Here is a 57,671-nt window from a genome sequence, read left to right on the forward strand (position 1 = left end):
TGAATGGATGTTACGTAAAGATGAAGGTTGTTATCAGGAATTAGTTGAGGAATATAACAGAATAAATAACACTAACTTTGAATGCTAATTCGAAGGGGCTAGCCCATCAACTAACACCGTATTCACGTTGCGGTCGCTGCGCTCCCTTGGTCTGCCCGAAGCAATTCAGCCGTTCTTCATTCCGCTAACGGGAAACTATAGCATAATAAACAACCTGAGACACGGCTGCCGGCATGGATCGGCAGCCGTGTTGTGGTAACTGGCAGTTTTTATCTTAAGAAATGATCGTCGAAAACGGAATCCAGAGGCTAACGGCAAGCAGAATCCAGCGAACCACGGTTTCCCCAAGTGAGCCTGTATCGATCGCCATAAACTTCGGGAGCAAGCGGATATGCAGCTTGAGCGGCCAGAACAGCTCGACGCCTCTGTGATTGAGCAAATCAATGAGCGGGTGCGAGACGTATGCGACGACAAACGTCAAGAAAAACAATGCAGGCAACGGAACCGTCACAAACATCAATACCAGTATAAAGAGAATGGAATGGGTTATTGACCGGTGGCGAACCTTTAAAATCTTTAATAGAGCCGATATAGGATAGAGAACCTTTGCCATAGTGGAGCCTTGCTTATCGACGTCAGCCAGCGTACCGGCTAAACAGCCAAGCAGCAGAGCACCGGCAGCCTCCCACGATAGAAACGGTACATCCTGATGAACGAGTACAAGCTCGGCGGCTACTAATCCGGCGACGCTATGAGTTTTTTGCAGCATGATAACGCTCCTGTCCGACATATTCTTTTTTCAACCTTATAGTATTCGGGCGTTATCCGGAAAATGGTCCGTAGCTTAGAAAAACAAGCTAATAAGATGTGGAGAGGTGTTATGTTCTTAGAAAGAAGAAGCTCTAAAATTATATTATACCACGTTCATGTTGGTGAACCGTACCATAAATGACGGCTAAAAAATTCTTTGTGGGAAAGTTGGGAGGCCTGTTATCTTTTAAGGAAACTTTTGCTTATCGTATTCCATAACTTGGCACAGTAAGAAAGAGCCAAGTCCCATGGGTGGAGGAACATCAGCGAGATCACATAGCGTTGTGAATAAAGCACAAGCACGGCTTGAGGTACACGAATCCAATTTGGAGCGGTTGCAGTCAGGTGAGCCACCACACCATAACGAAATCCAAAGCTGCCAAGGGTTGCGATCGTAATTGTCTCGCGCACTTCTTGATAAATCAAAACGTCCTGAGATCGTATCAAGCATGAATGACACAAAATTCAACCTGAACAAGCACGTTATCGAATGGACTAAAACACGCTAAGCTCCCATCTTCAATTTCGCGTTATCACCAGATGGACATTCTTACTTGTGGCTAATCGGGACTCTAATAATATCGTAAGGTTTACTAGAGTTTCAAATACCGAGACGCCTTCTCCAACCGGAAGTGTTGTACCTCTCTACACACCATTGTGTATCAAATTTGCTGTAATAAATTGAATTGAAATCTTAGGTTAAACTCAAAAGAAGTAAAAGACGTATAGGGTAAGTAAATATATTCTTATTTTTATAATTTTGACGACTCCGTATAATAAAAGTGAGCTCAATAACGTACCACATAGGAGGAACATAAATGAGGGGTAGTATCAGAATTAAATTTTTAACTGGTTTGCTTTCCATGAGTCTGGTCTTTGTAACGGCATGCAGCAGTAACAGTTCGGAGGGTACAACAAGTGTAGCAAACAAACCCTCAACTTCGCCACAGGTTCAAGGCAAAATCGATCCTTTAGGCAAATATGATACACCGATTGAAATTACTACGGTCAGATCGTTAGACCCTAACTTGAAATTTAAAGATTCAGATAATTTAGAAAAAAATATCTGGACCAAGAAAATCGAGAATGAGCTTGGCATAAAAATCAAAAACAATTGGATCGTAAACGGTGCTCAGTACGAGCAAAAATTAAATGTGGCCATCGCCTCTAACGATTTGCCTGATTTCATTCAATTACCACCAGCTCAATTCATGCAGTTAGTGGATAACAATCAACTGATGGATATTACGGGACTTGTGGATCAATACGGATCTCCGATGCTAAAGGAATATTTGAAATCAGACGGCGGCCTGTCCGTGGATACAGCAACCGTTAAGGGTAAACTGATGGGGATACCGACCATGAGCTCGATTATAGACAGCTCCCCTATACTATGGATCCGGATGGATTGGCTCAAGAAACTGAACCTACCTGAGCCTAAGACCATGGACGATGCATTGAAAATCATTGATGCTTTTACGAATCAAGATCCAGACAGAAACGGTAAAAAAGATACAGTGGGCTTCTTGGCATCCAAAGAACTGTGGACAGGTTATCCAAGATTAACAGGATTCTTTAACGGTTATCATGCTTATCCAAACATGTGGATCAAAGACAGTAACGGAAAGCTCGTGTTCGGTGGTATTCAACCAGAAATGAAAGCCGCACTTGGCAAATTGCAGCAGTTGTACAAAACGGGGCAGATTGACCAAGAGTTCGGTGTCAAGGATTCCAAGAAAGTGGAAGAAAGTGTCGCATCGAGTAAAAACGGGGTGTTTTTCGGAGCAATGTGGGCTCCGCTAACCGTACTGCAGGCGAACAAAAACAACGATCCAAATGCAGAATGGAAAGCATTCCCCGTTCTTTCTGCCGATGGGAATCCGGCCTTAGCACAGAATGGAGCTCCAGGCGCTAATGCCTACTTTACCGCCATTAACAAGAATGCCAAGCATCCTGAGGCTGTCATCAAAATGTTGAATTTATTTGTAGAGAAAATGTGGGGAGCAACAGCCGACCCAGAGTTTGTTTCAGCTGATGCCGTATCCATGGGATACCACAAATACCCCCCGGTTTCAGTATTCATGGCTAATAAGAACCTAACCCAGCATCTCAAAGTAACGGAAGCCATGAAGACCAAAGATGTCACCAAATTAAACGGAGAAGAGAAATCGACGTATGATTTGATCATGAAGTTTAAAGAGGGCGATTCCAAACAATGGTCTCAGGACCGTGTGTTTGGGGAGGAAAGCTCTTATACCGTCATTAATAATTACAAAAAAGATAACTTGCTCAAAAAAGACGAAATGTACTTGGCACCAACGCCTACAATGGTGCAGAAAAAGAGTACGCTCGACAAAATGAGTGATGAAATGATTACCAAAATCATTCTCGGAGCATCAGTCGATGAATTTGATAAATTTATAGGTGATTGGAAAAAGCTTGGTGGAGACGAAATAACAAAAGAAATCAACGACACATTTGCAGCTCGTAAATAACATTTTCCATTAAAGGTGAGAAGGGGTTGTATCTTCCCTTCTCTCTATCTGACAACAAATGGGGGTACATTTATGCAATCCAAGCTCAGACGGGAATTTCCACTGCACATCATGCTGTTACCTGCGGTTATTCTTGTCTTTACATTTCAATATATACCTATGATAGGGAATGCCATGGCCTTTCAACATTTCATCCCGGCCAAAGGTTTTTTTGGCTCCGAGTGGGTAGGATTTGATAATTTTAGATATCTTATTCTATTGCCTGATACGTTTCAAGTTCTATTCAATACGATTTATATCGCGTTAATGAAAATGGTCGTCGGCCTACTAGTTCCGATTACCGTTGCATTGTTACTTAATGAAGTCAGAGCTGAATTTTTTAAAAGAGCCGTACAGACATTAATTTATTTGCCCCACTTCTTGTCATGGATTATCTTGGGTGGAATTCTCATTGACATTTTATCTCCTTCCACAGGAATCGTAAACCTTCTTCTCAAAGAGATTGGCTTCAAGCCACAATTTTTTCTGGGAGATAATACATGGTTTCCTTATACCCTCGTATTTTCCAATGAATGGAAAGAGTTTGGTTTCAATACAATTGTGTATTTGGCAGCACTCACTGGCATAAATCCTACGTTATATGAAGCAGCCGTCATAGATGGAGCAGGACGCTGGAAGCAGACCTTGCATATCACGCTGCCCTCGATAGTACCAATTATCGTCCTATTAGGAACTCTAAGTATGGGGCATATTTTAAATGCAGGTTTTGAACAAGTGTTTAACTTATATAGTCCACAAGTATACAAAAGCGGAGATATCGTCGATACATTCGTTTATCGTCTCGGTGTCGTCGATGCCCAATATAGTGTGGCAACGGCTGTAGGTTTGTTTAAATCGCTTGTTTCCTTTATTTTCGTATCATTATCATATTTCTTGGCATACCGTTTTGCCAACTATCGGATCTTTTAGTAGGCCGAATCTTTGAAGGAGTGACTGTTCATGTACAACGACACTGTTGGCAGAAAAGTGTTTCATATTTGGAATTACCTAGGTTTAGCCTTTCTATCCATCCTTTGTATTTTGCCGCTCGTGCATATTTTGGCTATTTCGTTCAGTTCGAGTTCAGCGGTGACGGCTGGGTTTGTAAAGTTGTGGCCAGTCGATTTCACGATGAAATCTTATGAGTACGTTTTACATAAAAAAGAGTTTATGATTGCCATGCTCGTTTCTGTAAAAAGGGTTCTTTTGGGTTCTATCTTAGGAATGACTTTAACTGTCATAACAGCGTATCCTTTGTCCAAGGAAGTGCGTTCTTTCAGATGGAGAACGCATTATGCGTGGTATTTTATCGCCACCATACTTATTAGCAGTGGGTTGGTTCCTTGGTATATCACCATCAAAGAAGTGGGCTTGATCGATTCTATTTGGGCGTTAGTTCTTCCTGGCGCTGTAAATGTCTTTAATATCGTTCTGCTGCTCAACTTTTATAGAGGTTTGCCAAAAGAATTGGAAGAGTCAGCATTTATTGACGGTGCGGGTCATTGGCGAAGCTTGTGGGACATCTATATTCCACTATCAACCCCTGCTCTTGCAACGCTCAGTCTGTTTACGATCGTATGGCACTGGAATTCGTGGTTTGATGGGCTCATCTTGATGAACTCGCCTTCTCATTATCCACTGCAGAGCTATCTCCGTACGGTAGTCATTGACGTTGATACGATGTTGGCAAATACTCAGGATATAGCGTTACTAGCCGAGGTTTCCGACAGGACGACTAAAACGGCACAAATTTTTGTTGGGACTCTTCCAATTTTGCTCGTTTATCCATTTCTGCAGCGCTTCTTCATCAAAGGTATCACGCTTGGTAGCGTAAAAGAGTAGTATTCATAGTGGGTGTCGAGGTACAGTAGAGATAACAAATCTCTATGCAAAGGAAGGTATCTCCTGATGACAATATGGAATCGCTGGTGGCAACGATTGACGATATATCCAAAGCTGGTGATGAGTTTTCTGATTATCATATTACCGGTTTTCGCCGTCAGTTTAAGCATGAATGTGATGGGGGCCGAGAGCGTTCGCAAAGAAATTACCCATTCCATGTCGACATCGGCAAGACAGTATCTGAATCTCATTTCTATGGACCTTAACCGCGCCATCAGACAGCAGCGAGAATATATCAATCACAAGGACCTGATCAATTTGGCAATAAAAGCACCAGTGATGACAGAAATTGAAAAAACAGCGTCTATTGTGAGACTTCAACAGCAGCTGCGACAATTCAAAAGCGAGAACGCGTTTATTGAGGATACCATCTTATTCATCCCTGCGATCGGGAGGACGTTATCAGCGAATGACGGTTCCGTCCAGACGATCGTACAGGAAGAATATGAAGCTATGAAAGCCTTTGCAGGACGAATGGATATGCCGTTAATTAGTTGGAGAAATAAGCTGTATCTCAACTTCTCCTACCCGGACGCGATCACGTTAACTGGACAGAAAGAACCATTATTCCTGCTCACACTTGAGCTGTCGAAGTCCGGTTTGCAGGATGCCCTGTCGCAGTTTCGTTTCGGCCGAAGCGGAGGGGCGATATTGGCTTCGACACAGAGCGATTGGATCGTATCAAGTCCGGGTGGCGAGACATTCAACGAGCACTTGAAATCCTATTTATCGCAGGAGGAAACAATTACGGGTACCTCCGAGTTGCCGTCTTTACGTATGGGCGATCAGCGGTATACGGTTGTCATGGACCGCGACTCATCACTTGGCATAACATTGATCGCCTACGTGGAAGAATCCGATTTGCTTGGGCCGATAAAGAAATACCGAACGTGGTTCTGGGTGCTTTGTGTTCTTTCCATTCTGGCTGTCATAGCGTTCTCTTATTGGATATATAAATGGATCCACCAACCGTTAAAGAAGTTGGTATTCGCGTTTCGCAGAGTAGAACAGGGTAACTTGCAGGTGACCGTTCCTCATGTCAATCATGATGAGTTTGGTTATTTATTTGTACAGTTTAACGGGATGGTCGCTGAGATTAAACGCTTGATTCAAGAGGTATACGAAAAAAATTATCGGCTGCAGGTGTCGGAATACAGGCAGCTTCAATCCCAAATAAATCCTCACTTTTTGTACAATAGTTTTTTTATCATTTACAGGATGGCCAAGCTGCAAGAAACAGATACGGTTATTCGATTGACCCAACATCTGGGCGAGTATTTCCGCTTTATAACAAGAGATGGGACAGATGAAGTACTGCTTAGGGAGGAGCTTACCCACGCTAAGAATTATGTAGACATTCAATCCATACGGTTCAACAACAGAATTAACGCATTATTTGAGGATTTTCCAGCTATTGCAGATACCATCACTGTTCCCAGACTTATTGTTCAACCGATTATCGAAAACGTCTATCAGCACGCCTTTCGCAATAAGTTATCGGACGGGATTATGCAAATTAGCTTTCAACTAGATATAGATGTCTTATGCATTGTCGTAGAGGACAACGGTTCAGAAAAGAACAACGATGCGCTAGAGGAATTGAACAAACGGCTCCTCATTTCCGAACGCGATATGGAAACAACAGGCATGATTAACGTGCATCACCGTTTGCGGATCAAGTATGGGAAAGCTGGAGGGCTTTATCTGTCGCCAAGTGCCTTAGGCGGGCTCAAGGTGCAAATCACGATTCCGCTGCAAGGGGGAGAACTACATGCTGAACCTGATCATCGTTGATGATGAACCTATCATCGTGGACGGCCTTTACGAATTATTTCAGGACATCCATGATGTGGAACTTACGATTTACAAGGCTTATTCCGGTGTAGAGGCACTTGAGATTATTCGCAGGACCAAGATGGATATTGCTATAACAGATATTGAAATGCCGGAGCTGTCAGGGCTTGAGCTGCAGAAGCGGATTGTCTCCCTATGGCCGACTTGCAGAATCATTTTTCTTACAGGGTACAGCGATTTCTCATATGTGCAAAATGCGGTGAGAAACGGGGCAGCTGATTTTATTCTGAAGATGGAGGGTGATGAGAAAATTGTTGCAGCTTTCTATAAAGCAGCTCATTCCATCTCGCTAGAACTTGATGCAGAGAAGCTTCTGGAGAAAGCGAAAAGGCAGATGCAGAAAGCGCTCCCCGCCCTGCAGAAAGAATATTTACTGCATCTTATCGAGAGCGATGTTTCGGAAAAGGATCATGTACGCAGTCAACGGTTTGCTGAGTTTGCAATCAGTTTAATGCCTGATCAACCTGTTCTCATGGTTCTGGGAAGAGTAGACAACTGGTTTGTGGACATGTCTGGAACAGATAAAGCGCTGCTTCTTTATGCTGTGCAAAATATTTCTGAGGAATACTTGTCTAGATGCAGACTGGCATTTGTTGCCTATTCCGTTAATAAATTTGCTCTTTTCATCCAACCGGATGAGACAGGTGACTGGCAAGATTATGAGGCAGGACAAGTGAATGAAGATCAGCTCTTGATGTTCGTCAGCGGTATGTTAGATAATATTCAGTCTTCCTGTAAGGGGTATCTCAAGGTTTCGGTATCGCTAGCTGTCAGTCAGCAACCTGTCGAATGGGCAGCAGCCGGACGACAATGGTTGGAGTTGGAACGGCTCCTCGGTCGTGGCCTAGGACTTGGGAAGGAAGTCATCTTAACGGAAGGGCGGGAACCTCTCCCCGAAGAGAGGGTGTCGCATGTTACTGGAACGGAACAGAATCTTTATCGCATGTTGAAGCAGGTAGATCGGGTGGAGGCAGCTCTCGAGAATGGACAGCAGGAACGTTTTTTTCAGTGGTTCGATGATGTGACGCAAGTCGTTGCTTTCGAAGCGACTTTCAATCCGTTTCAAAACGAAGCCTATTACACCATCGCCCAATTGCTGCTGAAATTAATCAATCGAATTGGTTTTAACACAGGTCAATGGACAGCAGAACATCTAGACCGTCTTATGAACATCCGCTTTCATAGCTCATGGCAGGAAGCGGTAGCGAATTTGCGCGAGACTGCTGATCTCTTGTTTGAGAAGAAGCAGCAGGAACGGCTGGATCGCACAGACGAGTTGGTCTTGAAAATTAATCGATTTATCCATGAACATCTGGATGAGGAACTATCTTTGAACCGTCTTTCGGAAAAAGCGTATATGAATCCGTCCTATTTATCCAGACTCTATAAACAAATCACGGGAGTCGGGCTATCGGAATTCATTTTAGAGGCGCGCATGGAAAAAGCGAAGGGGTTACTGAAATTGTCCCGTCATAAGATACAAGATATTTGCAAAATGACAGGGTTTGAAACACCGGCTTACTTTACAAGACTATTCAAAAAGCATACTGGTTTAACCCCGCAGGAATTCAGAGAATTGCATATGGAGAGCGCTTTATAAAAAGATTTGATCAGAAAGGTTATGGTGCAACAATTAAAACTTATCTAAGATATCCGCGAAATGTATGGCTTGACTATGCTGTCAAACCAAACATTTTATTGATAAATTCCACTGCAGAAGGACAGACGATTAAATGCATTCGATAAGTTCTGTCGCTAGACAGAAGATGTAAGTGGCCTGCGACACAAACATGAGTGCTTTTAGATCCCCGCCAATCGGGGATTTTTTATTTCAAAGCACCTATGAGGATTCCTCTTGCATTTCTGGGAGGATCAGTCACTATTGTCGATATTTCGCCAAAGAACAAACGTTATGCATTAATGGACGTGTTTGAGATTGATTTAGAAAAGCTAAGACTTTCATTCGATATCGTTTACTTAGAAGCTGGAATTCTGCATTACTTCGCTGACCTTACTTCTTTCGCTCACATTGTTTATGAATTGTTAAAAGTTGGCGGGCGGCTGGTGTATTCCATGAGAACCATACGGTTGTAGTAGAAGGAGATTATTTTGATACACGGTTATTCAGGGGAGATGTTACTAAGCGAACAAGCCGATTTCCCTGACTGTTTACTACGATACTGGAATATGGGTGAGTTCTTCAGCGCGGTCGCTACTTCCGGTTTAGTAATTGACCAACTTGTTAAGGAACCGAGAAGTGACGAGAATCATTTTTTCTCTAGGAGTTTTTACCTTAGTCGCAAACAAATACAAGGTCAAGTGAACAGCGAATCTTAGGTAGAAGATGGATCATTACGCTAAAACGAGTTGTAAAATGATTCATACGGCAGGGCAAATTCATAATTGACAAGTAAATAAACATTTGCTAATATGGGATAAACACGTGTTCATGATACTTCTTATCAAAGTTATGAATATGTTTTATTTTCTTATTCTTAGTAAATCTGTGCCTATTAATTACGTAACTTAGAGGGAACTAAAATGAGAAAAAATGATTTGAACAGCAAGGAAATTGCTGAAATTGCGGGGGTTTCCCGGAGCACGGTTAGTCGCGTAATTAATAATTACGCTAATGTACCTGAGAAAACCAGGGAAAAGGTAATGAAAATCGTGGAACAATATGGCTACACACCTAATGTTTCCGCAAGAGCTTTGGTAGGAAAAAAGATAAAAGCGATCGGTCTATTTTTTATCGATCAGGATCACTTTTCCCAGGACAGCTCGGCAAATATGTTGATTACGAGTGTTATTGAAAGTGCTTCCTCCTTTGGGTATATCGTGCTAACGGCCGTTGTTAGGGACATTAAGAATTATGAGAGCATCAAGAATTTGAAAGACGTATTCTATCAGCGAAGCATTACCGCGGGCATCTTTATAGGTGCGGAAAATCATGAGCCGGTCATTGAGGAGCTAATTGCTGAAGGTTTCATTATAGGCGTGCTTGATCAAATTTTGCCTGATCGAAATGAGCCTAACCGTATCGTATACAACTTAAATAATGAGCAAGTGGCTCGGGATGCAGTTGATTACTTAGTTGGTCTTAATCACAAGAAAATCGCCATTATTAATGGTGATCTAAAGAAAGCTGCGGCTAATTTCAAGTTTAAAGGCTTTGTCGAACAGATGGAGCATCATGGCTTGAAAATAATCGGAAGTTGGGTCATGCACGGACAATATGAATCAGGCGGCTATGATGCGATGAAGAATCTGCTGGCCAATGCCAGCGAGCTGCCGACAGCTGTTTTTGCTGTAAATGACAGCCTTGCTTTTGGCGCCATTCGGGCAATCAACGATTTTTCCATGAGGGTTCCTGAAGATATTTCTGTCATTGGAATGAACGATCAACCGTTGAGTTCGTATTATAAACCCGCCCTGACAACATTTCATGCGGATTATAATCAGCTCACTATCGGTATTACACAAAGTGTCATTCGTGCAATTGAACAAGGGCTGACATCGAAATGCATAAAGGCCACTTTGGATTGTACATTGGTAGAAAGAGAATCTTGTAAAAAATTTTGAGGCACCATTCAAAATTTTTTTAACCACAAATAAACACGTGTTTATTTGTGGTAGCTTGAGTCAATTAATTATATGTTGAAGATTATCCTTTATGAAAGCGGGCTCAAGTTGTATTGAAAGGGGTGAAGTAGGGGATAATAAGCACAAATATTTGGAATATTTTCGGGAAAATATCAATCAAAAAACGATTAGGGAGTTTTGAAAATGAAAATGCTAAAAGTAAATGCTTCAGTGGTTGTAATCGCTGTATTGGGAACTGTATTGGCTGGTTGTGGAAGCAATTCTAGTTCCGGAAGCGGAAACGGTAAAGTCGAGCTTACGTATTGGGACGGCGCATGGAATACAAATACAGCAGCTGTCGTTAAGAAATTTGAAGAGAAATACCCTAACATCAAAGTAAATGTTCAGCAATTCCCGGATGCCGGGATGTCCGATAAATATTTACTGGCCCTAAAGCAGAAGAATGGCCCGGATCTAATGAACATTGCCGTGGATTGGATTACACCTTTCGCGACCACAGGCGGATTAGTGCCTCTGAATAATCAAATCCAAACAGACAAAGTGGATCTTAATGATTTTTATGAGGGAGCAATTTCAGTAGCCAAGCTGAATGACAAAGTGTATGCGCTGCCGTATCGTACAGAAACCCATGGACTTATTTTTAATAAAAAATTGTTAGATGCGGCGGGTGTTGATTCGTCTAAAGGACCGCAAAATTGGGCGGATTTATTAGCAGCTGCACAGAAAGTTACAAAAGGCGATGTCCACGGCTTCGCGCTTCCTGGAACGAATGTCGGCAATTTAACAACGCAATTGTTTAATATGATTATGTCCAACGGCGGCAGTATTCTGAATAGCACCAATACGAAGTCAACATTGACAGAGCCTGCAGCTGTTGAAATGGCGAAGTTGTATGTGGATTTGTTTAGCAAATATCAGGTCATGCCGAAGAGCATGCTCCAAAATGATAATATTGCCGACCGTAATTTGTTCACGAATGAAAAAGTCGGCATGTACATGTCCGGCATCTATGACATTGCTCCCATCAAGCAAGCAAATTCAAAGGTTGACATGGGGGTTGCCATGGTACCGGCCAATAAAGAACGCAAAACGGTGCTAGGCGGTTGGGGCGTTGCTATTACTACAGCAAGCAAGCATCCGGAAGAAGCTTGGAAGTTTATCAACTTCATCACACAACCGGACATTTCAGCTGAGTACAGCGTAACCTTCTCAGCAAGAAAATCCGCTGCAACGAATCCGAAATATCAGGATCCGTTAACGAAACCATTGTTGGATGCACTTCAATACGCTCAACCGCTGCCGCAAATTCCGCAATGGACACAAATTAAACAAATTATATTTGACAACATTCAACTGGCATTAAGTGGTAAGTCCACAGTAGAAGAAGCCATGATACAAGCTTCCAAAGCAATCGACGAGCTCCTCGCTAAAAAATAGGTTGTGAATTCATAATAAATTGATGGCATCACCTGCAGAGTCTGTGCATCAGGATCTGCAGGTGAGTTAGATAGTGAGAGCTAATTTAGTGCAAAGAGGTGGAGTTCATGCCAATAAAGAAGTTAAAACATAATCCGGGTATGCTCTATGTAATGCCCGCCGTAATTGCAATAGCAGCGGTTATGATTATCCCGCTCATTTATACGATTTTATTAGGGTTTAACAAGAGCGACATCTATTCGGATGCATGGAAATTTGTTGGGCTAGCACAATTTCAGGAACTTTTTCAGAACGCAGAATTTTTGGGATCGATTCAACACACGTTTGTTTGGACATTTGGTAGTGTGGTTTTTCAATTCCTGATCGGTTTTCTCGCAGCGGTATTAATTAGTCAGGATTTCATCAAATTTAAAGGTCTAATTCGCCTACTGCTTATGATTCCCTGGGTATTGCCGAGTGTGATCAGCGTAAGCATTTGGAAATGGCTGTATCATCCTGATTTTGGGTATCTCAACCATTTTTTAAAAATGATCGGTCTCACAACAGAATCAATCAATTGGGTATCAGATGAACGCTATGCCATGATTTCGGCCGTTATTGTCAATGTGTGGAAGATGTTCCCGCTTGTTATGTTGATGATAGAGGCTTCCCTGCAATCTGTCCCTAATGAATTGAAAGAAGCAGCTTCAGTAGACGGTGCAAAACCTATTCGTATCTTTTTTACTATCACAGTTCCCCATGTGTCTAGCACATGTTATACCATCGTTTTGCTGCTCATTATTTGGACGCTCAATGCCTTCACCTTCATTTTTGCTTTAACTGGGGGAGGTCCTGCGAACAGTACTCAGATTTTATCGATGTATATTTACAAGCTCGCATTTCAAAATTATGACTTTGGTATGGCTGGTGCCGCAAGCACGGTGTTATTTGTGATTACTGCTGCATTAAGCATTTTTTACATGAAATTCATTATGAAAGGAGAAAGGAGGTAATGAGAAACAAAAAAGGAAGTTTTATCGCTAAAGCAACAGGAAGCTACTTGACCTTGCTTGTGTTAATCGTATTCAGTGTTTTCCCTGCACTCTGGATGTTTGTAACATCCATTAAAACCCCAGAGGAGAATTTCTCAATTCCTCCTACCTTGCTTGCTGAGCATCCTACGTTTGCCAATTATAGCAAGGTATTAACTGAAAGTGGTATTCCAAGAGCGTTTATAAATAGTATTATCGTTACATGCAGCGCCACAGCTGTGACCTTGGTTATTGCTATTCTTGCTGGTTACGGTTTTGCAAGATATCGTTTCAGAGGCTCTAATATAATGTCCTCCGGGTTATTATACGGTCAAATGATGCCGGGCGTCGTTATTATTATTCCACTTTATATGGTTTTTAGTAAAATTAATTTGATTGACACTTATCTGGCTATGATCATCGCTGACCTCGCGATTACGGTTCCTATGGCGGTTATTATGTTAAGGTCATTTTTTGAAACACTGCCAAGGGAACTTGAAGAGGCTGCCAAGCTGGATGGTTTATCGAGCCTTGGTACGTTGATTCGTATCATTATCCCTGTTTCGATGCCGGGCATTATTGCAGTTAGCATGTACGCTTTCCTTAACATTTGGGAAGAATTCTTGTTCGCGCTCAATTTGACCAATTCGGATCATGTAAGAACCCTACCGATCGCGATTAATTATTTTAGTGGTGAATTCGTTATTGATTGGGGAGCAATGATGAGCGCCTCCATGATTGTTTCCATGCCGGTTTTGATTATTTTCCTTTTGTGTAATAAATTTTTTGTCAAAGGACTTTCCGACGGATCTGTAAAGGGATAGCTCCGATATGCGGCAGTTTGTAAGATTACGAGTGATGGAAAAAGAAGGTCTGATTCTGCATAGCCGATTAGGAGTTAGGAATGTATTTCAGGTGAAGGACTGATTGTGTGCGAGAGATAAACATTGCATTAATTGGCTATAACTTCATGGGAAAGGCGCATAGTTATGCACTTGGTAATGTTAACTTCTTTTTCCCAAATAAAATCCGTTTAAACAAAAAGGTTATTGTCGGCCGTACGTTGAATTTACTTAAACAGGCAGCGGAAGAATACGGATGGCTGGAATATTCTACGGATTGGAGAGAAGTTATTCTTCGTGACGATATTGATGTTGTCTGCATTGCCACGCCAACATCTTCTCATAAAGAAATCGCAATTGAGGCTGCAAAAGCGGGAAAACATGTGCTGTGTGAAAAGCCGCTTGGGATGAATGCTGAGGAAGCGAGACAGATGTGGATCGCAGTTAAGGATGTTGAAATTGTGCATATGGTGGGGCATAATTACCGCAGAGTGCCGGCTATAGCCCTTGCCAAAAAGCTCATAGACGAGGGGAAACTTGGCAATATTTATCATTTCCGAGGATGCTACTTGCAGGATTGGTTAGCAGATCCTCGGGCGCCTATGAGTTGGAGGTTGGATAAAGAAATTGCAGGTTCAGGCGCACATGGCGATCTAAACGCACACTTAATAGATTTGGCCCGTTATTTGGTCGGCGAGATGGACCAAGTCATCGGGGTAGAAAAAACTTTTGTCCATCAGCGTGGAGAAGGAAATAGCCAAGCTAATGTGACCGTTGATGACAGTACAGCCTTCCTTGCCAAGTTTGCCAACGGAGCAACAGGGACGTTTGAAGCTTCTCGGATGGCGAGCGGACGCAAAAATCATAATTCCCTGGAGATCAATGGCAGCAAGGGTTCGCTATTCTTCGATTTTGAGCATATGAATGAACTGGGGTTCTGGTCAAAAGAGGATGAACTTGAGGTTCAGGGCTTTCGTAAAATTATAGTCACGGAGGATACCCATCCGTATATGAAGGCATGGTGGCCGGCCGGCCATCTTCTTGGTTATCAGAATACATTTGTGAATCAGTATGCTGATTTTATTCATGCAATTATCAATAAAACTAAGGTAGAGCCTAATTTTTATGATGGCTGGATGTGCAATCAGGTACTAGATTCAGTAAGCACTTCAATAGATACGTTAACCTGGGAAAAGATAAGAGGGAGCTGACTTATATGAACGACACGTATGAATCTGCTTTACAATATGTGAATACGAACTCGAGACCATCGGAGCTTAAGATTACGGATATGCGATTTGTAGATATCGCTGGCGCACCGATGCACTGCACGCTTGTCAAAATTTATACAAACCAAGGAATCACAGGAATTGGCGAGCTCAGAGACTTTGGCAGCCGGACCTATGCAGCTATGTTGAAAGGGAGGCTGCTGGGTGAAAACCCTTGTAACGTGGATAAATTATTTCGGCGAATCAAACAGTTCATGGGACCGGCCAGACAAGCCGGTGGTGTAGCCGGTATTGAGATTGCGTTATGGGATCTCGCTGGAAAAGCCTTTGGCTTACCTGTATATCAAATGCTTGGCGGTAAATTCAGAGACGAGGTACGCATGTATTGCGATCTAGGCGTTAACACGCCAGGCGTGAAGAATGACGGCTACTCTATGGCAAGAAGATTAAAGAAATTCGCTGATGAAGATGGATATACAATGGTCAAGGCTGTCCTGGGTGTTGAAACTTTGCAAAATCTGTATCCGAACGAAGATCTGATTTCTGCTCCTGGCAATTACGTCGATGAGTATCTGAAAGCCGCTCATTATAATTTTGATTTTATTAAAAATCGGCGCGACACACCTTACAGTTCGGAATTCCAGCTTCGCAATCGTGCTTATGATATTGTGAATACGGAGTCGCCATACATCATGTATCGCATGACGGAGCGCGGTTTGGACCGCTATGAAGAACAAGTAGCGCATATGCGCGAAGTGCTTGGTTATAAAATGCCTTTGGCTATTGACCATTTAGGGTATTTGAACGTGGAGGATGCAGCACGTCTGCTTCGCCGTTTGGAGAAATATAATTTATTATGGGCAGAAGATATGCTGCCATGCACGTATACAGAGGAATATAAGCGCTTGAGTCAAATGACAACGACACCTCTCGCTGCTGGCGAAGATTTCTCGACACTTGAGAGCTTTGAGAGCTTAATAACGAATCGTGCAGTTCCGATTATTCATCCTGATATTTGCTCCTCAGGCATATATGAAACGAAAAAAATCGGCGATTTGGCACAGCGTTATCACGTCGGTATGGCCATGCATATGTGCGAGACGCCGGTTGCTGCTTTGGCTACTGCGCATATGGGGGTTGCAACTGAAAATTGTATGGCTATGGAATTCAATGCACCTGATGTACCTTGGTGGAATGATATCATAACTGGTTTTGGTGGCAAAGTGATACAAAACGGGTTCATTAAGGTAAATGATAAGCCAGGACTCGGCTTCGATGATCTAAACGATGAAGTGTTAAAGCAACATTTGATGCCAGGCTTCCCGGATATGTGGGCGCCAACGACTCAGTGGGACACCGAATACTCGAATGACCGATTGTTCAGCTAGCGGATAGATTTATGGAAAGGCAGATGCAAGTCTTAGACTCACACTGCCTTTTTCCTGTTTTATAAGGCTATTTGAAGCTCTGATGCCAGACCGCGTATATAACCGGCTGCTTCCTGATACGCTTCGTTGGTCTTTAAATGCTCAATCGTTAGTGCAATGTCGGGATGAAGCTTATTCAGCTCCGAGAGGAGTACTCGATAATCCAGATTGCCCTGCCCGGGAAGCACTTCATCAAAATGAAGCGTTAAGTGATCGCGAAGCACAATGTCTTTAGCATGGCAATTGCGAATATAAGGTCCGAGCTTTGAGAAAAAGTCCCGAATAAGCTCACCGGTCCGGTAATAAATACGCGGGCTGATGACGATATTGACCGGATCGAAATGCACACCGAAGCCCTTTCGGTCTATCGCTTTGATTAAAGCCAGATAGCTATCAGCGGAATCAGGAAAGATCCAGGGCATCATTTCCAACGCGTAGACCGTTCGCTCAGGCTTTACTGCATCGATGATTTCTCGTGTCGTTTCTACAATAAGATCAAAGGTAGCTGTGCTGAAATTATCAGGGTCTGGTCCATCCCATTTAAGTCCCCGAGATCCAGCTATATTGACACAGCACTGTGCACCAATGTGCTCTGCCAGCTCCAATCGTTGAATACAGTAAGAAATAGCTTGCTTGCGCTGTTCTTCATCACGGCTTAGAGGGTTGCTCCAGGCTCCGACTTCGGAAATCTTAATATCATAAAGATTTGCTTGCTTAACGTAATCCTCCAGATCTTTTTGTTCTGCTTCGGTTCGAATAGGGAATGGGGTTGCTCGAAAGCCGGCTTCCTTGAGGGCGAGTGCCCAATTTTCCGGATTTTGCTGTTCAACAAATACTTGTCCGCCAATGCGCATTAGGATCCCATCTTTCTTTAAGAAGTTGTGAGTGAGAAAATTTGTGGAATGCATAAAGTATAGCATGAACACGTGTTTATACAAGCATTCAAGATCGAGAGCTTTCATGCTAATATTTTTTATTGTAGAAAGGATATTTGCCAATATGTCATCCCTGATACCAAATCCCGTTATTGCACAAATTGCAATCCTCGTTAACGATATCGACAAGGTGAGTCAAGCTTATGCTAATTTTTTTGGAGTGGAGAAACCGCCCATTAAAATCACAGATACTGCGGACAAGACACAAGTGGAATATCAAGGTAAATCAACGCAAGCCCGAATCAAAATGGCATTTTTCCAAATGAGTAATCTTCAATTAGAACTGATTGAGCCTGATGAACACCCTAGCACATGGAGGGATCATTTGAATAAGTATGGCGAAGGTCCGCATCATATTGCGTTTATGGTTGAGGGCATGAAGGAAAAAATAAGCCTCTTTGAAAGCAATGCCTTTCCACTTCAGCAGAAAGGCGAGTATACGGGTGGACGTTATGCTTATTTTAATACAATGAACGAGCTGAAAGTTGTGATCGAGCTTCTGGAGAATGATAGGAATGAAGCGTGAGTTATACTTAAAATAACAGATTCCAGGAGGAACTGACTTGAATGTTTTAATTACCGGTGCAAACCGCGGGCTTGGCCTTGCGATTACAACGGAGGCGCTGGAGCGAGGCCATCATGTTATAGCGGGTGTTCGAAGCTTGCGATCGAATATCGACGCCTTGTCCTCGTTAGCAACTCGACATGGGAAGCAGCTTGAGGTTGTTGAGTTGGATGTAACCAACGAAGAAGGTATTGCAGAGCTTGCCGGACGATACAAGCGCGAGGGGAGATCGCTTGGGGCTATTATCAATAATGCTGCAATTCTGGTTGCACGTAAAGAGCGGATCGAAGGCCTTCAAATTGAAGATATGGAACGGACGATGGATATTAACCTTTATGGTCCGATGCGAGTAGTCAAGCACTTTCTTCCTCTGGTCACAGAAGCTAAGGCTGCAGTCATAAATATTTCATCCGAAGCAGGAAGTATTACGAATGCTTATGGGGGTGATTATCCGTATGGTCTGTCCAAAGCGGGTCTCAATATGTTCACCCAACAGCTGAAATCATACGTCAAGGATAGGAATATCCTGGTGTTGAGCATTCATCCGGGCTGGATGATGACCGATATGGGCGGGGAAGCTGCGCATAATGATCCTCGCATCAGTGCGAAAGGTATTGTTGATCAGATGGAACGGCGCATCTTTTCAGAGAACTCATTTCCATTTGTTGATTACCTTGGTAATACAATGCCAACTTAAGTAGAAGGAAAGGCAGGATGATTTATGAATACGTTGAAAAAACCGCGAGAAGCTATAGATCGACGTGTTTTCAGTTTTCTGGAAACCATAGATGTCGAGTCGGGAGAACGGCAAGTTCTTGAACAATTCGATTACTGTATAGAAGCTCCAAACTGGAGCTCGGACGGAAAGCGTCTCATCTATAATGCGCAAGGCTTGCTTTATGAATTCGATCTGGCTTCCGGGTCAAGCACTGTTATTGAGTCCGGCTATGCCAATCAATGTAACAATGATCATGTTCTGTCACCCGACAGTTCGTATGTTGCCGTTAGCCACGATACACACGAGGACGGTCAGTCGCGGATCTATGTACTACCGATTGAAGGGGGTCATCCCATTTTAATTACTGCGATGGCGCCAAGCTATTTGCACGGCTGGTCACCGGATGGGCTTACGCTAACCTACTGTGCTGAGAGAAACGGGCAGTACGATATATATACGATTCCAGCTCAAGGCGGGATTGAGCGTCAATTAACGGATACGCCAGGTCTGGACGATGGACCGGAGTATTCCCCCGATGGTCAGTATATCTGGTTTAATTCTACACGGAGTGGACTTATGCAGGTCTGGAGAATGAGGATTGACGGCAGTGAACAAACGATGATGACATTCGACGAGCAAAGCAACAATTGGTTCCCTCACGTGTCACCGGACGGGGCTACTGTTGTATATCTATCCTACCGAAAGGATGATGTCGAAGCCAATAAACATCCGGCGAACAAGCATGTCGAGCTGCGAATTATGCCGAGTGTAGGAGGCCCCAGCAGGATAATTGCTAATCTGTTCGGAGGGCAGGGCACTATCAATGTCAATTCCTGGTCACCTGACAGTCGGAAGGTGGCGTTTGTCAGCTACAAGCTCAAGGACTGATCAAAATATTGTGCTATAATTTCATAGAGTGTTACACATCATATATGGACATCCGTTTTTGATAAACGGAAATGTCCATTTTTTTTATGAAAAAAAGATGGGGGTGAATGAGGTAATAGGCACATATTTTCATGTATTCTGTCCTGATTGTTTGTCCTCGTCGCCTATCGAACAGGATGACATCGAATGTCAAACCGTGTACATCGAGTCTGGAGACATCGTTTCGAATGATTTATTGGGGCAAATCTGGAATAATAAACTTCTGGGTCAGAGTGCTCCTATCACGTTGAAATGTTCATAGCAAAAACCTTGGTATATCCGGTTTCCGACGAGAGGAACTTGATCAATGCTTCAATGCGTTTGGCCAAGTCAATGATTATCGGGGCTATCCTTTTAAGGTTTCCTTTACCGACTTTTCCCGCCTGTTCGTATCCAATGTATTACCTTTCATAATACCAGCAATGACTAGCATGACTAACCCATTAATGATGAAAACGGTCGTAATTGAGAACAAGTTGGCAAGAAAGCCGCCTAATAAAGGTCCAATCATCATTCCAACCTGCATCGATGATTGGTTCAAGCTGAAGGCACGGCCCCGAAAGCTTGGTTCCGTCACCTTGACAATTAATGCGTTGAGTGATGGGTACACAGCAGCAAAAAATAAGCCATAAGTAAAACGCAATATCCCAAAGCTAATAAGATTATGCAGCATAATTTGCACGATATTACCAAGACCGCCACCAATAAGACCAATCATTAGTACCTTCTCATATCCGACTTTCGTTCCGAGCTTTCCCCAACGTGGTGCTGCAATTAGCGCTGCCACTCCAACGGAAGAGAATATAATGCCAGCACTGAGCGATGCCGATTGATTCGATGCTCCTAACTGGATTACATAAATCGTCAGTAGCGGTTCCAGCAGCATGACGGACATTGAGGTCATCATCACCACCCCGAGCACCATAACCAGCCTGTTATTCGCCAATGCTGACTTCAGGTCATGGATTACCGAAATTCGCGTGGATGATCGTTCGAACTTCTCCTCCCTGGTCCAGATCCAAGCAATGAGAAAAGCAACCAGGATCGCGCTCCCTGAGAACAGGAAGGATTCGCGGTTCCCGATCCAGTGGCTCACGAGCCCGCCGATCAAGGGACCGAGAATCGACCCCGCTGCACTGGCAGTAGTCATTATGCCTAACGCATATCCGACATTTTTCTCGGGCGTATTGGTAGCGATCATCGCAATAGCGGAGGGAACGAATCCTCCGAACAGCCCTTGCAGCAACCTAATGACCAGTAACTGGTAAGGATTGACTACAAAGAAAGAGGCAAAATGCAGAATCATTAAACAAAATCCCGAGCGAAGTAGCGTTTGTTTACGTCCATACTTATCTGCTAGTGCCCCCCAGAACGGGGCGGTTACAGCACTGGCAAAAAAGCTAATGGCAAAAATCGTCCCTGCCCATGTTTCCAAATGATCCTCCACTCCAAGCTCATCATGAAGGAAAATAGGCATAAAGGGGACAATCATGGAATAGGCCATGCTAACAAAAAATACACTGGCCCATAAAATATAAAGATTACGCTTCCATGGATAATTCATGAAGGGTTTCCTTTCCAAGTTCAGTTTATAACATCCAGCGCCCAGGACTGCGCTGGGTAGTTTCTTTTTATTTATTTCATTAACCTTCTATCTCATTAAATCATAAGCTATCGCTAATGGGTCGTATACAGACATTTATTGCTTTGCACCAATAATCGTATTTGCACAGCAAGTTTAAAGGGGATATTTAACATGTGGAGAATATCCTGCCCCCGCCATATATCCGCATTTTGAATTTTTTGCCGGAGCGCATGTTTTTGAATTGGCACTCGCCGTTCTTTTGCTCCTTTTCTAGGGTGGACCTGTAGTTCCTTCTCCTTGAGGTTTACATCCTCAACGTTTAACTCCAAGTCCACGGAGCCGTTGGGATGTTCGCTAACCAGCAATCTTAAATTTATAGTCAACGGAGAAACGGTCTCGATATCTGTTTCTGAGGCACAAGACGAGATCAAGCATGTTCCCACAAAAGAAGAAAATATGGGGCTTCTGAAGAACGAGGAAGACAAGCATAAACGTAGCATTTTTGTCGGTCTTGCTATAGCTGTTTCGGTTGCCTAAAATTCCTTGGTGAGTTTCATACCTGTGAAGACGAGGGAGTAAGTCTTTGCGGAGCGCACGCACCGCTTTTTTCAGCGATTTGTCCTTGGGTTGTGCTTGCAGTCGTTCTTCCAATTGTTGGACGGCAATCTCTAATTTTTCACTTGTGATCTCTGACATTTCGCCAAGTTCGCTTAGTTCTTGGCTGGCGTGTGACCGTTCTTCTTGATTCTCGGGCTTCTTCAATGGTGGCAAACCGTGTCTGTACTTTCTCCTGGAGTTTGGCCTTGTGCTTCACGATAGCTTTACCCCAAACAAACGTATACCGATTAGCATTCGCTTCGATTTTGGTGCCGTCAACAAAGTAGTGTTTTGACGGGATGCGTACAAGCGCTGAGTGCAAGCGTAAATGATCACTTTCGTGAGCATCTTAGGATGGTAGGTGTCTCGCCCACCACCTGGATAAGCGGCAACGAAGATGGCGTCGTCTAGACGATTTATTGCTGTATTCACAACTCGAACGAGGTGATTTTGGGGAATATCTTATTCCAGATCTATTGGCAGCATAAGTTGATCCATGGTATATTGAATGTACAAAGAAACCGTTCCTTTCGTAAATGGTGGGTCGCACTTCCATTTTACCAAAGAACGGTTTCTTTTTGTTTGACGAAATTGCAAAGAGGATGTCCCTCGCCATTTTCATGGCCTTTGGGACACCCTCTTTTTGCGTTCAAGCACATATGTGCAAGCACTTAAAATTATTTGACGTAAAGAGATGGTGTTGGATAAAATAGAGTTCCCTTCATTAATTTTGCATTTCCATTTAATAGATTATAGTATTTCAAATTTCAAGTGGAAGGATCAGATCCATACCTTGTTCAATAATCGCTTTTTTTCCAAAAAAAGTTTTTCCCATCGGCTAGTGTTGAATTTATCGGTTATTATTATGCTGACCTTTTGTTTGAGTGGGTATGTGTCTTATAAGATTCATCTTAAGCTGTTTACCTCAGAACTCAGTAAGCAGTTTTATAAAGCAAACGAGCAGGCGGCCGCACGGCTTGATTTGCAGATTCGGGATATTTATCGCCTGTCTAACTACATCGTGTTCCATCCTTACGTACAGGAAGTATTGCAGCGCTCAGCTTTATCGAAGGTCCGGGAGTCGTACACACAATTATCAGATCAGGATGAATTAAATCGGTTGTTGAATCAGGTGAAGAACGATGAGCCTAAGCTGTATTCGATGTATTTGTTCGATTTGCAGGATAACGGATTTTATTTCAGTGGTCCCTCCACTGTGCTTTTGCCACTTGATAAAGAGGTATACAATTCGGTCAAACTCAAACTGCAGAGCACGTCAGGGGATTTGGTCTGGTTCCCCATGCAATTACCAAGCTTGGTTGAAACTTCTGGTTACCGAAATATGATATTGGCGGCGCGTTATATGAAATCCAAAGATTTGGAGATTTACGGGGTTATGGTCATGTTGTTCGATCAGTCGCTATTTTCCGAGGATTTGCAAGGCTTAATTAACACCGAGAACGCCAATGTGTTTTTATACGATAAGCAGGACCGCCTTGTTTATACCGATATTGCCAAGCCGCTGGATCTACTCCCATTATCCGCCTTGGATGCGGAGACGGTGGTTGAGGATCAAGGAGAATCCTATCTCTATGCCAAAAGCCGATCCAATCAAGTTGACTTCAAACTGGTCAGCCGCGTCTCCTTAAGTGATATTCGAGATAAGAGCGAAATTATTTTTCAGATTGCCATTTACTTGGGTTTACTTAGTTTGCTGCTGTCAGCGATTTTGGTTACGGTTGCAGGCCAAAGGCTGTTGAAGCCGCTTAAGCAGTTGATTCTGGGGATGAGGCGCGTTAAAGAGGGTGACTTTACGACGCAAATCGAGATTAAGACTGAGGATGAGCTTGCTTACATGGGTCAAGTATTTAACGGGATGGCAACGAATATTAACGCATTGATCAAAGAGGTTTACGAGCGTGAGCTTAGTGAACGGGAAGCTGAGCTAACAGCGCTTCAAGCGCAATTAAACCCGCATTTTCTGTACAACACTCTGGATACGATCTATTGGAAATTGTATTTGCGGGATGACCGGGAAACAGCTGAGCTTGTAGTGTCACTGTCTGAGATGCTGCGTTATGCGCTGGAACCAGCAAGGACACAAACTACGTTAGGTGAAGAAATCCATCAGGTGCGTAACTACCTGGCCATACAGTCAGCGCGTTTCAGTGAGGATCTGGAGACAATCATCCAAATTGATAAAGAGGTGGAAACATGCCAGATCGCTCGCCTGCTGCTGCAACCCTTGGTAGAAAATGTTTTTATCCATGCTTTTGCAGACAAGCTGAATGGACGTGTGTTACTAATTAAAGCTTATAGGCGAATGGCAAATGCTTCAAGTTCGGACGGGGAAAATTTGGAAACTGATATTATGCTGCAAGCCGCGGTGCACAATCCCGATATGCTCGTTATTGAAATCATTGATAACGGATGCGGGATAGATGAGGGGCAGCTTGCCGTGATACGGGAAGCAATCGAGGTAGATTCCAAACCGGACACACAGGACCATCAGCGAGAGGATCGCCCTCAGAAGCGAAATCGTGTAGGGGTGCGAAGTGTACTACGGCGGATCGACTTAATCTATGGTAGCCCGTATCGTGCGGAAATTCGTTCGATTATTGGTCAGGGTACTACGGTAACCTTGCTGCTGCCTTGCGATACGCTTCAACCAATAGAGACGGCTAGAGGAGGAGAACGAGATGAAGGGAACGTTGCTGATCGTTGACGATGAGCCACTGATTCGTAAAGGTTTGCGTAAGCTGGTCGAGAGTAACGCATTACATTGGGAGATTGTCGGCGAAGCGAGTAATGGGCAGGAAGCGATCGTTAAGCTTGGCGACCATGCGCCAGATCTGGTGCTGACCGACATTCGAATGCCTGGATTGGACGGTATTCAACTGGCTGAATATATTCACCGTAATAGACCGAATACAGCAGTCATTATATTGACCGGGCACAGAGATTTTGAATATGCACAAGCTGCACTTCGGTTTGGGGTGAAAGATTTCCTGTTGAAGCCTTGCCCGGAAAAGGAAGTATGCCGTATCCTGACTGAGGTGTATGAGCTGCTTTACGCACGGCTGCAAGCAAGAGATATGCAAAACGAGGAAAGGCGCCGCATGGAGGAGAATGTGCTTCGTTCGCAAATGCTGCAGCTTCCTGTCCCGCAAACGGACGCGGAGCGACTAACAGAGGCATATAACGGGATGGATGCTTGGTGTGTGTGCGTCATTACATATTTTCCCGAATCAAAAGCGTATCGACCCGAGGACTTGAAGCTTCTGCAGTTTTCGATTATGAATATTATGCAGGAATTGTTCGAGCAATCCGGGCTGCAGGGACGTATCGTATCCGTACAAGTGAACCAGTTCGTGCTGCTATTGAACCCGTCCCAGTCAGCTCATTCCTTCTTCTCCCAGCTGGTTACGATCATAGAAGAGCTGCTGGCGATTCCTTTATTCACTCATTACTCAGGTCGCTTGGATAATATGGGAGCCCTGCATCAAATGTACCAGGAAGGCTTAGAGGCTTACGAGAAAGCGCATCCTTCGTCTTCGCTGCAGCGTTTCACCTATAAACAGGAGGAAAGAATGAGCACTGCTGCTATAGAGGGCAACCTGGATTTAAACTACAGCAGCATCAAAACCATATTAAATGAAGTGATGTCGTTCATTCTGTTGGGCAAATCTAGCGAGCTGCAGCAGTATGCAGCTTCTCTTGTCCTAGCTTTGCAAGACAAGCCCATTGCCGAAATGAAGTTGGAGGCGCTGACGATTGCCAGCGCCTTTCAGGAAACCGAACGAAGAGAGCTCGGTGTTTCCTTGGTACAGGAGGACTTTGCGGCAAGAGTCAGCGAGTTGCACCCGCTACAGCAACCTGCTGCCATCATGGCTTGGACAGAGAAGCAAATTGAACGCTTCTTTGCCGAGTGGAGCCGCTGGTTGATGCTTAATAACGATAACCTGATTGGGCGGGCGATCCGTTTCATTGAGCAGCATTATATGGATGAATGCACGCTTGCCCAAGCTGCTGAGCACGTACATTTGAGCTTGACGTATTTCAGCAATTTGTTTAAGAAGGATACGGGTGAGAGCTTCACGAATTACTTGACGAAGGTAAGAGTCGACAAGGCCAAGATGCTGCTGCGTAATACGGGTATGAAAATTGCTGAAATCGCCGAAGCGGTCGGTTACGCAGACCCGAATTATTTTGCTGCTGTATTTAAGCAAACGACGAAGCAATCACCCAGCGAGTTCCGTAAAGGTTTGTAGGAGTAACACTCCCTTGCACAGCATGTTCGACTAAATAACCTCTGTTCAGCTCATAGAACAGGGGTTATTTGCATTTTGCAGGATGATTGTAGAGACGATTTGAAAAGATCGAAGATATTCAAAGAAACATCGTAAGTTATTCAAGGTAATACCGGCAGCCTTTTCTTATAATTAGAGCAAGCTTAAGTTTTCAGTTAGCCAAAAGAAGGAAGGAACGAGTGTACATGCACCAACAACTAGATCATACAAGTAGGATTCGATCGGATCCAGCCAGGAAACCGAGCGAAGCTATCAATCGGAGCCGCAGATGGAAGTCCAACCTTCCTTTGCTGCTGATGTTTATACCGGGAATGCTCTATTATGTCATTTTCAAGTATGTGCCGATGGGCGGTTTGATCATTGCTTTTAAGGATTACAATTTTTTTGACGGTGTATTCGGGAGCCCATGGGTCGGTTGGAAAAATTTCGAAACCTTGTTTAGCCAAACAACTACAGTGCGAATTATTCGCAACACGTTAGTTTTGAGTAGCTTAAGCATATTTATCGGGTTCCCGTTTCCTATCCTGCTGGCAATTTTGCTGAATGAAGTAAGGAAAACCTGGTTTAAACGTGCTGTGCAAACGATTGTCTATTTACCGCATTTTTTTTCCTGGGTCATCATCGGGGGTTTTGTAGTCACCCTGTTTTCCGTAGAATCGGGGACCATTAACCATTGGATTGAAGCATGGTTCGGCAAGCCCTTTCCTTTCCTATATGATGCTACTTCATGGATTACTGTCTATGTAGGATCGGGAATATGGAAAGAGATGGGCTTCAGCGCGATTATTTACTTGGCAGCCTTGACGACGATTGACCCGGCATTATATGAATCGGCCAGCATCGATGGAGCGAGCAAGTGGAGGCAAATCTGGCATATTACAATACCAGGTATCAGCACGACGATTGTGCTTATGTTCATTTTAGCTATGGGAAGAATTATGGAGGTCGGCTTTGATCATATTTATGTCCTACAAAATGCTGTGGTGTCCGAAGTAGCTGATGTCATCAGCACCTATATGTACCGGGTAGGACTGCAGGGAGCGCAGTTTAGTGCGACAGCAGCAATGGGATTTTTTGAGTCGTTGATTGGATTGATTCTTGTTCTTGCGGCCAATGCGATTGCACGTAAATTCGGCAGCGGCCTTTGGTAGGGAGGGGTACAGAGTTGAAAAGCACACGGAGTGAAAAATTGTTTTATAGTTTCAATTATATTGTACTTACGATAGTCGGACTAAGCTGTTTGTTTCCTTTACTGCATATTATCGCACTGTCATTTAGTGATATTCAGGAGATTGCGTCCGGTAGGGTGTCGATTTATCCGATAGGCTGGAATACAGATTCATTCTCTGCGCTGATGAAAGGGACAAGAGTGGTGGAGGCCTTTCAGAATAGTGTAATATTGACACTGGTCGGAGTAACACTCAGTATGATTGCGACAATTGTTACAGCTTATCCGCTCTCACGGCGTATATTTATAGCTCGTAGGTTTTTCACACTTGCTGCTGTATTTACGATGTTGTTTACTGGGGGCTTGATTCCTACCTACCTCTTAGTGAAATCTCTTGGATTGATAAATTCTTACTGGGCGATTTGGCTGCCAGGGTTATTAAGTACGTACAATATGCTGGTCATGCGGACTTTCTTTGAGAATATTCCCGAGGAGGTAGAAGAGGCTGCAAGGATCGATGGCTGTGGTGAAATGCGCTTGCTTTTACAAATATTTTTGCCGCTTTCCATGCCTGTTATAGCTACGTTAGTATTATTTTATGGAGTTGGATACTGGAACAGCTTCATGAATGTGTTGATATATATGAACCAGACCGATAAATACAATTTAACGGTGCTTATCCAGCAAATGATTCAGAGCCAATCGCTGCTTCAGGAACTAGTCAGTGAAGGTGAACCCGTCCAAGTTGTGCCGGAATCATTGAAGGCGGCAGGTATTCTAGTTATGGTCATTCCAATGCTGGTCGTCTATCCGTTCCTTCAAAAGTACTTTGTTAAAGGGGTTATGCTGGGTTCCGTGAAGGGCTGATACCTAGATCATGTGATAACATTTCGAAAGGGGTTAACAAATATGGAAAAGAAAAAAATGTGGGTTGCTTCGATGGCAGTGGTGTTGGCGAGCGGTACGCTTCTTGCGGCGTGTTCATCGAAGGAGGGGAATGGAACCGGGCAACAAGCGGCTGAGGTGAAGAAGGATATTACAGTTTCTGTTTATGACCGGGGTAACGTGGCGCAAGATGAAGGGACAATAGAAAATAATCGTTGGACCAAATGGATTAATGAGAAAGGACCGGCGAATGTAAAATTCGTAGCCATACCTCGGACAAACTCCCAGGAAAAAATCAATGTCTTGTTTGCATCGGGAAGTGCGCCTGATTTGTTGTTCGAATACGCTCCTAATATTAAGAATCCGTTGTATGACCAGAAGCAGCTGATGCCGCTGGATTCGTTGATTGAAAATTCTAGTGTTGATTATAAAAAGCTTTTGCAGGAGAATCCTGTTTTGAAAAAAGCGGGCACCAAGGCAGACGGGAAATTGTACGAATTCGGCCGTCTTAATTGGGTGGAGCCTATTCGTGGATTAATCATCCGGACGGATTGGCTTAAAAAGTTGAATTTGGAGATGCCGAAAACTACGGAGGACTTATATAAAGTTGCAAAAGCGTTTGCAGAACAAGATCCGGATGGGAACGGGAAAAAGGACTCCTATGGCATTGCACTCAGCTCAAGCTCAGAGGCAACGATCAATCAAATATTCCAAGCTTCTCAGAAGTGGGATGTGAAGGATGGGCAATTGGGAATCAATTGGGAGCAAAGTAAAGATTTAAACGCGTTCAAGAAGAAATTGTATGATGAGGGGATTATCGATAAGGATTTTATTAACGATAAGAACGGCGCTAAAGCAAAGCAGGATTTCATTAATGGGAAAGTAGGAATTTATCCGTTCTTAGGCGTAAACTCAACAGATATGATCCTCAGTATGATCGATCCGTTAAAGAAGAATGTAGCTACAGCGACTGTTGCTTATATGCCTTATCCGAAAAGTCCTTTTGGCCAGTTTATTCCGACTCTTCAAAATCCAATTCAAATGACTGCGGTGGTCAATGCAACAGCAAAGAACCCGGATGCCGTTATGAAGTATGTCGATTTCATTAGCCGTAATACCACACTGGATACGCTTACCAATGGAAATGAAGGGGAGCACCATAAGGTCGTGGATGGATGCTTAGAGGTCATTGATAAAGACAAAATGAAGAAGCAGGTAAGCGATGTAACTGGCGATATGAGAATGCTGGAAAACAGTGGATTACGCTTTGATAAATGCTCTATTCCGATTGTGAAGTATAAGAGCGATCCAAGAAAACAGGAATACCAGGACTTTTATCAATCACTCCGCGATACCTACTTAACCTTTGATAAACCGTATGCTGAATTGACCCATTCTGAACATATGCCCCAGCCCCCTAAGGAGCTTGCGCTTATTCAAACTAACGCGGACAAAGCGATTTCTGATATCTGGACGAAAGCGCTGGTTAGCGGAGAGAAATATACGATCGATCAAGCACTGAAGGATGCTAAGGATGCCTGGGAGAAAGCGGGAGGCAAACAGGTCGAGGATTGGTATAAAAACTGGTACATCAATGAGAAGGATAAAGCGGTTCTTGCCAAGGATATCATTGAAGTGGCCAAGAAGCAGGATGAACAGTACAAGAAGCTATTGAAGGAACTGAAATAAGAATATTCGAAAAGCTTGTCTGGCTGGCACCATATTGAATGTGAAATTATAGGAGGATGCTTAATGGAATGCAGGCCCATTCGTGAGTGGTTATATGCCGGTCCGTTTGATAAAGATGTATCTCACCTGTATGAAGATAATTATATAGTACCTGTGGAGCCCTACCTTCCTATGATCGAGGAAGCTTGCCAAATCATGAATGGATTGGCGCCCGCTGAGGGGGAATCTGTGGTTTTCTTGGAGCAAGAGTCCATGTGGAGCTTCGCCAGAACAGGCCCATCCGAGAAAAAAATGACTTGGGCGCGGTATGGTACACATGCCCGCCTGCTAGTTACATACGCATATAGCCGACTTATCGTACTGCAATCAGGTATTTACCGCTGTAGACTATGGCTTTATGGGAGCGCAGCGATGATGCTGAACGGTGAAATCATATTTACACATCAAAGCGTTGGAAGGGTGGACGAAGAGTTTGTCTTAGATATCCATTTGCAGGAAGGGGATAACGAATGCTTATTGATGCTGGCCAATGTCCACCTCCATTGCACAAATTCGTTCAGCCTCACGATTGAATCCGAGGGGATACAAGCCTATGTACCACTTCTATTGGGGAATGAGGGGCGTACTGAGCTTGAAGAGGATTTAGGGGGCTTTTACTTGGCGAGCCCCGTTATCCAAGGCGAAGATTCAATAACCGTTCAATGGGACCGGCCTGTAGCAAGTAAAGGAACATTCATTTTTACGGTGCATCGTGGAAACAGTGGAGTGTCCAAGGGCGTCATTATCGAGATTGCCACAATGCTGGATGAACACCAACGATCCCTGCGACTGGCCTCATATGATGAGCTTCCCGCTGGTGGGCAATATTTGATTACGGTTGACTACCGTTCTGAGCAATCCATGCAATCCGGGCTAGTGACAGGGATTACCCTTCAAGTCATCTATGTTGATTATTTTGCTGAGATGGTGCCCTCAGGGAATTATAAAGAGCGCCAGCGTTATTTGCTGGAGCAGACAGGTCAGCTGCAGCTTGCCGAAATACCGGAACCTGCCTTGTACGGTATTTATCGGGAGCTGTCCAGGCTTGAATCAGGAATGGATAATGAAGTGGATGTGCAGTCCATACGCAAGACCCTATCGTATATCAACGAAAGGTATGATTGTGCTGACTTTGCCATGCACGGACTTCTTCGCATATATTATAAGCACCGCACTAATCCCATCTTGCCGAATGAGTTGAAAGAGGAGATGAAAGCCTGTATTCTTGGTTTTAAATATTGGGTGGATGAGCCGGGCAAATCGCTGATGTTCACCCGATCGGAGAATCACGAAATCTTATTTTTCAGTGCCGAATATTTGGCTGGACTGCTGTTTCCGGCAGATAACTTCACAAACAGCAATCAAAATGGCTTGTTTCATGCATTAAAGGGGCGGTTAAATGCCGAACGATGGATCAAGGAGAAGGGCATGTACGGATTCACTGAATGGCATTCCAATACTTATTACGAGGAAGATTTGCTGGCCATGCTCAACCTGTTCGATTTCTCCGAAGAAAACAGCCCTATACGGATTTTAGCCAAACAGCTCATAGATTTGATTCTTGCGTTCATTTCTTCCCACAGCTATCAAGGAATTATGGGTACTACGCACGGAAGATGCTACGAACAAAGCATTATATACCCTGAGTTGGAGAGTATGAGGACTATGAATTGGCTGTTATTCGGGCTTCCAAAGATAATGGTCCGAAAGCTTTCGATTGGAGCGGTCTCTCTGGCTAGCAGCTGCTATGAGCCTCTTCCCGCATGGGAGCATATTGCCTCAAGCACGGAGCCCTTGCTTACTCGAACTCGGATGGGGTTGTTTCCATCCAGCGGCATGGGAGGGGTCAATACATCGACCTTCCGTACAGAGCACTATATGGTATCCGGCTTAGTGGAGTCCAAGAAAGGCGAGTTCAGTGCTCAGGCACAAGCCGGGCAAATTTTGCTGGACGGAGGGGTCCCCGTATTTGTCTCATGCTTCGATAACAAATCCAAGACAACGAGGCCTTCTTATTGGGGCGGGCAATACCGGATGCCGAAAACCATTGCCTATCGCAATGTCCTTGTTTATATTTACCGCATTGATTCCGTGGCTGGGTTTACACATTGTTACTTTCCCACTAAACAATTTGACCAGGTGCGGGAGCACCATGGCTGGCTGTTCGGACAAAAGGGCGATGCGTATGTAGCTGTCTATTCGTTGAAGCCGTACCACGAAGTTACTGAGGGTGAATACGGCGGCAGGGAGCTTCTTTGCCTGGACAAGCAGAACATTTGGCTGTTGGAGGCGGGGAGCGTGAAGGAATGGGGAAGCTTTGATTCGTTTGCGAAATCAATAAGCGAAGCCCCAATTGAGTTGTTGGGAGAAGATATCCTATATACCTCCCCTTCAATTGGCAAGGTAGAGCTAGGTTGGGAACGTATATGCACAGTGAAGGGAATACCAGTACTCGAAGACGATTACCCGCTGATTGATAATCCTTATGCATTTGGCGAATACGGAAGCGGGATCATTAAATTGAATCTATCGGGCATAAAGAAAACGTTAAACTTTCAGTTCTAAATGAAACAAATCGGTGCCGATCTGACGGGGATTTCGCCGATGACGAACATTAGTTCTTATTACTTGGTATTTCTCGATATGCCCGATCGCCTACTTATATAAGGCTATCGGGCATTTTGAATGATGTTGAAAAGATTGAAAGGGAAGGAATCAGATATCTTATAGAAAATACCTATAGCTATATATAATATAGCTATTATTATGAATAAGACTTCTGTGGTAACATTCCAATAAATGGTATTGGAGTGATTCATATGAGAGTTACTTGTTCTGCGGGGGGATTAATCGTTAAGAACAACAAAGTGGTGCTTGTGAAGATTACATATGGTGTAAATAAGAATTATTGGATGATACCAGGGGGATTTGTTGAAGAAGGGGAAACATTTGAAGAAGCAGCAATAAGGGAAGTACAAGAAGAAACTGGGATTGTAGCTCGACCTAAAAGACTTATTGGTGTTAGAACGGGAACTAAAGAGCTTCAAAATGGAATAGAGCTAGGTATATATTTCATCTTTGAGATGGAATTGATATCCGGTGTCTTATTTGCTGATGGATCAGAGATTTCAGAAGTTCAGTATAGATCAGTTGATGAAGTACTTAAAGATTTACATGTTGTAAGTTTAACTCAGGAAATATTGCGTACATACGTAAGCGCATTGCCAAACTCTGGATTAAGCAAATTTGGGAACTCTATCCAAACGAATCATAAATACATCCATTATAATGTTTACACTTTAGCCTAGCGATACGCTAAACTGGAACAAGAGAGTTAAATAATCTAAGAGGACAAGAACATATATCCATTTGAGTCTGCGTTTTACACGGATTTTTAATTTTATGGATGGGTAGAAATCAAGGGGAACGAACGTATAATAACTACTTTCCCCCTGGTGAAGTCCCCAATAAAACGGATTCGAACTTGGGCTGATTCTGTTGGATCAGCGATTACTGACGTATTCATGAACCGTTTTCAAGAACAGATGAATTTGATTTGTAGTCAAACCAATTGAAATTTTAAATCAATGATGGAAATTTGCAACACCCTTAAGATTCTAAATCCAATTGACAGGCTGAAACCAAGAATTGCCGGTATGATTACTGAAGCTAACCTTAGTGGACTACCGATTTTCATCATTATGGCTTTTTCACGATTATATGGCTAGATGTTAATTCGAAGACGCAATTCCGCCATCATAGCCTCAGCTTGCTGTGGATCTTCATTCAGCAGCTTCCTGTATGTCAGCATCCAATTCAGCGTTACAAGCATATGATCGTATTCGTCCTTCCTGCGCTCGATCTCATTGATCTTCTGAAGAATCCATTCTATTACTTCTTGGTTCGTGCGTGCGTTCGTATCGTGATCCTGCAAAATCGTCTTCAGCTCAGCTAACGAGCAGCCGATGCCTTGAAATTTCTTAATCAGCTTTAACCGTTCAATTGCTTCGTCTGAGTAGTTGCGGTAATTATTCTTCTCTCGCTGAATATGCCTGCTGTCAAGCAAGCCTTCCTTCTCATAAAAACGAATGGTGTGGGGTGTTAAACCCATCAAGTCTCCTAATTCTTGAATTTTCATATGCAATCATACCTCCAAACGCTTGCCTTAGAGTTTACTTCATAGTTTATACTAGAGTCATATCTTCGTCAAATGCTTAAGGAGGCGTAAAACTATTATGCGTATATTCGTTACAGGTGCAGCAGGTTATATTGGTACAGCTGTTGTCCGCGAACTCATCGGTGCGGGCCATCAGGTAGTTGGTCTGACCCGTTCAGAGAGTGGTGCTCAAGTATTAGAAAGCTTGGGAGCTGAGGTGGCTCGCGGTGTTTTAGAGGATCTGGATTTACTGCGCAGCAGTGCAGCCACTTCAGACGGTGTTATTCATCTGGCATTTAACCACGATTTCTCTAATTTCGCCGCATCACTAGCAACTGATCTTCGCGCCATCGAAGCCATGGGAGAGGGGCTTGCGGGCTCCAGTAAACCACTTGTTATCACAGCTCATGCTAATGGCAAAGCATCGGAGGATGCAGCACTTTCATTTATAGAACAAGGCGTGAGAGCATTGATCGTCTCGCTTGCACCTTCCGTGCATGGAGAAGGAGATAAAGGCTTCGTGCCGCAATTAATCCGGATCGCCCAGGAAAGAGGCTCTTCGGCTTACATTGGAGACGGCACTAACCGTTGGCCAGCGATTCATCGCTTGGATGCGGCAGTTTTGTTCCGCCTCGCAGTAGAATCTGCGCCTGCAGGCTCACGACTGGATGGTGTGGACGACGAAGGCATTCCGTTCAGCGACATTGCCGGTGTCATAGGTCGTCACGTGGATGTGCCGGTAGTGAGCATCCCTCGTGAAGAGGCACAAGCGATCTTCGGTTTTCTCGGCATGGTCGCGTCGCTTGACTTAGCAAGATCAAGTGAAGGGACGAAGGAGCTGCTCGGCTGGAAGCCTGTCCAACATGGGCTTCTCGCAGATCTGGAGCAAGGACATTATTTCACAAAATAGCGTTAGATAAATGGAAGAAGGTCACAAAAAATAACCATCGCATCTTCGCGATTCGCAAGGAAATTGGAAGGAAGGAAATGAGAATGAGATAAAGTTCTTGTCATCCGAAAATACGACGGAGAACGATAGTCGAGGAGCATGCCGCGTGGCAGCTCCTCGTTTTTTTATTAAAGTAACGGGCAGAATGATGCGGTTCTGAAAGCGTTAAGCGAAAGTTAGGCTCTGGAAGGAAAAAACGTTAACGCGATATACTTCCAGAAGCTGGCTCCTATTGCGCCAAAGACGGATTTCGACGCTCAAGCTGATACGATTACCCGTAGAGATCCCGTTAATATCGGTCTGGGTAAAATAGATGTGAACAGCGCATTGCGTAAGGCAGAGGATGATATTAACAAGTACATCGACGCTGAAATGAAGAAATACGCGATGAAGCCGTGCCTTGGAAACTGAGATTTTTCATACCCGGTTTTGTTGCATCCTTGATTAGAACGCCTTCAACCTGTATATTGGAGGCATTGTAAGACTTAAAGGCGTTTCTGCGATACTCGCTATTAACAGCAGTGCTTGCTGGCGGTGCTAATTCTCTTCCATTAGTATCGATAACCCCTCGCCCTCTTACATTAACGTTACATGGCTGGGATAACACTGTTTTTCTTGTCGGGGCCGAATATGTATTTCGCTTTCCAAGAAGAGAAGTTTCCATTAATCGTTTAAGGATGGAAGGAAAGATACTACCTAAGCTTAAAGATTATTTTTCCATTGCCTATTCCTTACCGATATTTTTTGGGGAAGGGGATTATGATTATCCTGCACCCTTCCTTGGCTACCCCTATTTGTCTGGAGAGTTTCCAATCGGATTAACGGACATGCAACGTGCGTTATCAGCAACAACGCTCGCACAATTTTTAAAAAGCTTACATGCATTCCCTGTGAAAATTGCCCAAGAAAATGGGGTTCAACATGACCATAGAAATATGACTGATATTGCGATGCGTAAGGAAAAGATGCATACCTTCATTTCCGGCCTTGCCCTTCATTTTAATGAAGAAGAGCACCGTGTAATATCGAATTATTTGGCACAGCTCAGAACTGAAAGAGTGAAACCAAAGTGCGTATTCCTTCATGGTACCCTTCATTTTAAAAATATGCTGGTAGATGTGAATGGAAGGATTTCAGGGATTATTGACTGGGGAGATATCCATATAGGACATCCTGCTTGTGACTTGAATGTTGCGTATAGCTTTTTACCTCCGGATGCGCGTTCTGACTTTTTCAAAGAATATGGGGATGTAGATGAAGAAACAAAGATATTGGCTCGATTGATTGCCATATATATACCCATTTTGATAATGATGTAGGCAATTGATGAAAAAGATGAAAGGTTGGTTGATGAAGCAAAAACGAACATTAAACGTGCTCTCGCTGATTAAGGGGCAGATCCAACATTTTGACGGTTTTATACGCTTAGCATTAGCGGACAGGCATTCGTCACATTCCTGACAGTCTTAGCGGACGTAACAAGCCGATTTCCGACTGATTGATGACCGCTAATGAAGTTTAGTGGTCATATGTGTGGGATTACGATGGGCAGTTTAGATTAGCAATCCATAAGAAACAACCCAAGTTGAATTATGCTAAAATGTAGTTAATGTATAATGTAAATATCCTCATGAACAAAGGAGAACTGAAAATGAGAAAACTCGTTCTATTTCTGCACGCATCGCTTGACGGTTTTGTAGAAGGGCCGAACGTTGAAATGGACATTGGCTGGATTTCATACGATGCTGATTTGGAGAAACACGCGAAAGAAATTCTGAGTACTGCCGACACTGTCATTTGGGGACGTGGGACTTATCAGATGATGCACAGTTACTGGCCATCTGTGCCTTCGAACCCATCAGCTTCGCAGCATGAACGGAATCATGCCGAGTGGATCGAAAAGACAGCCAAAATCGTTTTTTCCACGACGCTGGAGAAAGTCGAATGGAACAATACCAGACTGGTGAAAGAAGATGTCGAGGAGGAGATCAAGAACCTCAAACAGCAGCCGGGCAAGGATATGGTCATCCTCGGCAGTCCAAGGTTCGCACACTACCTTATGCAGCTTGATTTAATAGATGAGTATAAAATTACGGTTTCTCCCGTCCTGATCGGCAGCGGGTTGCCGTTATTCCAAGGTCTCAAGGAGAAGATCAATCTTAAACTTATCGAAAACAAGACATTTGATTCTGGAGCCATAGGCCTCGTTTACCAGACGGTTAGATGACCTTGTCTCCTAAATTAGATTACGCTAAAACCAGCTAACATCTTGTCAACATTTTCAACCAGCTTAAACATGGTTTCTACAAGTAGGGGCGATCAGTTTTAGCGACGGGCTATGATCCCAGGAGAACGATCGATCTGCCCCGGCTACTGACTACTCATACACCACAAAAACAAAAGTGGTCAACCAGTAAAAACTGGCTGACCTCATAATACGACGGTTAACGATAGTGTAATTACCAGGGAGCAGATCGCCGAGGCAACTGCTCCCTGCTTTCATTAAAGACGGGCAGCATAGTTTAAGAATATGCGTCGCCAACATTTTGATGTTAATGGGAGCCTTTTGAAGTATACTTCTCCATCATTTTATTTAAATAATCTCGAAAGTCTTCAACATAGGTTTTGGGCTCTACGATTTCCAAATTTGTACCGAAGCTCGCTAAAAATTGAAATCCATTACTGTTTTGCGGAATATGGATTGTTGCTAATAAATAATCAGAGCTATAGTTTTCAATGCTCTTTCGACCGTACCTTTCAATGAATTGATCTTTTATGCTAGGCGAAATCAACACCTTGACTGCGACTAGTTCCGGCTGATAACTTGCTTCCTGCTCTTGTTCCAATAAATCATCTCTTGGGCTAAACGTTTGTTCATTCATATTAAGTTGATCGATCCGAAATAATTTGAACGTTCTATTTCTCATGCGATGTAAACAGAATCCCTTCAGATACCAACTCGTTTCGCTAAAATGAAGCTGATAGGGCTCGACAGTTCTTTTTGTCACAGTGCCATTTTTATCTATATAATCAAATGAAACTAAGTTTTTCTTTAATATGGCTTCCTGACATGTCTTCAAGGTTTGACGAATCTCAGACCGACCCTCCCAATCGTAAAAAGACAGTTGAATTGAACCTTTCGGAGCCAGCGGGCTAACCATAGCTTCTATTTTTTTGATCGTCATTTCAACTCCTTCGCTAATTAGAATTTGTTCCAATCCGCCGAGCGCAGTCAATATATTCTCTAAGTCGGAGTTGCTTAAAAGACGTTTATCAACCTTGTATTCATCCATAATGCCGTAACCGCCATGAACTCCATTGACCGAATAGATCGGTATGTTTGATAAACTCAAGGTTTCCATATCGCGAAGAATCGTTCTTTTGGAAACGTTAAATAATTGCGCGAATTCTTTGGTGGTCACGACGACATTTTTTTTCAGCAAGATCATGATGATAGAGATAAGTCTCTCAACCTTTTCCATCCGTTTCCCTCTTTTTTTAATTTAGTATGAAATAGTGACATACAGCTGTCACCTATTATATATTATACTACATTTATAAAAGAAGGAGGTTATGCTTTATGTCAGCTATTGCATATTTAAACTTTGATGGAATTGCAGAACAAGTGATTGAATTTTATTCGGTGGCTTTGAACGCAATTGAAGTAAAAAAAGCGAAATTCGGGGATATCCCGCAAGATCCAAACTATCCAATGCCGGAAAATGAGTTAAATATGATCATGGAGTCTTCCATAGAATTCGCAGGCGGGAAAATCATGATGTCAGACATTTTGCCTTCAATGAAGGCAGTAACAGGTGAGCTGGTGAAAGGGAATAATATTCTGATTAGTCTAGTCATCGATGATAAGCAAAAACTTGAAGAATACTTTAGTCAGTTGTCCCTTGGCGGCCATGTCATCATGCCGTTATCCAATACGCCTTGGTCTTCGTGTTTTGGAATGCTAGTTGATAAGTTTGGGATCAGCTGGAAATTTAATAGCGACGCCGATCAGTTTCTTGATAACGTAATAGCCAACAAACAGTAACTCATTCTGAAAAATGGTCTTGCAACTGAAGGCCATTTTTTTATGCACCGATGGAGGCATGATTGATGAAAAATAGCTATTCTTCGCTTATCTTTTTTTTGGCTTTAGGTATATTTGGCATCATAACAACTGAAATGGGCATGATCGGAGTTCTTCCCCAAGTCACTCAAAAGTTTCACATAGCGCCCTCGGAGGCTGGGTACCTTGTGAGTGCATTTGCTTTAATCGTTGCCATTTCAGGCCCATTCCTAACATTACTCACTTCCGGCATGAATCGAAAAGCGATCTTACTATCCGCTATCCTGATGTTTGCCATCTCTAATTTGGTGTATGCTTATACTACCAGTTTCGAAGTGATGCTGGCTTTCCGGATTGTTCCTGCGTTTTTTCATCCTGTCTTTTTTTCGATTGCGCTTGCGACGGCTGCCAGCCTTGTTCCTCCCGAAAAGATCAGCAAAGCGGTCACCAAGGTTATGGCCGGAGTAACCGTTGGATTCGCTTTTGGCGTGCCGATTACATCCTATCTCTCCACAAAAATTTCGCTGGAAGCTGCTTTTCTGTTTGGAGCTATTGTGAGCGTCATTGCCTTTATAGGCATAATGGTTTGGCTTCCTTCAATGCCTGTTAAGGAAAGAATGTCTTTCGGCAAGCAGCTCGGCATTTTGCGCAAACCTCAATTGTGGTTAACGATCTTGATCGTGGTGATGATCTTTACAGCGATGAGTTCGGTTTATAGCTACTTTGCCGAATATCTCGGAGAAGTCACCCATATGAACGGTACCTGGATCAGCGTGATGTTGATGGTCTTTGGCGTCACCATGATTGCAGGGAACTTCTTGTTCGGGTTCTTACTGAACAAAAGCATGATAAAAACGGTTATCCTGTTTCCTCTCGTATATGTGGTCATTTACTTATTTACTTATTATTGGGGTTCTCATTTTTGGCCGATGGCGGTCATTGTATTTGTGTGGGGAGCTGTACATTCCGGGGGGCTTATTCTAAGTCAAGCCATGTTGATGACTGATGCGAAAGAAGCTCCCGAATTCGGTAACAGCTTATTTGTTTCCTTTTCTAATGTTGGCATTACGGTAGGAACATGGATTGGCGGCTTGTTTATTTCCCAGTTGGGTGCGCATCAGCTTATCTGGAGCGGTATTATGCTTTTGTCACTTGCTTTCATACTGATCATAATAAAAGCAGCAATTTCCAAATCGCATGTCGAGAAAGCAAGCATGAATTAACGGATATATGATAAATGGTGAAAGGAGATTCTTTTTCAAATATGGAAATGGATAATTTAATTCCCGTAAAATCGAGAGAAAAGTTCAGGTTTTGGCTACAGAAAAATAGTAAGACTGAAAAATCTTGTTGGGTCTTGGTTAGTATGACGCCCAAATCGGATACGCTCTTTTATTTGGATGCGGTCGAGGAAGCTTTGTGCTTTGGATGGATCGATGGAGTCAAGAAGAAAAAATCTGAATCGGAGCTGGCTCAGAGACTTTCTCCTCGTAGCAAAAAAAGCTCATGGACTGAATTGAATAAAGAACGTGTTCGCCGCCTGGAAAAGTTGGGGTTGATGACAGACGAAGGAAGAAAGGTTCTTCCTGATATGGATTACGATTCTTTTCGAATCGATCCGGTTATAGAGCAAAGGCTTAAAGAGGAAAAGCAAGTATATGAGAATTTCAAGGCATTTTCTGATCTGTATAAAAGAGTTCGGATCGACACGATACAAAGCATAAAAAATCAACCGGAATTATTTGAGAATAGATTAGACAAATTCATAGCAAACACGAGAGAAAACAAAATGTACGGCCAATGGAATGATAATGGACGTTTACTAGATAATTAAGATGCTCTGGGGAATTTTCAAACCTTTAAGCCAGCCAGATTATAGCAGAAAGAGATCTCGCCAACACTTTAACAGGGTTGTGGTGCAAAGCTCGAATTCATGATAGCATGATTGAAACGAAATCATGGGATGGGGCTAAAACGTTGGAAACGGAATTAGATTTGTTTAAGTGGAAGTAGTATGAATCAGAGATTATTTTGCTAACCATAAGATGGTATTTAAAATATAGCCTTAGTTATCGTAATCTAGTAGAGATGATGGAAGCACGAGTACTACATATGGCTCATACAACCATTATGCGATGGGTTGGACGAGAAGGTGATGAAACAAGAAACATTACTACGACAACAGAAATATCTGAACAATATAATTGAACAAGATCATCGATTTATAAAGAAAATCATAAAACCAATGCCGGGATTCAAGTCTTTCAGTACTGCAGAGAGAACAATTACCAGAATCGAAGTCATGCATATGATAAAGAAAGGGTAGGTTGAATGCAATCATTCGTCTGTCCTTTTTGCAATAGACTTAATCAATAAAATGTTTGGTTTGATTGCATAGTCAAACAACAATATGGCGACTATCTTTAATCTGTTTTAATAGTTGCACCAAAACCGAAATAGACTGCAGCGCGTTTCGGGTCACAGAACGATTGAGGTGCCTAAAGGGGCTCTTGCTGATAGAAAGCAAATGCCCCCTCCGCTATGTTGGCGGAAGGGGCCAGTTCCTTGTCAATTGCAGTAATTTTATACCTTGTGCTTAACATCAATACAGCGATCAAGGGGACGGGTCTTTACAAGACAATGAGGCATTTTTTTTTGTTCTTTCCGCTAGTTTAGTAATCGACTCAATGTCTTGATCGGTTAATAGATCTAGAAAATGCTTGCGTATTGCCTTTGAGACTATGGGATGGGCATCATCCAAGGCTGACTTTCCGTCGGAAGTAATGATGACTTGAACACCGCGATCTGTGTCTAGTGGTTTCCTCAGAACAAGACCGCGTTTTTCCATCCGCGTTAGATGATGTGATAGTCGGCTCTTATCCCAGTCCATCGATTCAGCTAATTCCTGTTGGCGAAGCTTACCATTCCCGAATTGGACTAACCGGTCTAATACTCCAAAATCACCCTCGGATAGTCCTGTGTATTCAGACATTTCTTTTACAACGCTACCAAAGATTTGTTTAAAAGAACTTTTCCACATATTCCATATTCGCATTTCGGCTTCGTTTAGTTCGTTCATATCCATAAGAAGATAATAACATGGTTGACGTATCAACTGCAAGGTGCTACACTGCATTTAGGTTGACACGTCAACTACATGGTGACGTCGATCTAAGATTGACATATCAATTTTGAGTTGTATTACAAAGATCTCATAGTCGATTCTAGAAAGGGAGTTATTACTATGCAGGAAAACCCCGTCGCCTTGGTCACCGGGGCCAATAAAGGAATCGGTCTTCAAATCGCGAAGGATCTTGCAGCGCACGGCTTTACCGTGCTCATCGGATCGCGCAATCTCGAGAAAGGGGAGACGGCTGCGAAGAGCGTCGAAGCGGATGCCCGTGCCATCCAGCTTGATGTCACGAATCAGGATTCCATCTCCGCCGCTGCAGCGCGTATTCGCAGCGAACTCGGCCGTCTCGACGTGCTCGTCAACAACGCGGGAATATCGCACGCCGGTCAGCCGGGAAGGCCGCTCGAGGAGGTTGGGAAATCGGGTCGACCAAGCGTCGCTTCTCTCGACGAAGTACGTGCGGTGTTCGAAACGAATGTGTTCGGCGTGATTGCCGTCACGCAAGCGATGCTGCCGCTCCTGCGTGAAGCGCCGGCGGCACGTATCGTTAACGTATCAAGTGGCTCTGGCTCGTTGACGTTGAACGCGGACCCTACCAATTCGCATCGCGAAATGTTTGGCGCTGTTTACGCCCCGTCAAAGACGGCTCTCAATGCGATTACGCTCGCCTTTGCCATTGAACTCATGTCGACAGGCATAAAGGTCAATGCGGTATCTCCGGGCTTTACTGCAACGGATCTCAACAACTTCGAGGGAACGGGCACTGTCCAGCAAGCTGCTCGTCATCCCGTACGCCTTGCGCTGATTGGCGAGGACGGTCCGACGGGAACGTTCTCAAGTGAGAGACGCGAGCTCCCATGGTGAAATAGTCGCTAGCACTGGATCAACATTGAGATATGTATTGACAACCTGAAGGTGTGGTTACCTTCCAAATATACTTAAGGAGTGTGTTATCAAATGGAATATGTAAAACTTGGACGCAGCGGCTTGGATGTTTCACGGTTAAGCCTTGGGACCATGAGCTTTGGGGTATCTGAACGCGGCAATGCCCCATGGTCATTGAATGAAGAGCAAAGTAGACCGATCATTAAAAAAGCATTAGAATGGGGCATCAACTTCTTCAGTACCGCCAATATGTATTCCGACGGAACAAGCGAAGAAATTCTCGGACGTGCATTAAAGGACTTTGCTCGTCGTGACGAAGTCGTCATTGCCACAAAGGTCTTTGTTCCGATGCGCAAAGGTCCGAATGCTATGGGGCTTTCCCGTAAGTCCATCATGACCGAAATGGATAACAGTCTAAGACGACTCGGAACAGACTACATTGATCTGTACCAGATCCATCGTTGGGATCCTAATACGCCAATTGAAGAGACAATGGAGACACTCCACGATTTAGTTAAAGCGGGCAAGGTAAGATACATCGGAGCATCCTCCATGTTGGCATGGCAGTTTGCGAAAGCTCAGCATGTCGCGGAGCGCAATGGTTGGACACGGTTCATTTCCATGGAAAATAGACTTAACTTGCTTTATCGGGAAGAAGAAAGAGAAATGCTCCCCCTTTGCAAAGATGAGGGAATTGGCGTTACCCCATACCTGCCTTTGGCTGCAGGTCGGTTAACTCGGGTTTGGAATGAGCAGACCTCGCGATCCGAGAATGACCAGGTAGCAAAGGGATTATTTGTTAAAACGGAAGAGGCTGATCGTAAAGTTGCGGAAAGAGTTGCGGAAGTTGCCGCTGACCGGGGAATTCCACGTGCACAAATTGCACTTGCATGGTTGCTGCAAAAGGAAGAGGTCACAGCTCCAATTATCGGCTCAACCAAGATCAGTCATCTCGAAGACGCGGTTTCGGCGTTGTCGGTTAAATTGACACCTGAAGAAATTACGAGTTTAGAAGAACTTTATATACCGCATCCATTAGTATAAATTGGACACAAACACACAACGGCTCTTGGGGCGAACACTTCTATGGTGTTCGCCCTCTTATATGGTTGTTCATGAGAGTGGGACATTTACTTTGGAAACGGAATTAGATGTATTTAAGTGGAAGCAGTATGAATCAGAGGTTATCTTGCTAACAGTACGATGGTATTTGAAATATAGTTTAAGTTATCGTGATTTCGTAGAAATCATGGAAGAACGGAGCTTACATATCGCTCATACAACGATCATGCGATGGGTTCAGGAGTTTGGACCACAGAACTAGACAAGCGAATTCGTACCTATTTGAAGCCGATTTTAGTTGAATGTAATCGTCATCGCCTTTCAAGTTAAATGATCAAGTACTGATTTTGAGATTGAGCCAAAATTTATATTGGATAATAATAATTTAGATAAGTCCATGTTGACGATCAACATAAAAACGGATTCACACGTTCCAATCGTTAGTTTCATAGCTGATACTGAATATTATTTCCTCTGGATAAAACCTTGCAACTCTAACTATACTATGAAAAACAATTGTTGGAGGTGTGGCCTTGTTTGAAAAACAAAAAAACTTCTTCAAATTATTAAAAATTGCAAAATCACGACAACATTCGCCCCCCCAACAATCAAATGTTGAAGATGATCTCAAATATACAATCGATGTAAAACTGGACCATAACCTTTCAGTGCTAAAAGGCTTCTTGAGCAAAGGTGAAGATGTCATATTCAGGGAATTCCGACTTGGCGACAAAAACAAAACAAAAGCATTTATCTGCTGGATAGACGGTTTGGCGGATCAAGAGTATATTAACACAAGTATTATCAAACCTTTGATGAGGAATATACAAATAGTGGAAAAACAGGAGGGGGAGATTCAAACTGCGAATTTGTTGAAGGTAGTGGAAGAGCAAATTATCAGTGCTTCCAGTTTAAAGGAAGTCACTTCGATGGATGAGGTTCTCGGTGCTGTATTATCAGGGCAAACTGTTTTATTTATTGACGGATTTTCTACCGTATTGAACATAGCTTCGGTGGGCTTTATTTCCAGAGCTGTAACCGAACCCGAAACGGAAACGGTCGTTCGTGGTCCCAAGGAAGGGTTTACGGAATCCATTCTCACCAATACATCGTTAATTCGCAGAAAGATCAAGAATCCGAAGCTGGTCTTTAAATCCTATATTCTGGGAAAACAAACCCATACGACGGTTTGTATTAGTTATATTGATGGAATCGCCAATCCAAACGTTGTGGAAGAAGTAATCAGCAGGCTAAAACGTATTGAAACGGATGCCATTTTAGAATCAGGATACATTGAACAGTATATCGAAGACCATCCTCTCTCGCTATTTTCAACGATTGGAAACAGTGAAAAAGTGGATGCAGTGGCTGGGAAAATGTTGGAAGGTAGAGTGGCTATCCTTTGTGATGGGACTCCATTTGTGTTGACCGTTCCGCGTTTATTTATCGAAAACTTCCAAATCAGCGAAGATTATTATACACGACCCTATGCCGCTACATTTTTAAGATGGATCAGGATGCTTTCCTTTCCTTTTTCATTAATTACCCCGGCTGCTTATGTGGCGGTAGAAACCTATCATCAAGAAATGCTTCCCACCATTCTCCTTACTTCGATGGCTGCGTCTCGCGAAGGAATTCCTTTTCCGGCTGTTATTGAATCCCTGATGATGGTGATCGTCTTTGAAATCTTAAGGGAATCGGGGGTCAGGCTTCCTCGGGCTGTAGGTCAAGCGGTCAGCATCGTAGGGGCATTAGTGATCGGACAAGCTGCGGTTCAAGCGGGGCTTGTTAGTGCTCCGATGGTAATTGTTGTAGCTCTTACAGGAATTACAAGTTTTATTGTTTCACCTTTATATGACTTCATTATTATTGCAAGATTGGCCCTTATCATATTAAGCAGCATTTTGGGATTTTACGGGGTTGGTGTTGGTTTAATGTTTATGATTGCGCATCTGTGCTCTTTAAGCTCTTTCGGAACGCCCTTTCTTGCTCCCTTTACACCATTAATATGGAGTGACCTGAAAGATACCTTTATCAGACTGCCTTTATGGTTAATGAGAACTCGGCCTGCATCCATTGGATCGGGAAATAGAACAAGATACATTGCCCCGGACATGCCTAAACCGGAAAATGAAGGTGAGCAGAAATGAAATGGAAAGTACCTTTTATCGCCATAATGGTTTCACTCCTTGTTTCCGGATGTTGGGATCGCAGAGAATTGGATGACATAGGCATAGTTGTTGCAGTAGGGCTTGATAAAGATTCAAGAACCAATGAATATATGGTTACATTACAAATTGTGCGTACAAGCGTTCTTCAAACTATGGGTGGAGTGAATAATGAAGATCCTATTGAAATCTTCTCCGTAAAAGATAAAACATTACTTTCAGCTATAAGACTTGCATCGAAACAGTTTGACCGAAAACCGTTCTTCGCCCACAATAATGTGATTGTGATTAGCGAAGAACTAGCCAAAGAAGACATTATCCCGCTAATTGATGTTTTCCGAAGAGGGAGCGAATCACGGGATTTGACGTGGATTTATATAGCTAAGGGGACAACAGCCAAAGAAATATTAGGGGTAAAGACAGGAGTTGAAACGCTTCAAGGGACGTATTTGAATAAGATCATAAGAAATGTACGTCGGATATCCGCCGACGCAAGCGCCGTCAATCAATTGGAGTTGACGAAAAAATTGTTGGTTTCGGGCATCCAGCCAGTTCTAGGTGCAATGGAAATTATCGAAGAGGAAAAACCGCAAGTCGAAATGCAGAAAAAAACGAAAACTTCAAAAGGTGTAAAAATTACAAGTACGGCCGTTTTTAAGAAAAATAAATTAATAGGGTATTTAAACGATAAAGAAACAAGAGGATTGAACTGGGTAACTCAAAATGCGCAAGGAATAATCCAGGTACCTGCCACTCTTCAAAAAGACAAACTGGTTTCGATTGAAATTAAACGTACACACGGTCAGATCATACCCCAAATCATCAACGACAAAATCCATTTTTTGATTAAAATCAAGCAGAAATCCTCTATGGAAGAGTCTGCAAGCCAAGGTATTGAGTTGAAAAATGATATAGAACGAAAACTCCTTGGTTTCGCAAAGGTCATAGAAAATGAACAAGAAGTGGTTATTGAAGAGGAAATTAAAAAAGCGGTCCGACAAGCACAACGAATGAAATCGGATATATTCGGGTTCGGTCAGGCTTTGCATAATAAATATCCAAAGGAGTGGAAAAAGGTTGAAAAAGATTGGAATGATAAGATTTTTCCTGAAGTTGAGTTTGAAGTTCATGTGCAAGCCACTATCCGCAGAATAGGACTCATTGACATGCCGATTGTGCCGAAAGAGTAAGGGAATTGAATAGCACATATGCATCCGAATCCCTTACTTTTTGCCTGGGAAATAGGTTATAGCGATTAAACAAAGACGATATAGTACAACTAAAGGCAGTATCATAATAAAGAGCTTGCTTCCAAAAAGTATGCAGCATACATAGAGTCCGTAGGAATTTAACGATTCCTTGATAAATGCCGGATCAAATAAGATAAACGGATTATAGATATCCATTTTCGACTGTTCCTCACGTTTGATAGTTTTTTTGGTGCCATTTTTTCAACCATAAGATGAGCAAGATCATGGTGGGTAAAGTCCATCCGAAAATAGGGCTCATATTCCTTACAAAGGCAGTAAATCCTACAAAGCGGTGATATTCCATGCTTGGAAAGTAGAATAAACTATAAATAAAATTAAATATTCCGATTCCCCAAATCACCGGGTGTTCATTTTGTATTTTAAAGATCGTACATATCGTACGAACCCCTGCATAAATAAAGATCATCATTTTAAATAAGGTACCCCAAAAAATGATGATGGTTCCAAATAAGTCCAAATGGGTAATGATATTGCCCACATTGATAAGTCGAATTAAGCTGACGAGGGGTACTTTCATATTGGCGGCATATTCAGCTCCAAGAACACTGATAATCGAAAAGACGGATAAGGTAATTACCAATCCCGATACTCCTACAGCCCAAAAGGATGCTTTTCGAATGGATTCTTTGGGGTGAACATACTTCCAGTACATCAGCAAGACACAGGATTCTCCGAACGGAAATCCTATAATTGGATGTGCTGCTTTTAGCACGGGAACCGGCCCCTCTCCCATGATGGGAAGCAATTGATTAAAATGCATTTCACCCGATATAAAGATCAGGAGATATGAGGTGAAGAGCATAATTAACATAAAGGGAAGTATAAATTCACATGTCCGACCGAATACATTAAGTCCAAGTATTAAAATGTAGGAGGAAACCAAAACAAATGGTACGAATATTACAGACTTCGGTGTATTGGTAAGAAAGGTCAACGTCATAAGATCTCCGAATTCGCTCAAATTAAAGCAGGCAATATGATTCCAATACAACATATACATGATCACTAGAGGTATTGCGAGCCATTTGCCTAATACCTCATTCAGGATTTCGACCCAATTTTTATCAGGGTAATTTTTTTGAATTTCCAACCATATCCACAACATGGCGAGTGCACCAAGCGTACTAATCATCACGGCGATCCAGGCGTCTTGCTTTGCACTGATTCCAAATGCAAATAAGGTAGTCGTGCCGATTTCAAACAGCATGATTATAGAAATAAGTTGTTTAGGGTTAAGTCGCATTCGCAGCATCCTTTTCTAAATAAGGTATGATAATCTAGTTTGTCCATGTTTTTATCAAAGATACTGACTGAAATTATATTCGTCGACCTGCTATAGCGGTGAGTCGGATTGAGGCATATGAGGGTCAGTTAGTGACGGCATGAGCACACAGGAACAGACCCACTCGTGTGCCCAAAATGCGAGTGTTATTATGAGTACAAGGGTGAAGTCTGCCTAAAAGAAGGTCAATTAGTGATTAAGTAAAAAGAACTACCAAGTTTAAGAGAGGCCACTGAAAAAGTCCCCTTCATGTAAAAGGTGCAGTCACTCAAAATTTTTGAGGAAACTGCACCTTTTTTCGGTATAATCAGTTATCAATCCAAGTAGGTGAGCCCGATGATACAACAACAGCAAACCATAACTTTAAGTCCATATATAGAACTGTATAATTTGATTGTTCCTAAAGACAACATGTTGCGGCAAATCAATGAGCTGGTTGACTTCTCATTTGTCTACGAAGAGCTGAAAGAGCGTTACTGCCTAGATAATGGTCGAAATGCTATTGAACCGATTCGGATGTTAAGTACTTGCTGTTGAAGGACATGAACCTTCTGGACATGCTCCTTGGAAAAACGGTGGAAATTGCGGTCGAGAACAATATTATTAAGAGCACAGCGATCATCGTAGATGCCACGCATACCAAAGCTCGCTACAATCAGAAGTCTCCACGAGAAATTCTGCAGGACCGTTCACGAAAATTAAGAAAGGCCATTTACTCAAACAATTGCCGAAATCGAAGTCATGCATATGATTAAGAAAGAACAGGTCGATTGCTATCATTCGTCTGTCCTTTCTGAATACAACTGCAATTCAGTATTGGAAAAAGAATGGTGGGTAGCTTTGCCTAACGTCCTATATCATTACAAGCACTTATAAAGAGGTCTTATTGGACATTAAGCTATCGGATGCGATAATTTAACGCACAAAGGGAGCAGACCGTTGCCACAGCTGCACCCTTTGTGCATTGAAGTAACGGGCAGCAGACCATCTTTTGATGTATTGGCTTTTTTAGCAGATAATTATAAGGTTGATATGAATTGGTTGATTATAAATCGGAACGTTGAACTTCACTTAGGCTTACAAAACGATGAGCTAGTTATCGCAACCAATTACAACGTTACCGAAAGTGAGTTTTCGATTAGGATTCGGACAATGCCTTGTTACGTTCGAATGCCACAAAATTATTATTTAATGGGATTGTTATAACTCTTAGCATCCATAGCACCCTTACAGCTCTATTCGCAGCAAAAAGCCCTTCCCACGACAAACGCGAAAAGGGCTTTTGCTGTTCGGGTTCGCTATAATTGTCAAGTTTAACCTTTGAGCGCTCCAACCATTACTCCCTTAACAAAATACTTCTGCAAGAATGGATATGCCGCCAAGATAGGAAGTGTAGCAACCATAATTGTTGCATATTTTATCGTTTCTCCAATTGCTGCTCTGTCCTGAGCTACTGTTCCGGACATCATTTCATCCGTACTGTTGGAAATCAGGATTTCTCTCAGCGCCAGCTGCAACGGCCATAATTCTCTATTTCTTAAGTAAATCATGGCGCCAAACCACGCATTCCAGTGGCCTACCCCATAATACAGCACCATAACGGCAATGGTTGGCAAAGCCAGTGGCAAAATGATTTTAAATAGTATGATGAAATCATGTGCACCATCTATATGGGCAGATTCTACCAAACTATCCGGAATTCCCTGGAACGCCGTTCTCATGATAATCAGATTCCAGGTTCCGATTGCTCCGGGAATGATCAAAGCCCATAATGAATCCATTAAACCGAGATTCTTGACTAACAAGAAATTGGGAATTAGCCCGCCACCGAAAAACATGGTGAACACAATCATGATGGTAATCGGCTTTCTCCAGAAGAAATCTTTCCTGGAGAGAACAAAAGCTCCCATGGATGTCATAATAATATTGTAGGCCGTACCGACTACTACAATAAAGAGCGTATTCAGATACCCGGAATAAATGATTGGGTTTTTTAACACAGCTTTATAAGCCGCTAGGCTCAAATTTAATGGCTTTAGGAGTAAGCCGCTATGGGCTGTAAGCTCATCTGCACTGCTCAAAGATGCAAAAATAACATAAACAAACGGATAGGCCGTTATCACAGCCAGTGCTGCTAATATAATAATATTCACCGAATCGAAAATGTAATCCCCAATTGTCTTTTTGACAACCATACCTTCCACTCCTTACCAAAGACTGGTTTCATTAACCTTCCGGCTAACATAGTTTGCTGTTACGATTAAAATCAGATTCACTATAGAGTTAAACAGTCCCACTGCTGCACTGAAGCTGTAATTTGCCTCCACCAATCCACGCCGGTACACAAAGGATGAAATGATATCCGCTGTTTCATAAGTGCTAGGATTATAAAGCAATATGACTTTTTCATATCCTTCACTCATCATATGGCCAAAATTCATAATTAATAGGATCACGATTGTGGGAGCAATTCCCGGTAGAGTGATATGAACAAACTGTTTCCACCTTCCGGCTCCGTCGATGGTTACCGCCTCATATAGCTCCGTGTCAATAGCGGTGAGGGCAGCGAGATAGATAATAGACCCCCAACCTATGCCTTGCCAGATGCCTGTACCTACATAAATTGTCCTAAACCATCCTGTTTCCACAAGGAAGATGGTTCGGGAGCCTCCAAAATAAGCAATAATATCATTAATCAAGCCGTTTTTCGCGAAAAAATCGATAATCATGCCACAGATAACCACCGTTGAAACAAAGTGCGGTAAATAGGTAACGGTTTGGATCGTCTTTTTAAAATATTTACTTTTGATTTCATTAAGCAATAACGCCAGAATAATGGGTGCCGGAAAAGCAAAGATAAGCTGATAGAAATTGATTAATAAGGTATTTCGGATGACTCTCCATGCGGAGATACTGTTAAAGAAATCATGAAAATGTTTTAGTCCTACCCAGGTACTGTCCCAGATTCCTTTTACCGGGCTAAATTGTTTAAACGCGATGATGACCCCATACATTGGAACGTAGTGAAACAAGATATACCAGGCTACTACGGGCAGGGCCATCAATATCAACCATTTATTTTTTTTATAATCTTTTTTTATTGCCTGAATGAGGCTTGGCTTTTTGTATATCAAATGTTGCGGTTGCATCTTTACTCCTGGCACTATTGGAACCTCCCTGTATTGTGAAATGGGGGAATTTCTTCCCCCATTTCAATCATGCTATTTATCTAAGATGTCGCTGATATTAAACGATTGCGGATTTAATGCCTGCGGGAATTTTTTAGTGAACCGATCATAGGCACCCTGTCTAACTTTGTTGATATCCTCAATACCCAGCTTTTTGATTTGCTCCACATATTTATCCCAAGTAGCATCCACATCCTCTTTTCCCATAAGCCACTTCAGGAACATTTCATCCTTATACGTGTTAATTTCATTTTGTTTGGTAGTGGTTTGAGAAACTTCATCCGGTGTCAAGGTTCCTCTATAGCTCTTATTAGCTTTAGTAACCTGCTTTGCATATTTTGTCCAGGTTTTTAGTGACTCTTGTTGCTGGGGTAACGCCATGTACTGCTCAAAATACCTTCGATCCTGTACAAAGGGTCCGTCTTTAAAGGCGCGGGCGTAAAACTGTCCCATGGTTGCGATAGGCTGTCCGTTGGGATTATTCGTAACCAGCTCCGTGTATTTGGGATATCCGTTTTCCATCTTATAGCTCACGCCCTCTATACCGAAGTTATAGAGCATGGAGCCTTCCTTCGTATAGCCATAATTCAGGAATGCGAGCGCTTCCTTCAGATTCTTCTTAGCTGCGCTGGTAACGTTCCAGGCGCCACCGCCAGTGGTAGGTCCATCCTTCGCCATAAAGGGGTTGGAGTCGCCCTTGTTAAGGACGAGATACGGCATGGCGACCAAGTCAAATTTGGAGCCCTTGTTCTTCATCAGCGGCAAGTATTTGCCAAGACCTGAACCAGTGTTTCCCACGGTTGCGCCGGCTTGATTTCCGGTAATTTTGGCATCGATGGTTTTGGAATTATTCGTAGCCAATTCGGGGTCTAAGATACCCTCCTTATACCATTTTACCATCGTCTTGGTATATTCTTTGAACCTTGGGTCAATAGCTCCGTATACGACCTTACCATTCTCAATGAAGTGATCCTGGTTAATCCCCCATGCTCCGGTAAAGTAGATCCCTTTAATATTTCCGACATTTCCGGTAAAAGGTACCGTTGCACCCTTCTTTTCTTTGAAGGCTTTCAATACCGTATACAATTCGTCAATAGTTTCCGGCACTTGTAGTCCCAGATCGTCCAACCAGTCCTTACGCAAATAGCCTCCAAAGTAAGTATATACACTCTCGTGACCTTTGAGGAAAGGGAAGTAAAACTGCTTTCCATCCTCTGTCTCTACATCCATTAATAAATCAGGATAGGCTTCATAGATTTTGGCAAGATCCGGTGCATACTTGGGGATTTCTTTCTTTATGTCAACCAATATTCCATCTTCGAAGGCTTTTACACTTCCTCCCGGATAGTCTCCAAAGGTGCCCACAATAAAATCGGGTATATCACCGGACGCAAGCATAAGATTAAACTGCTCCTTCGCCGAGCCTTCTGTAGGATGAATATACTCAAGCGTAACATTCAGTCTCTTCTGCAACTCTTTATTCAGTTCTGACTCGGCATAATTCTTCATAACAGCAAGGGCAGTGCTCGGCAGGGGCTCCCAGACGCGGAATTTTACCGGTTTCTCAAAAGGTAATTTTATTGCGGTATTCGTCGGAGTCGAATTAGTTGGTTCAGCCCCTTTTTCCTCTCCACATCCTGTCATCACCGCAGATGACAAAAGCGCTATCAAGAGGGAACCGGTAGTAATCTTGGTAAAACCCTTTTTACTTTTCAGCATTTTTTTCTCCCCTTAAGTTTCATGTTATTGCTAGGGCAAGTGTAGTATTTCTATCAACCGTAAATCAATCTCCATCCAACAGAATGCGTATTCAAAATCCCCAAAGTCAATATTAAATATGGGAAAATCATCATCAAAAAGCAAAAAGCGTTGCAAAATCGATGACGGAACTCGAAGATATCCTCCGGTAGGAGTTTTTCTCTTTCTAACTGATCAAACCCTTAGTTGCTGCACCAAGCTATAAAGCGCGCGAGAATGGCGGATACTTTGGCCCGGGAGAAGCGGTTGGAACGGAGGCATTGCTGCCGCCAATCTGGTTATCTTCGTCGCTGTCGTCATGTACATAAACATTTACGGTCACTGTGCAAGTATCAGAGAAGCCGCCGTCTTCAGTGGCCACCTTAATCACAACTGTGCCGGCGGTATGTACCGTCACCAGACCGTCCTCATCCACAGTAGCTACAGCAGGGTTGGACGAGCTCCATGTCACAGCCTTGTTATCCGCGTTAGCGGGCTCCACTTTTGCAGTAAGCTGGAGGACTGATGTTAAACTCCCAGAGTTGGTATACAGTAGGGCGCTGGTCTGATTCAGGCTTACGCTGGTGGCAGCTTTCGGTTACTTGTAGGCCACAATGGTCAACTCCACATGGGGACTGGCTTTATGGGTATCGGTCTCACGGTATCGAATCCAATAAGTCCCGGGCGATAGATTCGGGATGGTATCACCTGTTACACTCGACCAGGCGCTCCCATTGTCGGCGGACCATTCCATGGATGCGTTGACGCCGGTAATGCGTCCATCATTGGCGTTAACCGCTGTTTCATTGATATGTCCAAGTTTTTCGGGCGCAACCTTCGCTCCTCCCGCAACCATAACTTTGAAATCATCGAAGTCGATGGAGGCATTGGCGAATTTGTCGATACCCAATACCTGGCCAATCAGCTTGGTGCCGCCTGTATGGCGGAAGTTATAGTCAGTGGCCACCTCAACATCATCAATATAGACGGTATAGGTCTTGGCTCCCCAGTTGACCACCATCTTGATTTTATACCATGTATGGAGTGAAGCGGGTTGGACTCGAACCTTATTAGTAGGCCCCTTCTGCACTAAAATGGTACCCTTATCAAACGCCGTGACCACGGAATAATTGCTCGCACCGCTGTCATTTCTCACCATGGCGCCATTGAAGTACCCGGTTCCGGCGTTTAATCTGGCGCGGTATTCGATAACGATGCGCTGATCCGCTTCAGCCTTCGCCTCGCCTGCAAACGGCAGGAACAGGTTTGCCTTGGGTTCCGTAGTAGTGGGTGTGACCAGCCGCAGGAATTTATTCCCGTTCTCTTCCTGCACAGTGGCGGTAGAGCCCTTGGTCAGGGCTTCGATCGTAATCCCGAACGGGTACTTGCCCGTCTCATCGTCGGAGAAATCCCGGTAAGCGTTATAGAACACGCCATTCTGTGTACCGTTGAACGAACCTAACAGATCTGCTTCCGCTTGAGCAAGGGCGCTCTGTGCCTGGTTAAGCTGCTCTTCTGTCAGGTTGGCGTCTGCGGATAGTTCCTCCGCATGGTTCAACTGAGCCAGGAGGGCGTTATACGCCGCTTGACTATAGCTTCCCAAACCTTTGTCCAGAGGGTATGAGGAATTGTCTATCCTGCTCTTAACTTGATTCACGATTTCATCAAGCCCCGATCCCAGGACAACCTCCACGGAAACGGCAGTAGGAATCTTCTCCCCATTCAGTGTCAGTATGGCAGGCACTAGCACAGTGCCCAGTGAGCTGAAGTTCATTCCATCCAATTTCCAATTAACCGTGGCAGTGCCCTTCACTCCCTTGTAGATGACCTCCACAGCGGCGGGCAGTCTGGGTGTCACTCCGGAGGGAGTCTTGATTGGAGTAAGAATCTGCGGAAGCAGAGACGGATCAGGAGTTATTATCAAGTTAAAGCGAGCTTCTTTGCCGCCGTATGTGGCTTTAATTACCGTATCCCCCGGTTCAGTGTCATATACATGACCGGTGACCGAAACTTTAGCTACGTCGGGGTTACTGCTGGAGTACGTGGTGCCAACGCCAGCCGTCACATCCCGAGCTTCATAGGTGTTGTAGCTTGCTGCTACCCGCAGCTGCCCTGTCTGCCCGCTGGTCAGGACGTTGTTCAATCCGCTAATGGCAATGGACTGCATAGATCTGGGTTCAGTGGCAACAGTAACCGCGGTCGTGGCCGTTTTCCCGTCATATGTCGCGGTGATCGTGGCGCTGCCCGCCCCGACCCCCTTGACCATATCCCCATCAATAGCAACGACCGCTGTATTGGAAGAAGAGAAGGATACTCCGCTCTCCACAGGGGAATAGGTAGCGCCTGTTACCGTATACACAGGCAAACTGCGACTTTCATCCAACCCCAGCGTATACCCTGGAGATTCGAATAAAATTGTCGGCGCGGTATCAAGCTCGAATACATCCATACTGTCAATTTCGGCAAGGTTGGTGTCTGCCGAGAAGCGGACGGTATTGTCACCTTGCTTGAGGAGGACTTTCGCTGTGGAGATTCCCCAACGATTCCAACCGGAATGGATGATGTTCAATTTGATGATGGAGCTCCCGTTGACCGACAATATCTGGGTTGCCGCTGTACCGCTCAATGAGCCGTTGGCATTGCGCACAGACAGCATATAAAACCCCGTCCCCGGCACGTTGACTGTAAACTGGGCATAATCATTGGTGTTCGAGATGTTGACGATCTTCATTCCGCCGGAAGCGGTGATCTCCGGCCGGACAGCGGGGCCGCTTCTGCCACTGGGGTCTTTCACCAACAGGGCGGCTTCCGCCTCATAGCGCTTTCGCACCGGCTCACCTGAAGGGATGGCAATCGGTTTATTCGGCTCGACGGGCTCTCCCAGGCTCGGCGTTCCGTCCTCGTTCCAAGTGAACTTCTGCGTGCGGATACTGCGGTTCCAGCCTGCGCCATCCCAGCGGGCGCCGTGGTAGACAATCCAGTCCTCAGTGCCGTCGGGAGAAGTGGTGAGGCTGTGATGACCCGGGCCGACAACGCCGTTGGCGCTGGAGAAGATTGGCTTGTCCCGTTTCGTCCATGAGTTGAGATCCATCAAGTCAGTGCCAATCTTGGCCGTGATCAGTCCGAGGCAATAGTAGTCTGTCCAGCTACCGTTTGCGGAGTAGACCAGGTTGATGGTATCGCCCTTTATCGTGATTTGGGGACCCTCATTGATCTTGCCCGGGGTATTCTCCCAAGCATACTCAGGCGTTGAAAGCTGCAGCCGTTCCGAGCTGATGGTTTTGGGATCGCTCATTTTGGCAATGTATAAGTTCTGGCCTTGCCCCGACTGATCACTTGCCCAGCCAGACCAGATGAAATAATGTTGATCATATACCGTCAGCACTGTGCCGTCGATTGCCCAGCGGTCGGTGGAATCGGTAATCTTCCCTATGAATTTCCATTCTCCGCTCATCGGATCAGCATTGGCGTTCTCCAGCACGTACATGCGGTGATTTTTTCCTTCTCCGTTGTCGGGTGAGAAGTAAATATACCATTTGTACTGGCCATCGGCATCTTGGAGATAGTGAATTTCCGGTGCCCACACATTGGAACTGTACATGGTACCCGGAACCGCTCTCCAGACAACTACCTTATCGCCTGCATCAATACCGGTGAGCGTCTTCGATCTCCAGAGTGTGACATTCCCGCCGGTTGTATGGGTGTAGTAGT

General features: G+C 43.7%; 45 protein-coding genes and 5 pseudogenes (1 of these 50 running past the window's edge). 36 read left to right on the forward strand and 14 right to left on the reverse strand.

Annotated features, from left to right (window positions below):
- Nucleotides 1-274: 274 nt before the first annotated feature.
- Nucleotides 275-769, reverse strand: a complete 495-nt coding sequence (locus OB236_RS06480) for a metal-dependent hydrolase (RefSeq protein ID WP_262683227.1) — start codon at nt 767-769, stop codon at nt 275-277.
- 859 nt (nt 770-1,628) lie between these two features.
- Here OB236_RS06480 and OB236_RS06485 point away from each other — a divergent pair.
- The 12 genes from OB236_RS06485 to OB236_RS06535 all read left to right on the forward strand — a co-directional run bounded on the left by OB236_RS06485 (nt 1,629) and on the right by OB236_RS06535 (nt 16,609).
- Entirely contained in the window at nt 1,629-3,305 is a 1,677-nt protein-coding gene (locus tag OB236_RS06485; RefSeq protein ID WP_262683228.1) for an extracellular solute-binding protein, read from the forward strand.
- Between the two features lie 72 nt (nt 3,306-3,377).
- Nucleotides 3,378-4,274: an ABC transporter permease gene (locus OB236_RS06490; RefSeq protein WP_262683229.1), complete on the forward strand. Its 897-nt coding sequence runs from the start codon at nt 3,378-3,380 to the stop codon at nt 4,272-4,274.
- Nucleotides 4,275-4,304: 30 nt separating this feature from the next.
- Nucleotides 4,305-5,186 (forward strand): carbohydrate ABC transporter permease, encoded by an 882-nt coding sequence (locus OB236_RS06495; protein ID WP_262683230.1) that lies wholly within the window; start codon nt 4,305-4,307, stop codon nt 5,184-5,186.
- A gap of 66 nt (nt 5,187-5,252) precedes the next feature.
- Nucleotides 5,253-7,040, forward strand: coding sequence for a sensor histidine kinase (locus OB236_RS06500; RefSeq protein WP_262683231.1), 1,788 nt, complete (start codon nt 5,253-5,255; stop codon nt 7,038-7,040).
- Nucleotides 7,018-8,700: a response regulator transcription factor gene (locus OB236_RS06505; protein WP_262683232.1), complete on the forward strand. Its 1,683-nt coding sequence runs from the start codon at nt 7,018-7,020 to the stop codon at nt 8,698-8,700. Before OB236_RS06500 ends, OB236_RS06505 begins: the two co-directional genes overlap by 23 nt.
- Before the next feature lie 242 nt (nt 8,701-8,942).
- Nucleotides 8,943-9,194 (forward strand): methyltransferase domain-containing protein, encoded by a 252-nt coding sequence (locus tag OB236_RS39985; protein WP_408638419.1) that lies wholly within the window; start codon nt 8,943-8,945, stop codon nt 9,192-9,194.
- 462 nt (nt 9,195-9,656) lie between these two features.
- On the forward strand, nt 9,657-10,682 hold the full coding sequence (locus OB236_RS06510; protein ID WP_262683233.1) for a LacI family DNA-binding transcriptional regulator: 1,026 nt from the start codon (nt 9,657-9,659) through the stop codon (nt 10,680-10,682).
- 204 nt (nt 10,683-10,886) lie between these two features.
- A complete protein-coding gene (locus tag OB236_RS06515) occupies nt 10,887-12,140 on the forward strand; it encodes an ABC transporter substrate-binding protein (RefSeq protein ID WP_262683234.1) in 1,254 nt (417 codons plus the stop codon).
- A gap of 107 nt (nt 12,141-12,247) precedes the next feature.
- Complete coding sequence (locus OB236_RS06520) at nt 12,248-13,132, forward strand: carbohydrate ABC transporter permease (protein ID WP_262683235.1); 885 nt, start codon at nt 12,248-12,250, stop codon at nt 13,130-13,132.
- Nucleotides 13,132-13,974, forward strand: a complete 843-nt coding sequence (locus OB236_RS06525; protein ID WP_262683236.1) for a carbohydrate ABC transporter permease — start codon at nt 13,132-13,134, stop codon at nt 13,972-13,974. Before OB236_RS06520 ends, OB236_RS06525 begins: the two co-directional genes overlap by 1 nt.
- A gap of 107 nt (nt 13,975-14,081) precedes the next feature.
- Nucleotides 14,082-15,203 (forward strand): Gfo/Idh/MocA family protein, encoded by a 1,122-nt coding sequence (locus OB236_RS06530; protein WP_262683237.1) that lies wholly within the window; start codon nt 14,082-14,084, stop codon nt 15,201-15,203.
- 5 nt (nt 15,204-15,208) lie between these two features.
- The gene (locus OB236_RS06535; RefSeq protein ID WP_262683238.1) at nt 15,209-16,609 is read left to right on the forward strand and encodes a mandelate racemase/muconate lactonizing enzyme family protein; all 1,401 of its coding nucleotides are present in this window, start codon (nt 15,209-15,211) and stop codon (nt 16,607-16,609) included.
- Nucleotides 16,610-16,668: 59 nt separating this feature from the next.
- Here the strand turns inward: OB236_RS06535 and OB236_RS06540 are convergent, their stop codons facing one another.
- Entirely contained in the window at nt 16,669-17,502 is an 834-nt protein-coding gene (locus OB236_RS06540; RefSeq protein WP_262683239.1) for a sugar phosphate isomerase/epimerase family protein, read from the reverse strand.
- Between the two features lie 145 nt (nt 17,503-17,647).
- Here OB236_RS06540 and OB236_RS06545 point away from each other — a divergent pair, with 145 nt between their 5' ends.
- The 3 genes from OB236_RS06545 to OB236_RS06555 are packed head-to-tail and all read left to right on the forward strand — an operon-like array spanning nt 17,648 to nt 19,754.
- Nucleotides 17,648-18,109, forward strand: a complete 462-nt coding sequence (locus OB236_RS06545; RefSeq protein ID WP_262683240.1) for a VOC family protein — start codon at nt 17,648-17,650, stop codon at nt 18,107-18,109.
- Between the two features lie 37 nt (nt 18,110-18,146).
- Nucleotides 18,147-18,845 carry an SDR family oxidoreductase gene (locus OB236_RS06550; RefSeq protein WP_262683241.1) on the forward strand — a complete coding sequence of 233 codons (699 nt, stop codon included), beginning with the start codon at nt 18,147-18,149 and terminating at the stop codon, nt 18,843-18,845.
- 24 nt (nt 18,846-18,869) lie between these two features.
- A complete protein-coding gene (locus OB236_RS06555) occupies nt 18,870-19,754 on the forward strand; it encodes a TolB family protein (protein ID WP_262683242.1) in 885 nt (294 codons plus the stop codon).
- A gap of 385 nt (nt 19,755-20,139) precedes the next feature.
- On the opposite strand, the gene OB236_RS06560 is transcribed toward OB236_RS06555, so the two are convergent.
- Both OB236_RS06560 and OB236_RS06565 read right to left on the reverse strand, forming a co-directional pair.
- Nucleotides 20,140-21,357: an MFS transporter gene (locus OB236_RS06560; RefSeq protein WP_262683243.1), complete on the reverse strand. Its 1,218-nt coding sequence runs from the start codon at nt 21,355-21,357 to the stop codon at nt 20,140-20,142.
- Between the two features lie 375 nt (nt 21,358-21,732).
- Complete coding sequence (locus tag OB236_RS06565) at nt 21,733-22,140, reverse strand: hypothetical protein (RefSeq protein ID WP_262683316.1); 408 nt, start codon at nt 22,138-22,140, stop codon at nt 21,733-21,735.
- Nucleotides 22,141-22,867: 727 nt separating this feature from the next.
- Between OB236_RS06565 and OB236_RS06570 the strand changes: the two genes are divergently transcribed.
- The 7 genes from OB236_RS06570 to OB236_RS06600 all read left to right on the forward strand — a co-directional run bounded on the left by OB236_RS06570 (nt 22,868) and on the right by OB236_RS06600 (nt 33,374).
- Complete coding sequence (locus OB236_RS06570; RefSeq protein ID WP_262683244.1) at nt 22,868-24,700, forward strand: sensor histidine kinase; 1,833 nt, start codon at nt 22,868-22,870, stop codon at nt 24,698-24,700.
- On the forward strand, nt 24,675-26,246 hold the full coding sequence (locus OB236_RS06575) for a response regulator (RefSeq protein ID WP_262683245.1): 1,572 nt from the start codon (nt 24,675-24,677) through the stop codon (nt 26,244-26,246). Before OB236_RS06570 ends, OB236_RS06575 begins: the two co-directional genes overlap by 26 nt.
- 224 nt (nt 26,247-26,470) lie before the next feature.
- Nucleotides 26,471-27,436 carry an ABC transporter permease gene (locus tag OB236_RS06580; RefSeq protein ID WP_408638417.1) on the forward strand — a complete coding sequence of 322 codons (966 nt, stop codon included), beginning with the start codon at nt 26,471-26,473 and terminating at the stop codon, nt 27,434-27,436.
- Nucleotides 27,437-27,450: 14 nt separating this feature from the next.
- Nucleotides 27,451-28,320 carry a carbohydrate ABC transporter permease gene (locus OB236_RS06585; protein WP_262683246.1) on the forward strand — a complete coding sequence of 290 codons (870 nt, stop codon included), beginning with the start codon at nt 27,451-27,453 and terminating at the stop codon, nt 28,318-28,320.
- Between the two features lie 42 nt (nt 28,321-28,362).
- Nucleotides 28,363-30,027, forward strand: a complete 1,665-nt coding sequence (locus OB236_RS06590; protein ID WP_262683247.1) for an extracellular solute-binding protein — start codon at nt 28,363-28,365, stop codon at nt 30,025-30,027.
- Between the two features lie 63 nt (nt 30,028-30,090).
- Nucleotides 30,091-32,631, forward strand: a complete 2,541-nt coding sequence (locus OB236_RS06595; protein WP_262683248.1) for a hypothetical protein — start codon at nt 30,091-30,093, stop codon at nt 32,629-32,631.
- Nucleotides 32,632-32,885: 254 nt separating this feature from the next.
- A complete protein-coding gene (locus OB236_RS06600; RefSeq protein ID WP_262683249.1) occupies nt 32,886-33,374 on the forward strand; it encodes an NUDIX domain-containing protein in 489 nt (162 codons plus the stop codon).
- A gap of 416 nt (nt 33,375-33,790) precedes the next feature.
- On the opposite strand, the gene OB236_RS06605 is transcribed toward OB236_RS06600, so the two are convergent.
- Nucleotides 33,791-34,204 (reverse strand): MerR family transcriptional regulator, encoded by a 414-nt coding sequence (locus OB236_RS06605; RefSeq protein WP_262683250.1) that lies wholly within the window; start codon nt 34,202-34,204, stop codon nt 33,791-33,793.
- A 97-nt stretch (nt 34,205-34,301) separates the two neighbouring features.
- On the opposite strand from OB236_RS06605, the gene OB236_RS06610 reads away from it, so the two are divergent.
- The 3 genes from OB236_RS06610 to OB236_RS06620 all read left to right on the forward strand — a co-directional run bounded on the left by OB236_RS06610 (nt 34,302) and on the right by OB236_RS06620 (nt 37,398).
- The gene (locus tag OB236_RS06610; protein WP_262683251.1) at nt 34,302-35,132 is read left to right on the forward strand and encodes an SDR family oxidoreductase; all 831 of its coding nucleotides are present in this window, start codon (nt 34,302-34,304) and stop codon (nt 35,130-35,132) included.
- Between the two features lie 560 nt (nt 35,133-35,692).
- A complete protein-coding gene (locus tag OB236_RS06615; protein ID WP_262683252.1) occupies nt 35,693-36,490 on the forward strand; it encodes a phosphotransferase in 798 nt (265 codons plus the stop codon).
- Nucleotides 36,491-36,822: 332 nt separating this feature from the next.
- Complete coding sequence (locus OB236_RS06620) at nt 36,823-37,398, forward strand: dihydrofolate reductase family protein (protein WP_262683253.1); 576 nt, start codon at nt 36,823-36,825, stop codon at nt 37,396-37,398.
- Between the two features lie 325 nt (nt 37,399-37,723).
- Here the strand turns inward: OB236_RS06620 and OB236_RS06625 are convergent, their stop codons facing one another.
- Nucleotides 37,724-38,653: a helix-turn-helix transcriptional regulator gene (locus OB236_RS06625; protein ID WP_262683254.1), complete on the reverse strand. Its 930-nt coding sequence runs from the start codon at nt 38,651-38,653 to the stop codon at nt 37,724-37,726.
- 98 nt (nt 38,654-38,751) lie between these two features.
- Between OB236_RS06625 and OB236_RS06630 the strand changes: the two genes are divergently transcribed.
- From OB236_RS06630 to OB236_RS39990, 5 genes and pseudogenes are all read left to right on the forward strand, one after another.
- The gene (locus OB236_RS06630; RefSeq protein WP_262683255.1) at nt 38,752-39,216 is read left to right on the forward strand and encodes a VOC family protein; all 465 of its coding nucleotides are present in this window, start codon (nt 38,752-38,754) and stop codon (nt 39,214-39,216) included.
- 65 nt (nt 39,217-39,281) lie between these two features.
- A complete protein-coding gene (locus tag OB236_RS06635; RefSeq protein WP_262683256.1) occupies nt 39,282-40,457 on the forward strand; it encodes an MFS transporter in 1,176 nt (391 codons plus the stop codon).
- 41 nt (nt 40,458-40,498) lie between these two features.
- Nucleotides 40,499-41,068: a YdeI/OmpD-associated family protein gene (locus OB236_RS06640; protein WP_262683257.1), complete on the forward strand. Its 570-nt coding sequence runs from the start codon at nt 40,499-40,501 to the stop codon at nt 41,066-41,068.
- A gap of 191 nt (nt 41,069-41,259) precedes the next feature.
- Nucleotides 41,260-41,394 (forward strand): annotated as a pseudogene (locus OB236_RS40315) (IS6 family transposase); the annotation flags it as partial.
- A 19-nt stretch (nt 41,395-41,413) separates the two neighbouring features.
- Nucleotides 41,414-41,560 (forward strand): annotated as a pseudogene (locus OB236_RS39990) (DDE-type integrase/transposase/recombinase); the annotation flags it as partial.
- A gap of 288 nt (nt 41,561-41,848) precedes the next feature.
- On the opposite strand, the gene OB236_RS06650 reads toward OB236_RS39990, so the two are convergent.
- A complete protein-coding gene (locus tag OB236_RS06650; RefSeq protein ID WP_262683258.1) occupies nt 41,849-42,319 on the reverse strand; it encodes a MarR family winged helix-turn-helix transcriptional regulator in 471 nt (156 codons plus the stop codon).
- Nucleotides 42,320-42,478: 159 nt separating this feature from the next.
- Between OB236_RS06650 and OB236_RS06655 the strand changes: the two genes are divergently transcribed.
- The 5 genes and pseudogenes from OB236_RS06655 (at nt 42,479) to OB236_RS06675 (ending at nt 47,672) form a co-directional block, all read left to right on the forward strand.
- Entirely contained in the window at nt 42,479-43,231 is a 753-nt protein-coding gene (locus OB236_RS06655) for an SDR family oxidoreductase (protein WP_262683259.1), read from the forward strand.
- A gap of 93 nt (nt 43,232-43,324) precedes the next feature.
- Nucleotides 43,325-44,296: an aldo/keto reductase gene (locus OB236_RS06660; protein ID WP_262683260.1), complete on the forward strand. Its 972-nt coding sequence runs from the start codon at nt 43,325-43,327 to the stop codon at nt 44,294-44,296.
- Between the two features lie 61 nt (nt 44,297-44,357).
- Nucleotides 44,358-44,602, forward strand: a pseudogene (locus OB236_RS06665) (hypothetical protein); the annotation flags it as partial.
- Between the two features lie 245 nt (nt 44,603-44,847).
- Entirely contained in the window at nt 44,848-46,464 is a 1,617-nt protein-coding gene (locus OB236_RS06670) for a spore germination protein (RefSeq protein ID WP_262683261.1), read from the forward strand.
- Entirely contained in the window at nt 46,461-47,672 is a 1,212-nt protein-coding gene (locus OB236_RS06675) for a Ger(x)C family spore germination protein (RefSeq protein WP_262683262.1), read from the forward strand. The genes OB236_RS06670 and OB236_RS06675 overlap by 4 nt, the downstream gene beginning before the upstream one ends.
- 229 nt (nt 47,673-47,901) lie before the next feature.
- On the opposite strand, the gene OB236_RS06680 is transcribed toward OB236_RS06675, so the two are convergent.
- Entirely contained in the window at nt 47,902-48,996 is a 1,095-nt protein-coding gene (locus tag OB236_RS06680) for a GerAB/ArcD/ProY family transporter (protein WP_262683263.1), read from the reverse strand.
- Nucleotides 48,997-49,371: 375 nt separating this feature from the next.
- Here OB236_RS06680 and OB236_RS06685 point away from each other — a divergent pair.
- Nucleotides 49,372-49,751: pseudogene (locus OB236_RS06685) on the forward strand (IS5/IS1182 family transposase); the annotation flags it as partial.
- A 597-nt stretch (nt 49,752-50,348) separates the two neighbouring features.
- On the opposite strand, the gene OB236_RS06690 reads toward OB236_RS06685, so the two are convergent.
- The 6 genes and pseudogenes from OB236_RS06690 to OB236_RS06715 form a co-directional block, all read right to left on the reverse strand.
- Entirely contained in the window at nt 50,349-51,230 is an 882-nt protein-coding gene (locus OB236_RS06690; protein ID WP_262683265.1) for a carbohydrate ABC transporter permease, read from the reverse strand.
- 12 nt (nt 51,231-51,242) lie between these two features.
- A complete protein-coding gene (locus OB236_RS06695; RefSeq protein ID WP_262683311.1) occupies nt 51,243-52,184 on the reverse strand; it encodes an ABC transporter permease in 942 nt (313 codons plus the stop codon).
- Nucleotides 52,185-52,256: 72 nt separating this feature from the next.
- Entirely contained in the window at nt 52,257-53,942 is a 1,686-nt protein-coding gene (locus tag OB236_RS06700) for an extracellular solute-binding protein (protein ID WP_262683266.1), read from the reverse strand.
- A 238-nt stretch (nt 53,943-54,180) separates the two neighbouring features.
- Nucleotides 54,181-54,534, reverse strand: a complete 354-nt coding sequence (locus OB236_RS06705) for an Ig-like domain-containing protein (RefSeq protein ID WP_317259323.1) — start codon at nt 54,532-54,534, stop codon at nt 54,181-54,183.
- Nucleotides 54,535-54,558: 24 nt separating this feature from the next.
- The gene (locus OB236_RS06710; protein WP_262683317.1) at nt 54,559-56,790 is read right to left on the reverse strand and encodes a carbohydrate-binding protein; all 2,232 of its coding nucleotides are present in this window, start codon (nt 56,788-56,790) and stop codon (nt 54,559-54,561) included.
- A 69-nt stretch (nt 56,791-56,859) separates the two neighbouring features.
- A pseudogene (locus OB236_RS06715) lies at nt 56,860-57,671 on the reverse strand (glycoside hydrolase family 43 protein); its annotated part runs 73 nt beyond the window's last position; the annotation flags it as partial.

It is taken from the genome of Paenibacillus baimaensis, from assembly GCF_025567575.1.

Coding starts and splice junctions, on each gene's coding strand:
- OB236_RS06480 (WP_262683227.1), bottom strand. CDS start 769: ATGCTGCAAAAAACTCATAGCGTCGCCGGATTAGTAGCCGCCGAGCTT.
- OB236_RS06485 (WP_262683228.1), top strand. CDS start 1,629: ATGAGGGGTAGTATCAGAATTAAATTTTTAACTGGTTTGCTTTCCATG.
- OB236_RS06490 (WP_262683229.1), top strand. CDS start 3,378: ATGCAATCCAAGCTCAGACGGGAATTTCCACTGCACATCATGCTGTTA.
- OB236_RS06495 (WP_262683230.1), top strand. CDS start 4,305: ATGTACAACGACACTGTTGGCAGAAAAGTGTTTCATATTTGGAATTAC.
- OB236_RS06500 (WP_262683231.1), top strand. CDS start 5,253: ATGACAATATGGAATCGCTGGTGGCAACGATTGACGATATATCCAAAG.
- OB236_RS06505 (WP_262683232.1), top strand. CDS start 7,018: ATGCTGAACCTGATCATCGTTGATGATGAACCTATCATCGTGGACGGC.
- OB236_RS39985 (WP_408638419.1), top strand. CDS start 8,943: ATGAGGATTCCTCTTGCATTTCTGGGAGGATCAGTCACTATTGTCGAT.
- OB236_RS06515 (WP_262683234.1), top strand. CDS start 10,887: ATGAAAATGCTAAAAGTAAATGCTTCAGTGGTTGTAATCGCTGTATTG.
- OB236_RS06520 (WP_262683235.1), top strand. CDS start 12,248: ATGCCAATAAAGAAGTTAAAACATAATCCGGGTATGCTCTATGTAATG.
- OB236_RS06525 (WP_262683236.1), top strand. CDS start 13,132: ATGAGAAACAAAAAAGGAAGTTTTATCGCTAAAGCAACAGGAAGCTAC.
- OB236_RS06535 (WP_262683238.1), top strand. CDS start 15,209: ATGAACGACACGTATGAATCTGCTTTACAATATGTGAATACGAACTCG.
- OB236_RS06540 (WP_262683239.1), bottom strand. CDS start 17,502: ATGCGCATTGGCGGACAAGTATTTGTTGAACAGCAAAATCCGGAAAAT.
- OB236_RS06545 (WP_262683240.1), top strand. CDS start 17,648: ATGTCATCCCTGATACCAAATCCCGTTATTGCACAAATTGCAATCCTC.
- OB236_RS06555 (WP_262683242.1), top strand. CDS start 18,870: ATGAATACGTTGAAAAAACCGCGAGAAGCTATAGATCGACGTGTTTTC.
- OB236_RS06560 (WP_262683243.1), bottom strand. CDS start 21,357: ATGAATTATCCATGGAAGCGTAATCTTTATATTTTATGGGCCAGTGTA.
- OB236_RS06575 (WP_262683245.1), top strand. CDS start 24,675: ATGAAGGGAACGTTGCTGATCGTTGACGATGAGCCACTGATTCGTAAA.
- OB236_RS06580 (WP_408638417.1), top strand. CDS start 26,471: ATGCACCAACAACTAGATCATACAAGTAGGATTCGATCGGATCCAGCC.
- OB236_RS06590 (WP_262683247.1), top strand. CDS start 28,363: ATGGAAAAGAAAAAAATGTGGGTTGCTTCGATGGCAGTGGTGTTGGCG.
- OB236_RS06595 (WP_262683248.1), top strand. CDS start 30,091: ATGGAATGCAGGCCCATTCGTGAGTGGTTATATGCCGGTCCGTTTGAT.
- OB236_RS06600 (WP_262683249.1), top strand. CDS start 32,886: ATGAGAGTTACTTGTTCTGCGGGGGGATTAATCGTTAAGAACAACAAA.
- OB236_RS06605 (WP_262683250.1), bottom strand. CDS start 34,204: ATGAAAATTCAAGAATTAGGAGACTTGATGGGTTTAACACCCCACACC.
- OB236_RS06610 (WP_262683251.1), top strand. CDS start 34,302: ATGCGTATATTCGTTACAGGTGCAGCAGGTTATATTGGTACAGCTGTT.
- OB236_RS06620 (WP_262683253.1), top strand. CDS start 36,823: ATGAGAAAACTCGTTCTATTTCTGCACGCATCGCTTGACGGTTTTGTA.
- OB236_RS06625 (WP_262683254.1), bottom strand. CDS start 38,653: ATGGAAAAGGTTGAGAGACTTATCTCTATCATCATGATCTTGCTGAAA.
- OB236_RS06630 (WP_262683255.1), top strand. CDS start 38,752: ATGTCAGCTATTGCATATTTAAACTTTGATGGAATTGCAGAACAAGTG.
- OB236_RS06635 (WP_262683256.1), top strand. CDS start 39,282: ATGAAAAATAGCTATTCTTCGCTTATCTTTTTTTTGGCTTTAGGTATA.
- OB236_RS06640 (WP_262683257.1), top strand. CDS start 40,499: ATGGAAATGGATAATTTAATTCCCGTAAAATCGAGAGAAAAGTTCAGG.
- OB236_RS06650 (WP_262683258.1), bottom strand. CDS start 42,319: ATGGATATGAACGAACTAAACGAAGCCGAAATGCGAATATGGAATATG.
- OB236_RS06655 (WP_262683259.1), top strand. CDS start 42,479: ATGCAGGAAAACCCCGTCGCCTTGGTCACCGGGGCCAATAAAGGAATC.
- OB236_RS06660 (WP_262683260.1), top strand. CDS start 43,325: ATGGAATATGTAAAACTTGGACGCAGCGGCTTGGATGTTTCACGGTTA.
- OB236_RS06675 (WP_262683262.1), top strand. CDS start 46,461: ATGAAATGGAAAGTACCTTTTATCGCCATAATGGTTTCACTCCTTGTT.
- OB236_RS06680 (WP_262683263.1), bottom strand. CDS start 48,996: ATGCGACTTAACCCTAAACAACTTATTTCTATAATCATGCTGTTTGAA.
- OB236_RS06690 (WP_262683265.1), bottom strand. CDS start 51,230: ATGGTTGTCAAAAAGACAATTGGGGATTACATTTTCGATTCGGTGAAT.
- OB236_RS06695 (WP_262683311.1), bottom strand. CDS start 52,184: ATGCAACCGCAACATTTGATATACAAAAAGCCAAGCCTCATTCAGGCA.
- OB236_RS06700 (WP_262683266.1), bottom strand. CDS start 53,942: ATGCTGAAAAGTAAAAAGGGTTTTACCAAGATTACTACCGGTTCCCTC.